General features: G+C 68.5%; 60 protein-coding genes and 2 pseudogenes (1 of these 62 running past the window's edge). 35 read left to right on the top strand and 27 right to left on the bottom strand.

Annotated elements, in window-relative coordinates; translation table 11 throughout:
- A partial coding sequence (locus WD271_11340) for a hypothetical protein (protein ID MEX1008426.1) occupies positions 1-515 on the bottom strand: 515 nt, incomplete at its 3' end.
- Between the two features lie 22 nt (positions 516-537).
- On the opposite strand from WD271_11340, the gene WD271_11345 reads away from it, so the two are divergent.
- The 7 genes from WD271_11345 (at position 538) to WD271_11375 (ending at position 6,376) form a co-directional block, all read left to right on the top strand.
- A complete protein-coding gene (locus WD271_11345; protein MEX1008427.1) occupies positions 538-1,302 on the top strand; it encodes a thermonuclease family protein in 765 nt (254 codons plus the stop codon).
- Between the two features lie 3 nt (positions 1,303-1,305).
- Positions 1,306-2,208 carry an alpha/beta hydrolase gene (locus tag WD271_11350; protein MEX1008428.1) on the top strand — a complete coding sequence of 301 codons (903 nt, stop codon included), beginning with the start codon at positions 1,306-1,308 and terminating at the stop codon, positions 2,206-2,208.
- A 32-nt stretch (positions 2,209-2,240) separates the two neighbouring features.
- Entirely contained in the window at positions 2,241-3,593 is a 1,353-nt protein-coding gene (xseA, locus tag WD271_11355; GenBank protein ID MEX1008429.1) for an exodeoxyribonuclease VII large subunit, read from the top strand.
- Positions 3,590-3,832, top strand: a complete 243-nt coding sequence (gene xseB / locus WD271_11360; GenBank protein MEX1008430.1) for an exodeoxyribonuclease VII small subunit — start codon at positions 3,590-3,592, stop codon at positions 3,830-3,832. The genes xseA and xseB overlap by 4 nt, the downstream gene beginning before the upstream one ends.
- Positions 3,825-4,628, top strand: a complete 804-nt coding sequence (locus tag WD271_11365) for a GNAT family N-acetyltransferase (protein ID MEX1008431.1) — start codon at positions 3,825-3,827, stop codon at positions 4,626-4,628. Before xseB ends, WD271_11365 begins: the two co-directional genes overlap by 8 nt.
- A gap of 101 nt (positions 4,629-4,729) precedes the next feature.
- The gene (locus WD271_11370; protein ID MEX1008432.1) at positions 4,730-5,959 is read left to right on the top strand and encodes a DUF4143 domain-containing protein; all 1,230 of its coding nucleotides are present in this window, start codon (positions 4,730-4,732) and stop codon (positions 5,957-5,959) included.
- A 120-nt stretch (positions 5,960-6,079) separates the two neighbouring features.
- A complete protein-coding gene (locus tag WD271_11375; GenBank protein MEX1008433.1) occupies positions 6,080-6,376 on the top strand; it encodes a DUF1330 domain-containing protein in 297 nt (98 codons plus the stop codon).
- A 26-nt stretch (positions 6,377-6,402) separates the two neighbouring features.
- Here the strand turns inward: WD271_11375 and WD271_11380 are convergent, their stop codons facing one another.
- Positions 6,403-7,317 carry an SMP-30/gluconolactonase/LRE family protein gene (locus tag WD271_11380; GenBank protein MEX1008434.1) on the bottom strand — a complete coding sequence of 305 codons (915 nt, stop codon included), beginning with the start codon at positions 7,315-7,317 and terminating at the stop codon, positions 6,403-6,405.
- 133 nt (positions 7,318-7,450) lie between these two features.
- Here WD271_11380 and WD271_11385 point away from each other — a divergent pair, with 133 nt between their 5' ends.
- Positions 7,451-8,851 carry a sigma 54-interacting transcriptional regulator gene (locus WD271_11385; GenBank protein ID MEX1008435.1) on the top strand — a complete coding sequence of 467 codons (1,401 nt, stop codon included), beginning with the start codon at positions 7,451-7,453 and terminating at the stop codon, positions 8,849-8,851.
- A 6-nt stretch (positions 8,852-8,857) separates the two neighbouring features.
- On the opposite strand, the gene WD271_11390 is transcribed toward WD271_11385, so the two are convergent.
- The gene (locus WD271_11390) at positions 8,858-9,877 is read right to left on the bottom strand and encodes a hypothetical protein (GenBank protein MEX1008436.1); all 1,020 of its coding nucleotides are present in this window, start codon (positions 9,875-9,877) and stop codon (positions 8,858-8,860) included.
- A complete protein-coding gene (locus WD271_11395; protein MEX1008437.1) occupies positions 9,877-10,116 on the bottom strand; it encodes a hypothetical protein in 240 nt (79 codons plus the stop codon). The genes WD271_11390 and WD271_11395 overlap by 1 nt, the downstream gene beginning before the upstream one ends.
- Before the next feature lie 260 nt (positions 10,117-10,376).
- On the opposite strand from WD271_11395, the gene WD271_11400 reads away from it, so the two are divergent.
- Together WD271_11400 and WD271_11405 are read left to right on the top strand one after the other, a co-directional pair.
- Positions 10,377-12,395: a VWA domain-containing protein gene (locus WD271_11400; protein MEX1008438.1), complete on the top strand. Its 2,019-nt coding sequence runs from the start codon at positions 10,377-10,379 to the stop codon at positions 12,393-12,395.
- Between the two features lie 13 nt (positions 12,396-12,408).
- Positions 12,409-12,558: pseudogene (locus tag WD271_11405) on the top strand (AAA family ATPase).
- 128 nt (positions 12,559-12,686) lie between these two features.
- On the opposite strand, the gene WD271_11410 reads toward WD271_11405, so the two are convergent.
- Positions 12,687-13,184, bottom strand: a complete 498-nt coding sequence (locus WD271_11410) for an O-acetyl-ADP-ribose deacetylase (protein ID MEX1008439.1) — start codon at positions 13,182-13,184, stop codon at positions 12,687-12,689.
- A gap of 264 nt (positions 13,185-13,448) precedes the next feature.
- On the opposite strand from WD271_11410, the gene WD271_11415 reads away from it, so the two are divergent.
- Positions 13,449-13,727 (top strand): WhiB family transcriptional regulator, encoded by a 279-nt coding sequence (locus WD271_11415; protein ID MEX1008440.1) that lies wholly within the window; start codon positions 13,449-13,451, stop codon positions 13,725-13,727.
- 69 nt (positions 13,728-13,796) lie between these two features.
- Complete coding sequence (locus WD271_11420; protein ID MEX1008441.1) at positions 13,797-15,059, top strand: phytanoyl-CoA dioxygenase family protein; 1,263 nt, start codon at positions 13,797-13,799, stop codon at positions 15,057-15,059.
- Here the strand turns inward: WD271_11420 and WD271_11425 are convergent.
- On the bottom strand, positions 15,056-15,910 hold the full coding sequence (locus WD271_11425) for a glutamate formiminotransferase (protein ID MEX1008442.1): 855 nt from the start codon (positions 15,908-15,910) through the stop codon (positions 15,056-15,058). The genes WD271_11420 and WD271_11425 overlap by 4 nt on opposite strands.
- A gap of 39 nt (positions 15,911-15,949) precedes the next feature.
- Between WD271_11425 and WD271_11430 the strand changes: the two genes are divergently transcribed.
- The 5 genes from WD271_11430 (at position 15,950) to WD271_11450 (ending at position 19,190) form a co-directional block, all read left to right on the top strand.
- Entirely contained in the window at positions 15,950-16,975 is a 1,026-nt protein-coding gene (locus tag WD271_11430; GenBank protein MEX1008443.1) for a TIGR03619 family F420-dependent LLM class oxidoreductase, read from the top strand.
- A 48-nt stretch (positions 16,976-17,023) separates the two neighbouring features.
- On the top strand, positions 17,024-17,191 hold the full coding sequence (gene tatA, locus WD271_11435) for a twin-arginine translocase TatA/TatE family subunit (protein MEX1008444.1): 168 nt from the start codon (positions 17,024-17,026) through the stop codon (positions 17,189-17,191).
- A gap of 63 nt (positions 17,192-17,254) precedes the next feature.
- Complete coding sequence (locus WD271_11440; GenBank protein MEX1008445.1) at positions 17,255-17,767, top strand: sigma-70 family RNA polymerase sigma factor; 513 nt, start codon at positions 17,255-17,257, stop codon at positions 17,765-17,767.
- Positions 17,764-18,198 carry a zf-HC2 domain-containing protein gene (locus tag WD271_11445; GenBank protein MEX1008446.1) on the top strand — a complete coding sequence of 145 codons (435 nt, stop codon included), beginning with the start codon at positions 17,764-17,766 and terminating at the stop codon, positions 18,196-18,198. The genes WD271_11440 and WD271_11445 overlap by 4 nt, the downstream gene beginning before the upstream one ends.
- A complete protein-coding gene (locus WD271_11450) occupies positions 18,195-19,190 on the top strand; it encodes a hypothetical protein (protein MEX1008447.1) in 996 nt (331 codons plus the stop codon). The genes WD271_11445 and WD271_11450 overlap by 4 nt, the downstream gene beginning before the upstream one ends.
- A gap of 36 nt (positions 19,191-19,226) precedes the next feature.
- Here the strand turns inward: WD271_11450 and WD271_11455 are convergent, their stop codons facing one another.
- A complete protein-coding gene (locus WD271_11455; GenBank protein ID MEX1008448.1) occupies positions 19,227-19,526 on the bottom strand; it encodes a WhiB family transcriptional regulator in 300 nt (99 codons plus the stop codon).
- Positions 19,527-19,736: 210 nt separating this feature from the next.
- Between WD271_11455 and WD271_11460 the strand changes: the two genes are divergently transcribed.
- Together WD271_11460 and WD271_11465 are read left to right on the top strand one after the other, a co-directional pair.
- Positions 19,737-20,930, top strand: a complete 1,194-nt coding sequence (locus WD271_11460) for a trypsin-like peptidase domain-containing protein (GenBank protein ID MEX1008449.1) — start codon at positions 19,737-19,739, stop codon at positions 20,928-20,930.
- 40 nt (positions 20,931-20,970) lie between these two features.
- Positions 20,971-21,246 carry a hypothetical protein gene (locus WD271_11465; protein ID MEX1008450.1) on the top strand — a complete coding sequence of 92 codons (276 nt, stop codon included), beginning with the start codon at positions 20,971-20,973 and terminating at the stop codon, positions 21,244-21,246.
- Positions 21,247-21,261: 15 nt separating this feature from the next.
- Here WD271_11465 and phoU read toward each other — a convergent pair whose 3' ends face one another.
- Entirely contained in the window at positions 21,262-21,984 is a 723-nt protein-coding gene (gene phoU / locus WD271_11470; protein ID MEX1008451.1) for a phosphate signaling complex protein PhoU, read from the bottom strand.
- A gap of 548 nt (positions 21,985-22,532) precedes the next feature.
- On the opposite strand from phoU, the gene pstS reads away from it, so the two are divergent.
- Genes pstS through pstB form a run of 4 tightly spaced genes read left to right on the top strand, consistent with a single transcriptional unit; the run spans position 22,533 to position 26,446 of the window.
- The gene (pstS, locus tag WD271_11475) at positions 22,533-23,612 is read left to right on the top strand and encodes a phosphate ABC transporter substrate-binding protein PstS (GenBank protein MEX1008452.1); all 1,080 of its coding nucleotides are present in this window, start codon (positions 22,533-22,535) and stop codon (positions 23,610-23,612) included.
- A gap of 49 nt (positions 23,613-23,661) precedes the next feature.
- Positions 23,662-24,660: a phosphate ABC transporter permease subunit PstC gene (gene pstC, locus WD271_11480; GenBank protein ID MEX1008453.1), complete on the top strand. Its 999-nt coding sequence runs from the start codon at positions 23,662-23,664 to the stop codon at positions 24,658-24,660.
- On the top strand, positions 24,657-25,562 hold the full coding sequence (pstA, locus tag WD271_11485) for a phosphate ABC transporter permease PstA (GenBank protein ID MEX1008454.1): 906 nt from the start codon (positions 24,657-24,659) through the stop codon (positions 25,560-25,562). Before pstC ends, pstA begins: the two co-directional genes overlap by 4 nt.
- Positions 25,563-25,579: 17 nt before the next feature.
- Entirely contained in the window at positions 25,580-26,446 is an 867-nt protein-coding gene (pstB, locus tag WD271_11490; protein ID MEX1008455.1) for a phosphate ABC transporter ATP-binding protein PstB, read from the top strand.
- Here pstB and WD271_11495 read toward each other — a convergent pair.
- Genes WD271_11495 through WD271_11505 form a run of 3 tightly spaced genes read right to left on the bottom strand, consistent with a single transcriptional unit; the run spans position 26,422 to position 28,269 of the window.
- Positions 26,422-26,622: a hypothetical protein gene (locus WD271_11495; GenBank protein MEX1008456.1), complete on the bottom strand. Its 201-nt coding sequence runs from the start codon at positions 26,620-26,622 to the stop codon at positions 26,422-26,424. The two genes, pstB and WD271_11495, sit on opposite strands and share 25 nt — an antisense overlap.
- Positions 26,622-27,614, bottom strand: a complete 993-nt coding sequence (locus tag WD271_11500; GenBank protein ID MEX1008457.1) for an inorganic phosphate transporter — start codon at positions 27,612-27,614, stop codon at positions 26,622-26,624. Before WD271_11500 ends, WD271_11495 begins: the two co-directional genes overlap by 1 nt.
- A gap of 7 nt (positions 27,615-27,621) precedes the next feature.
- Positions 27,622-28,269, bottom strand: a complete 648-nt coding sequence (locus WD271_11505) for a DUF47 family protein (protein ID MEX1008458.1) — start codon at positions 28,267-28,269, stop codon at positions 27,622-27,624.
- Between the two features lie 68 nt (positions 28,270-28,337).
- On the opposite strand from WD271_11505, the gene WD271_11510 reads away from it, so the two are divergent.
- Both WD271_11510 and WD271_11515 read left to right on the top strand, forming a co-directional pair.
- A complete protein-coding gene (locus WD271_11510) occupies positions 28,338-29,453 on the top strand; it encodes an ATP-binding protein (GenBank protein MEX1008459.1) in 1,116 nt (371 codons plus the stop codon).
- On the top strand, positions 29,453-30,154 hold the full coding sequence (locus WD271_11515; GenBank protein ID MEX1008460.1) for a response regulator transcription factor: 702 nt from the start codon (positions 29,453-29,455) through the stop codon (positions 30,152-30,154). Before WD271_11510 ends, WD271_11515 begins: the two co-directional genes overlap by 1 nt.
- Positions 30,155-30,166: 12 nt before the next feature.
- Here the strand turns inward: WD271_11515 and WD271_11520 are convergent, their stop codons facing one another.
- The 4 genes and pseudogenes from WD271_11520 to WD271_11535 form a co-directional block, all read right to left on the bottom strand.
- Complete coding sequence (locus tag WD271_11520; protein MEX1008461.1) at positions 30,167-30,625, bottom strand: peroxiredoxin; 459 nt, start codon at positions 30,623-30,625, stop codon at positions 30,167-30,169.
- Between the two features lie 50 nt (positions 30,626-30,675).
- Positions 30,676-31,077, bottom strand: a pseudogene (locus WD271_11525) (arsenate reductase ArsC).
- Positions 31,076-31,774, bottom strand: coding sequence for an MIP/aquaporin family protein (locus WD271_11530; GenBank protein ID MEX1008462.1), 699 nt, complete (start codon positions 31,772-31,774; stop codon positions 31,076-31,078). Before WD271_11530 ends, WD271_11525 begins: the two are co-directional and overlap by 2 nt.
- A 7-nt stretch (positions 31,775-31,781) precedes the next feature.
- Positions 31,782-32,237 (bottom strand): ArsI/CadI family heavy metal resistance metalloenzyme, encoded by a 456-nt coding sequence (locus tag WD271_11535; protein MEX1008463.1) that lies wholly within the window; start codon positions 32,235-32,237, stop codon positions 31,782-31,784.
- 114 nt (positions 32,238-32,351) lie between these two features.
- Between WD271_11535 and WD271_11540 the strand changes: the two genes are divergently transcribed.
- Positions 32,352-32,654, top strand: a complete 303-nt coding sequence (locus WD271_11540) for a metalloregulator ArsR/SmtB family transcription factor (protein MEX1008464.1) — start codon at positions 32,352-32,354, stop codon at positions 32,652-32,654.
- Here the strand turns inward: WD271_11540 and WD271_11545 are convergent.
- Genes WD271_11545 through ppk1 form a run of 5 tightly spaced genes read right to left on the bottom strand, consistent with a single transcriptional unit; the run spans position 32,646 to position 38,012 of the window.
- Complete coding sequence (locus WD271_11545; protein ID MEX1008465.1) at positions 32,646-33,431, bottom strand: 5'/3'-nucleotidase SurE; 786 nt, start codon at positions 33,429-33,431, stop codon at positions 32,646-32,648. The two genes, WD271_11540 and WD271_11545, sit on opposite strands and share 9 nt — an antisense overlap.
- Positions 33,432-33,461: 30 nt before the next feature.
- Entirely contained in the window at positions 33,462-33,923 is a 462-nt protein-coding gene (locus WD271_11550) for a phosphoglycerate mutase family protein (protein ID MEX1008466.1), read from the bottom strand.
- Positions 33,920-34,387 carry an NUDIX hydrolase gene (locus tag WD271_11555; protein MEX1008467.1) on the bottom strand — a complete coding sequence of 156 codons (468 nt, stop codon included), beginning with the start codon at positions 34,385-34,387 and terminating at the stop codon, positions 33,920-33,922. The genes WD271_11550 and WD271_11555 overlap by 4 nt, the downstream gene beginning before the upstream one ends.
- Positions 34,333-35,919 (bottom strand): CYTH and CHAD domain-containing protein, encoded by a 1,587-nt coding sequence (locus WD271_11560; protein ID MEX1008468.1) that lies wholly within the window; start codon positions 35,917-35,919, stop codon positions 34,333-34,335. Before WD271_11560 ends, WD271_11555 begins: the two co-directional genes overlap by 55 nt.
- Entirely contained in the window at positions 35,916-38,012 is a 2,097-nt protein-coding gene (gene ppk1 / locus WD271_11565; protein MEX1008469.1) for a polyphosphate kinase 1, read from the bottom strand. The genes WD271_11560 and ppk1 overlap by 4 nt, the downstream gene beginning before the upstream one ends.
- 60 nt (positions 38,013-38,072) lie before the next feature.
- Between ppk1 and WD271_11570 the strand changes: the two genes are divergently transcribed.
- Complete coding sequence (locus WD271_11570; protein MEX1008470.1) at positions 38,073-39,359, top strand: MFS transporter; 1,287 nt, start codon at positions 38,073-38,075, stop codon at positions 39,357-39,359.
- Positions 39,360-39,417: 58 nt separating this feature from the next.
- Here the strand turns inward: WD271_11570 and WD271_11575 are convergent, their stop codons facing one another.
- On the bottom strand, positions 39,418-40,152 hold the full coding sequence (locus tag WD271_11575) for a 3-hydroxyacyl-CoA dehydrogenase family protein (GenBank protein MEX1008471.1): 735 nt from the start codon (positions 40,150-40,152) through the stop codon (positions 39,418-39,420).
- A gap of 164 nt (positions 40,153-40,316) precedes the next feature.
- Positions 40,317-41,600 (bottom strand): zinc-dependent metalloprotease, encoded by a 1,284-nt coding sequence (locus tag WD271_11580; protein ID MEX1008472.1) that lies wholly within the window; start codon positions 41,598-41,600, stop codon positions 40,317-40,319.
- 17 nt (positions 41,601-41,617) lie between these two features.
- Here WD271_11580 and WD271_11585 point away from each other — a divergent pair, with 17 nt between their 5' ends.
- The gene (locus WD271_11585; protein ID MEX1008473.1) at positions 41,618-42,655 is read left to right on the top strand and encodes an NAD-dependent epimerase/dehydratase family protein; all 1,038 of its coding nucleotides are present in this window, start codon (positions 41,618-41,620) and stop codon (positions 42,653-42,655) included.
- The gene (locus WD271_11590) at positions 42,652-43,272 is read left to right on the top strand and encodes a GNAT family N-acetyltransferase (GenBank protein ID MEX1008474.1); all 621 of its coding nucleotides are present in this window, start codon (positions 42,652-42,654) and stop codon (positions 43,270-43,272) included. Before WD271_11585 ends, WD271_11590 begins: the two co-directional genes overlap by 4 nt.
- On the opposite strand, the gene WD271_11595 is transcribed toward WD271_11590, so the two are convergent.
- The 3 genes from WD271_11595 to WD271_11605 are packed head-to-tail and all read right to left on the bottom strand — an operon-like array spanning position 43,269 to position 46,745.
- Positions 43,269-44,486, bottom strand: coding sequence for an aminotransferase class V-fold PLP-dependent enzyme (locus tag WD271_11595; GenBank protein ID MEX1008475.1), 1,218 nt, complete (start codon positions 44,484-44,486; stop codon positions 43,269-43,271). The two genes, WD271_11590 and WD271_11595, sit on opposite strands and share 4 nt — an antisense overlap.
- Positions 44,453-45,523, bottom strand: coding sequence for an AsnC family transcriptional regulator (locus WD271_11600; protein MEX1008476.1), 1,071 nt, complete (start codon positions 45,521-45,523; stop codon positions 44,453-44,455). Before WD271_11600 ends, WD271_11595 begins: the two co-directional genes overlap by 34 nt.
- A gap of 55 nt (positions 45,524-45,578) precedes the next feature.
- Positions 45,579-46,745 carry a trypsin-like peptidase domain-containing protein gene (locus tag WD271_11605; protein ID MEX1008477.1) on the bottom strand — a complete coding sequence of 389 codons (1,167 nt, stop codon included), beginning with the start codon at positions 46,743-46,745 and terminating at the stop codon, positions 45,579-45,581.
- 111 nt (positions 46,746-46,856) lie between these two features.
- Between WD271_11605 and WD271_11610 the strand changes: the two genes are divergently transcribed.
- Together WD271_11610 and WD271_11615 are read left to right on the top strand one after the other, a co-directional pair.
- On the top strand, positions 46,857-47,315 hold the full coding sequence (locus tag WD271_11610; GenBank protein ID MEX1008478.1) for a molybdenum cofactor biosynthesis protein MoaE: 459 nt from the start codon (positions 46,857-46,859) through the stop codon (positions 47,313-47,315).
- Positions 47,316-47,324: 9 nt separating this feature from the next.
- On the top strand, positions 47,325-48,317 hold the full coding sequence (locus WD271_11615; GenBank protein ID MEX1008479.1) for a rod shape-determining protein: 993 nt from the start codon (positions 47,325-47,327) through the stop codon (positions 48,315-48,317).
- Here the strand turns inward: WD271_11615 and WD271_11620 are convergent.
- Positions 48,310-48,963: a HEAT repeat domain-containing protein gene (locus tag WD271_11620; GenBank protein ID MEX1008480.1), complete on the bottom strand. Its 654-nt coding sequence runs from the start codon at positions 48,961-48,963 to the stop codon at positions 48,310-48,312. The genes WD271_11615 and WD271_11620 overlap by 8 nt on opposite strands.
- The gene (locus WD271_11625) at positions 48,960-49,139 is read right to left on the bottom strand and encodes a hypothetical protein (GenBank protein MEX1008481.1); all 180 of its coding nucleotides are present in this window, start codon (positions 49,137-49,139) and stop codon (positions 48,960-48,962) included. Before WD271_11625 ends, WD271_11620 begins: the two co-directional genes overlap by 4 nt.
- Before the next feature lie 57 nt (positions 49,140-49,196).
- Here WD271_11625 and WD271_11630 point away from each other — a divergent pair, with 57 nt between their 5' ends.
- From WD271_11630 to sufB, 4 genes are all read left to right on the top strand, one after another.
- Positions 49,197-50,327, top strand: a complete 1,131-nt coding sequence (locus WD271_11630; protein MEX1008482.1) for a PDZ domain-containing protein — start codon at positions 49,197-49,199, stop codon at positions 50,325-50,327.
- A gap of 4 nt (positions 50,328-50,331) precedes the next feature.
- The gene (locus tag WD271_11635) at positions 50,332-52,041 is read left to right on the top strand and encodes a DivIVA domain-containing protein (protein ID MEX1008483.1); all 1,710 of its coding nucleotides are present in this window, start codon (positions 50,332-50,334) and stop codon (positions 52,039-52,041) included.
- 163 nt (positions 52,042-52,204) lie between these two features.
- Positions 52,205-55,168, top strand: coding sequence for a UPF0182 family protein (locus WD271_11640; GenBank protein MEX1008484.1), 2,964 nt, complete (start codon positions 52,205-52,207; stop codon positions 55,166-55,168).
- A gap of 108 nt (positions 55,169-55,276) precedes the next feature.
- Positions 55,277-56,629, top strand: the 5' portion of a protein-coding gene (gene sufB, locus WD271_11645; GenBank protein ID MEX1008485.1) for a Fe-S cluster assembly protein SufB. 51 nt of this gene lie beyond the right edge of the window; the window shows 1,353 of its 1,404 coding nt (coding positions 1-1,353); the start codon lies at positions 55,277-55,279; its stop codon lies off the right edge, out of view.

Here is a 56,629-nt window from a genome sequence, read left to right on the forward strand (position 1 = left end):
AGCGCGTAGGGGTCCACGTGGCGCACGCGACCGTCGTGGACGAACGTCACCGCGGTACGCGCGCCGATCGCCGCCCGCAGCGTGGCGACGAGGTCGTGGACGCGGAGGACGATCTGCGTCGCGTCGTCGCCCACCGCGCTGCCGAGCGCGCCGGGCACCGGGATGTCGACACCCTCGACGTCGACGGTCGCGGCGGCCGCGATCAGCGCGGCACGCTCCGGCGCGGTGAAGTACGGCGCGCGGAGCGAGTAGCTGTGGTTGGCCTCGTCGTAGGCGAGCTCGATACCCCAGTGCTCATGCAGGTCGGCGATGTCGCGGCCGACGCGCTTGCGCAACGTTTCCCATTCGGGTGTGCCGGCGATCAGCTGTCCGCCGCCCGTGTTCTCGTAGCCGGGGACGTCGGCGACGATGTCGTCGAGCGTGATCGGTCGCCCGACACGGTGGGCGTACGCCGCGAGCCGCAAGATCCGTCCTGCCGGCGCGTCCCGCTCGACCATCACGGCACAGTGTCCCACGCCGGCGGCATGATGGCCCGTGGTGGGGGATCGTCTCGAGGTTCGCAGCGCCGCGCTCGCGGTCGTGCTCGTGCTCGCCGTGTCGGTCGCCGCCGCGAGTTGCGCGAGTGAGAAACCCTCGGCCACGCACACGCCGAGCACGCGGGCGCGCGCGACGACGAACGCCGGGCTACCCGCCGGCCTCGACGCAGTGGTCGTGTCCGTGACCGACGGCGACACGATCACGGTGCGCCTCGACACAGGCGGTACCGAGAAGGTTCGCCTCATCGGCATCGACACGCCCGAGACCAAGGACCCGCGCACCGTTGTCGAATGCTTCGGCGCCGAAGCCTCGGCGCGGACCCACGCGCTCCTCCCGACGCGTACCGCGGTGAGGCTCGAGACCGACGTCGAGCGTCGTGATCGGTACGGCCGGTTCCTCGCCTACGTATGGCGTGTCGACGACGGTCTCTTCGTGAACGAGGCGCTCGTCAAGGACGGCTGGGCCGCGCCCTATCGTTTCCCACCAAACGTGAAGTATGCGGACCGGTTCAGCCAGCTCGGCGCGGAAGCGCGCGAGGCCAACGCAGGTCTGTGGGGCGCGTGCGGCGGCACGAACACGCCGGCGGCAAGCGCGGCTCCCGCGAATGGCACTGTCAGCGGATGTGATCCGAACTACGCGGGCGCGTGCGTACCGATCTCCGCGACCGACCTCGACTGCAGCGATATCGGCGCACACAACCTCCAGGTGGTCGGAACCGACGTGCATCGGCTCGACGGCAACCACGACGCCGTCGCCTGCGAGTAGCTGGTGGCCCGACACGCGCGCGTCGTCATCCTCTGCCTGCTCCTCCCCGCGCTCGCGGGGGCAGTGGGCTCGACCGCCCCGCCTCGCGACACCACGGCCGTACCGCCGGTCAGTGTCACCCGCGACATCGTGTACGGGACCGTCGGCGGTGAACGGCTCATTCTCGACGCCTACGTGCCCAGCGCGAAGACGACCAAGCGTCCGGTGATCCTGTTGGTGCACGGCGGCGCGTGGCAATCGGGCGACAAGTCGGACTTCACGGGCGACGGCATGAGGCTCGCCGAGCTCGGCTATGTCGCGTTCTCGCTGAACTACCGCCTCGCGCCGCTCCATCCGTATCCGGCAGCCGTCGACGACGTGAAAGCCGCGGTCCGTTGGGTGCGCGCACGCGCGCCGGTGAAGACGTACGCGCTCGACCCGAAGCGCATCGGTGCGATCGGCTCGTCGGCGGGCGGTCACCTCGTCGGCATGCTCGCGACCCTGGGCAGCGGCTCATTGACGAAAGGCGCGCGCATCAAGGCTGCAGTGAGCTGGTCGGGTCCGATGAACTTCAGCTTGTGGCCACTCGATGCACTCGCTGACGCGCCGGTGTCAATCGCGGTGCTGCAGTTCCTCGACTGCATCCCCGGCGCAGCGTCGTGCGCGAACGTGACGGCCGCGTCGCCCATCAGTCACATCGACAAGAGTGACGCGCCGATGCTGCTCGTCAACTCCGAACAGGAGCTGGTGGCGCTCAGTCAGGCGACGAGCATGGACGCGGCGCTGAAGTCGACAGGGGTGGTCGAGCAGCTCGTGGTGCTCCCCGGTACGCGTCACGCGCAGGCATTCGGCGCCGACCTTTGGGATCGAACCGTGGCGTTCCTCGAGAAGTACGTGGGCAAGCCGCCGGCTCCGCCGAAGAAGTGAGTGTCACAGGCCCGCGTTAGCCTCGTCGGACCATGAGCCAGACCACCTTCGAGCTCGGAGACGTTGCCGAGGAGCGCACGTTCTCCGTCGGCGAGCTCACCACCGGTGTGAGCGACGCGGTGCGGCGCGCCTTTCCCGAGCAGGTGTGGGTCAAGGGTGAGGTGCAGAACCTCAAGCGCTACCCGAACGGCCACACCTACTTCTCCCTCGTCGAGAAGGCGGCCGGCCCGGGTGACCGGGTGAAGGCGCGCCTCGACTGCGTGCTGTTCCGCGACGACCGGCCTGCTGTCAACCGCGCGCTCGAGGAGGTGCCGGGCGCCGAGCTCGGCAACGACGTGGAGGTGCGCATCCGCGGCCGGGTCGGCGTGTACGCGGTTCAGGGGCGGCTCCAGTTCGTGATGGCCGCGATCGATCCCGTGTTCACGGTGGGTGGGATCGCCGCCAACCGCGAACGGGTGTTGCGCGTGCTGGCGGCCGACGGCCTGCTCGACGCGAACGGGCGCTTGCCGCTCCCGCTGGTTCCGCTGCGTGTGGGCCTGATCACGAGCATCGAGAGCGCCGCTTACCACGACTTCGTGCACGAGTTGGACACGAGCGGGTTCGCGTTCCAGGTGGGCGCGGTCGACGTGCGTGTGCAGGGCGCCGCCGCGTCGCGCCGGATCGTGTGGGCGTTGCACGAGCTTTCGGCGCGGAACTTCGATGTTGTCGTGATCGTGCGGGGAGGCGGCTCCCGTGCCGACCTCGCTCCGTTCGACACGGAGCAGGTCGCGCGTGAGATCGCGGCGATGTCCGTGCCCGTGCTCACCGGTGTCGGGCACGAGGTCGACCGCAGCGTCGCCGACGAGGTCGCGCACACCGCGTGCAAGACCCCCACCGCATGCGCGCAGATCCTCCTCAACCAGGTGCGTTCGTTCGTGCAGAGCCTCGACCGCGCCGCACAACGGGTAGGAGCACGCGCACGATCGCGGGCAGCACTCGCGGCCCGTGAGCTCGATGATGCGGCCCGCCGCGTGCAGCGCGGCGCGCCCGCGGCCCTCGCCCGTGAGCGCGCGCACGTCGACCAACGAAGCGGGCGTGTCGAGGAGCTCGGCCGTCGGCGTACACGCGATGCGCAGGTCGCCCTTGCGGCGCGTGAGCGCGCGGTGGTCACCGCCGCGACCCACCACCTGCGGCGGGCAACGACACGCCTCGACGGCAGCGTTGCCACGCTCCGCGCCCTCGAGCCCCGCCGCGTGCTCGAGCGTGGCTACACGATCACGCGCATCGCAAGCGGTCGAGTCGTGCGGCGTGCGTCCGACGCCACCGTCGGCGACGAGCTGGTCACGGAACTGGCCGCGGGGCGCGTCGCGAGTCGCGTCGAACGCGTCGAAGAGGAGACGCCATGAGCCCCGACACCATCGGATACGCCGACGCGATGGCGGAGCTCGGTGAGATCCTCGACGAGCTCGAGCGCGACGACCTCGACGTCGACGTGCTCGCCGAGCGGGTCAAGCGCGCCAGCGAGCTCATCAAGCTTTGCCGTACCCGCATCGCGCGCGCCCAGGGCGACGTCGACAAGATCGTCACCGATCTCGAGTCGTTCGGCGCGGCCGAGCCTCACACTGAAAGCGGCGACGATGACTGACGCGCCGCAGACGGAACGGCTCGAGACCGGCTGGTTCGTCGACACCCCCACCGACGACACGCTCCTGCGCCGCTACGTGCTCGCGAACGCGGAATGGATGGAAGCGGTCGCGCGCGCCTCCACCGGGCCGGTGCTCCGTACCGACGACGTGCTCGTGGTCGACGCCCACTCGCCGCACCTGCTGTTCAACACGGGCATCCTGCTGCGACCGGTCGAGGCCGGCCGCGCCGAGGCCATCGCCGCCGACCTCATGCAGTTCTTCACCGGTGCCGGAGGTCCCTTCTCGCTGTTCTGCCCTTGGCCAACCGAGCTGCCCGGCTTCGAGACCGCGGGGCACCCGCCGCTCATGCTGCGGGTGCCGGGTGGTGACCGACCCGCGACACCGAGCGAGCTCACGATCGAGCATGCCACCACGCGTGAAGCGCTCGGCGAGTACGAGCAGGTGCTCGTCGACGGCTTCCCGCTCGAATCGCTCCAGCCGTGGCATGCCGGCGTCGCGTTGCACGCGGCGAACCTCCATGTTCCCGGCACCCGCTTCTTCGTCGGGCGGGTCGACGGCCGCGCCGTCACCGTGGCCACGTCGATCGTGGGGTGCGGGGTGAACCACGTCGAGTTCGTGGCCACGCTGCCCGACGCCCGCGGGCACGGTTACGGGGAAGCGGTCACATGGGAGGCCACGATCGCCGCGCCCGAACTCCCCGCGGTCCTCGTCGCCACCGACATGGGGCGCCCCGTCTACGAGCGGATGGGCTACGTGGCCCTCACCCGCTGGACCTTCCTCATGTGCAACCGGTGACCATCGCGTGGACCCCGCACTGGGTGCCGCGTAAATCAGGTACTCAAAGCCGCGTAGAACTGATACTGTAGGCCGCGTAATTCTGGTATCAGAGGATGGAGATGGCCTACGTCCCCCGGCTCCTCGATCGGCATCTCGACAGCCTCTTGCGGCATCACCCGGCCATGCTGCTCACGGGCCCGCGGGCTACCGGCAAGACGACGACAGGGGCGCGGCACGCGGCAACCGTTGTCAGCCTCGACGAACCCGTCCAGGCCTCTGCCGTGGAAGCCGATCCCGACCAACTCCTGAGCGGTCTCCCCGAGCCCGTGCTCGTCGACGAGTGGCACCTCGCACCTACCGTGCTCGGTGCCATCAAGCGCGCCGTCGACCGCGATCCTCGGCCCGGAAGGTTCCTCGTCACCGGCTCGGTGCGAGCTGACCTCGAGAGCGCGATGTGGCCCGGAACCGGACGCTTGATACGGGTACCGATGTACGGCATGACGGTGAAGGAGCTCCAGGGGCGCCTCGACTCTTCGTGTCTCCTCGACCGACTCGCGGCGGGTGAACGGCCGGAGGCACCGGCAGATCAGCTCAACGTCCGCGATTATGTCGAGCTAGCGCTGCGGGGTGGATTTCCCGACACGGCGACCCGTCTCCCGGCCGAAGAACGACCGCGATGGTTCGCGAGTTACGTAGATCAGCTTCTGACTCGAGACGTCGATCTGCTCGGGGAGACGCGAGACCCTGCGCGTCTACGCCGCTACTTCGAGGTGTACGCGCTGAACTCGGCGGGATCCATCAGCGACGCCACGCTGCAGGACGCAGCTGGGGTGAACCACAAGACCGCGGCGGCCTACGAACGGCTCCTCGTGAATCTGCTCGTCGTGGAACGAATGCCGGCGTGGTCGTCACACCGAGTGGCTCGACTCACGAGGGCACCAAAGCGCTATCTGGTCGATCCTGGGTTGCTCATCGGCATTCATCCGATCACGGCCGATGCGGTCCTCCGTGATGGAGATCTGCTCGGCCGGCTTCTCGACGGCTTTGCTGTGGCGCAACTTCGGGCCGAACTTCCGATGTCGGAGCATCTGGTGCGGCTGTACCACCTGCGGACGCAGCAAGGTCGGCACGAGGTCGACGTCATCGCCGAGCTCGATGCCGATCGAGTGATCGGAATCGAGGTGAAGGCGACGTCCGCACCACGCGCCAGCGATGCGACGCACCTCGCGTGGCTCCGTGACGAGCTCGGAGAACGATTCGTGGCAGGAATCGTGTTGAACACGGGCCCGTACGTGTTCTCTCTTGGCGAGCGCGTCATTGCGGCGCCGATCTCGACACTCTGGTCCTGAACGCCGATACGCGGCCGGTGCGGCGAAGCCCGAGGGACGCCGATCGAGAGGCTGCTCCGCCTTGACCGGCTGTCCCGAGCGGGTTCACGATGGTCACCCGTCCGAGCGAAGGAGCACGCCATGAAGTTCGTGCAGATCATCGAGTACAAGACCACCAAGTTCGACGAGGTGATCAACTTGCTCGACGAGTGGCTGGCCGCCACGGAGGGCAAGCGGTTGGCCGGGTCGTCGACGACGTGCCGCGACCGCGACAACGCCAATACCTACGTCGTAGTCGTGGAGTTCCCGTCGTACGAGGAGGCCATGCGCAACGACGACCTTCCGGAGACGCAGCAATTCGCCGAGAAGATGATGGCGGTGTGCGACGGCGAGCCGATCTTCCGCAACCTCGACGTGGTCCGCCAGGACGAGGGCTGATTACCTGCCCTGCCAGTACGAGCGCGTCAGCGTAAGCCGGGCCAGGCGTGCAACGGCAGGCCCGGTGTGGGCATGCCGGTCCAGCAGTACACGTGGCCGGGCGCGCCCGCGTCGACGGCGTAGAGCGTGCGGAGGTCGTCACTGCCGAAGCAGCAGTTCGTGCTCACGGGATGGTCGCCGGGGCACTGGAGCTGTTCGACGGGCGTGCCGTCAGGCTCGTAGATCGTGACGACGTGGCCTCCGCCCGCCATGTAGATGCGCCCTTCCACGTCGAGCGCGAACCCGTCCCCGACGCGCCCCGGCGCGAACATCTCGCGCTCGTCGCCGGGACGGAGACGCACGAACCCGTGGTCGAGGCCGTCGTGACCGTTCTCGACCACGATCAGTGTCGCGTCGTCGACGTCGACGCCGATGCCGTTCGCGTACCAGAACCCGTCCGCCACGACGCGCAGCGCACCGTCGGGCGCGAGGGCCATGACGCGACTCTGCGGCGCGTCGGGCATCGGCCAACCGAACGGATCGGTGAAGAAGACCGTGCCGTCGGCCGCGACCGCGAGGTCGTTCGGCATCTGCATCGGTTCGGAGGTGAGGGAGCTGACGGACCCGTCGGGCGCGACGCGCTGGACGCCCGACGTCGTGTACCGCGGCGGTGGCGGGTTGTCGAAGAACGGGAACTGCGAGAGGTCGAGGCCGCCGTTCTGGGTGACGAGGAACCCGCCGTCCGCGCACAGCGCAGCGCCGTTCGCGCCGCCGCCGACGTCGGCGAGGAGCTCGCGCCGGCCCGATGCCGGCCACACGCGGTACAGGGAACCCTCCGACACGCTCGTGCACACGAGCGTGCCCTCGCTCTCACCACCACTGCCGCCGCCGCGCGCGCCTCCACTGGCGCTCGCCGGACACCACACCGGGCCCTCGCCGAACGGCGGCCCCTCGCAGATCACGTACGGCCCGTCCAGAGCACGGGAGCCTACGCCGTTCGGCGTTTCGCCGCGTCGGACGTGGGCTCGAATTCCGCTGATACGGTGGCGCGGGTCGGCGCCTCGGCGCCTCTTTCGAACTCGAGGAGATTGCAACATGTCGCGTCCCGGAACCCTCGGCGAGCTCAAGACCAGCGGGTGGGTGTCGCGACCCGTCAAAGAAGAGGTGCGCACCAATGCGATTGCGCGCATCGCCGAAGGCAAGCAGCTCGTCGACGGCGTGATCGGCTTCGAGGACACCGTCCTCCCGCAGCTCGAGAACGCGTTGATCGCCGGGCACGACGTGATCTTCCTCGGTGAGCGCGGTCAGGCGAAGACCCGCATGATCCGCTGGCTCACCGAGCTGCTCGACGAGTGGATGCCGATCGTCGCGGGGAGCGAGATCAACGACGACCCGTACAACCCCGTGTCGCAGCACGCGCGCGTCCTCGTTGCCGAGCGCGGTGACGAGACACCGATCGAGTGGGTGCACCGTGACCGCCGTTTCGGGGAGAAGCTCGCTACCCCCGACACCTCCATCGCCGATCTGATCGGCGAGATCGACCCGATCAAGGTGGCCGAGGGCCGGTACCTGTCCGACGAGATGACCATCCATTACGGGCTCGTGCCGCGCACGAACCGCGGCATCTTCTCGATCAACGAGCTCCCCGACCTCGCGGAACGCATCCAGGTAGGTCTGCTCAACGTGCTCGAGGAACGCGACGTACAGATCCGGGGATACAAGATCCGGCTGCCGATCGACGTGATGCTGCTCGCGTCGGCCAACCCGGAGGACTACACGAACCGCGGCCGCATCATCACCCCGCTCAAGGACCGGTTTGGTTCGCAGATCCGCACGCATTACCCGCTCGACGCCGAGGTCGAGGCCGCGGTGGTGAAGCAGGAGGCGAAGCCGCTCGCGACCAGCGGCGTCAACGTGCACGTGCCGAGCTTCATGACCGAGATCGTCGCGGAGATGAGCCAGCAGGCCCGGCGCTCACCGCACATCAACCAGCGCTCCGGCGTGTCGGTTCGGCTCTCCATCGCGAACTACGAGACGCTGGTCGCGAACGCCACTCGCCGCGCGCTGCGGCACGGCGAGACGCAAGTGGTGCCGCGCGTGAGCGACCTCGAAGCGCTCGTCGCGAGCACCGCGGGCAAGGTGGAGTTCGAGACCGTCGACGAAGGTCGCGAGGAGCAGGTGCTCGACCGCATCGTGAAGGCGTCGGTGCTCGAGACGTTCCGGGCGCGCACCCGTCCGGAGAAGCTCACCGAGCTCGTCCAGGCGTTCGACGGCGGGCTCGTGGTGCACACGGGCGAAGACATCGCGTCGTCGGAGTACGCCAAGGTGATGTCGGACCTGCCCGGCTTGAAGGGCGCGCTCAGCGACCTCGACGTGGGGGAGACGCCCGCCGGCGTCGCGTCGGCCATCGAGTTCGTGCTCGAAGGCCTGCATCTCTCGAAGCGGCTCAACAAAGACGCCGTCGGCGGTCGCGCCGCGTACCGCGGCCGCGGATAGCGCGCGTTACTTGTCCGGGCTCGCCGGTTCCTCGGAACGTGGAACTTCCTCGGAATCGAGCGCGTCGACCGACGTTGGCGCTTCGATCGGTTCCCGCACTGACTCCTCGGAGTCGGCAGGAAGTACGGCGACGTCGCGGGTGCGATAGCCCCAGCCGAACCACCCGAACAGCGCAGCCGCCGCCGCGATCACGAGCGGGAACAACACGATGGAGCCGAGGTTCACGGTCCACCGCCCGTCCTGCCACCCGAGCAGGCCGATGCCGAGCCCGAGCAGCAGACCCCAGAAGAACGCGGCCACCGGGTGCCCGTGCAGCCGCACCTTTCCCGACCACATGAGACGTTCGTTCGCGCGCAGGGTTCCTGCCGGGAGCCACGCGTGCGAGCCGCGCTCCTGGAAGTCGACCGCGTCGGGCAGCTCGCGTCCTGTGGTCTGCCACGCCTCCTCGCGCTCGATCTGGTCTGCAGTGTTGAGCTCCGCGTCGACCCAGCCCGGTTCCTTCGGCTTCCTGCCCTTCGTGAACATCACGCCGACGGCGCCGATGACGACCGCCGCGAGCGCAACCAGGCCCGCGGGCTTCGAGAGCGGATCGCCGTCGAGCTTGATGTAACCCGTGTACTCGCATCGCCAGCCGAGCCCGGAATTCACGACGTCGACCCGGTAGAGCCCGACGCCGACATTGAAGTAGTCGTCGAGTTCGACGGTGTCGGCGGAGTACGTCGCGCCGGTGCTCTCGTGCGCGTCGGTCGAGATGCCGAAGAGGCCGTCGACGACCGAGACCTTCACCGTTGTGGTGCTGGGTGGATTCGCCGCCGCGAACTCGGTGGGGATGTTGCCAGAAACCGTGAGCTGTTCACCCTCGTGCACGACGAGTGGGTCGTCGCGCGTGAGGAGCGTCGCATCCTTGCCGTTGGCCGTGCCGGTGCATCCGCCGGTGATCTCGTCGGCGACGGCCGGGCTGGGAGTGAACACGAGTGGGAGCAACACCGACACGAGGGCCAGCGCACACCGCGCCGCGCGCGCCATCAGATGCCGGCCGAATCTTGTTTGTACAAACCGCAGCCCCTGGCTGCGCGCCGGTTCACGTTGTTGACGGCCTTCTCGATCTTCGGATTGTCGACCACCGATTTGTCGCCGTCCCGTCGTCGTTCGAGCGCGTCGAGGAATGTATCGGCATCTTGGGCGATGTCCTTGGGGGCATGATCGGCAATCCTTCGCACGATGCGGATCTGTTCGTCGAGGCTTGCCCGCTTCTCGACCCGCACGTCGTACCGATGCGCAGCCTCGCAGAAAGGTTTGCTCGGGCGCGGGAGCGAGTTGCTCCCGTCGCGCGAGCAAGCGGCAGCGCCGACAGCCAGGAGGGCTGCCGCGACGAGCAGGGGGGCGGCTCGCATGGGTCGCCATTGTTGCCGGACGCGAAACCTTGGTGGGACTCAGGCCGCCAGGATCAAGGGGGACTAGCGTGGGACCTGACTATGGATCGCTCACGGCTCGCCGGGATACCCGGCTCGCTATCGTTCGCTCTATGAAGTGGTTCACGCGCCAGCGAGTGGACGGGTTCCGTTACTCACGCTGGGACGGCAGCCAGACCGGCTTCGATCTCGACGCCGAGCAGCTCCTCGACGAGATGAGCGACGACCTGCTCTACCACGGCGACCTCAACGCCGCGCTGCGGCGTCTGATGCAGCAGGGGTTCCGCGACCGCAACAACGAAGAGCTCATGGGGCTGCGCGAGATGCTGCAGAAGCTGCGTGAGCGGCGGCGCCAGGAGCTCGAGAACCGCGACCTCGGCGGTGTCTACGACGACATCGCGCAGCAGCTCAACGAGGTCGTCGATATGGAGCGCGAGGGGATCGAGCGTCGCGTCGACGAGGCCACGCAATCGGGCGACCGGCGGCGTCAGGAGCTCGTGGAAGAGGTCGCCGACCAGCGGCGCCAGCAGCTCGAGCAGCTCCCGCCCGACCTCGCCGGCAAAGTGCAGACGCTCCAGGAATACGAGTTCATGGACGACGCCGCGCGCCAGCGGTTCGAGGAGCTGATGGACCAGTTGCGCGAGCAGCTCATGCAGAGCTACTTCAACCAGCTCTCCGAGGGCATGCAGAACATGACCCCCGAGCGCATGCAGCAGATGAAAGACATGCTCAACGAGCTCAACCAGATGCTCGAACAGCGAGAGCGCGGCGAAGAACCCGACTTCGACGGGTTCATGGAGCGCTTCGGCGATTTCTTCCCCGGCAACCCGCAGAGCCTCGACGAGCTGCTCGAGCAGATGGCGCAGTCGATGGCGCAGATGCAGCAGCTCCTCAACTCGATGACTCCCGAGCAGCGCGCGCAGCTCCAGGCGCTCGCCGAGTCGCTGCTCGAAGACATGGATCTCCGCTGGCAGGTCGACCAGCTCTCGCGCAATTTGCAGCAGGCGTTCCCGAACCTTCCCTGGCAGCGCTCGCAGCGCTTCAGCGGCGACGACCCGCTCCAGTTCGGGCAGATGGCCGGGCTGCTCGACACGCTCGGCGATCTCGACGACCTCGAGCACCTGCTGCGCTCTGCGACCCAGCCGGGCGAGCTCGCCGAAGTCGACCTCGACCGTGCGCGTGAACTCCTCGGTGACGACGCCGCGCGCTCGCTCGACCGGCTGCGCGAGCTCACGAAGATGCTCGAGGAAGCCGGGCTCATCGAACAGCGCGAAGGCCGGCTCGAGCTCACGCCGCGCGCTATCCGAGCCATCGGCAGGAAGGCGCTCGCCGACATCTACCGCAAGCTGCTCAAGGACCGCGCCGGTCGTCACGACGTCGAGAACGCCGGCGCCGGGAACGAGTACGCGCACGACCACAAGCCGTACGAGTTCGGCGATCCGTTCCACCTGAACGTGCAGGAGACGGTGAAGAACGCGATCTGGCGAGGCGGTGCCGGCACGCCGGTCCGGCTGATCCCCGACGACTTCGAGATCGATCGCACCGAGCACATCACGCGTTCGGCCACGGTGCTGATGCTCGACGTGTCGCTGTCGATGCCCATGCGCGACAACTTCCTTCCTGCAAAGAAGGTCGCGATGGCGCTCCATTCGCTGATCACCACGCAGTTCCCGCGCGACTACTTCGGACTCGTCGCGTTCGGTCGCGTGGCGCGTGAGGTGAAGCCGGAGCTGCTACCGGAGATGAGCTGGGACTTCGAGTGGGGCACGAACATGCACCACGCGCTGCTGCTCGCCCGTCGCCAGCTCAACCGGCAGAGCGGTCAGAAGCAGATCATCATGGTCACCGACGGCGAGCCCACGGCCCACATCGAGCACGGCGAGCCGTACTTTCAGTACCCCCCGTCACCGATCACGATCGAGGAGACCCTCAAAGAGGTCATGCGCTGCACGCGCGACGGAATCCGCATCAACACGTTCATGCTCGACGAGAGCCACTACCTGCGCTCCTTCGTCGAGCAGATGATGCGAGTCAACGGCGGCCGCGCGTTCTTTACGAACGCCGACAGCCTCGGCGACTACGTGCTCGTCGACTTCCTCGACCACAAGCGCGAACGCCGCCGCGCCGGCTGAATCGAGCGTCGGCGTGTCGCTCGTCGACGAGCACGCCCTCGTCCTGATCACCGGGATCTCGGCGTCGGGCAAGTCGACGGTCGCGCAACTGCTCGCGGAGCGGTTTGCACGCGGAGTCCATATACGCGGGGACGTGTTCCGCCGCATGGTCGTCGCGGGGCAGACGCCCGAGTGTGATCAGAGAGGTAGTGCGTACGCGCTCCATATCGCGATCATGCAGCGGTACGGAGTCGATCGAATCCTGAGCTTCGATCGCGGCTTCGATGCAGTACCCGGTATCGAGCGCGTGGGTCAGCCGAGCTCGTCGACGTAGCGCTCGTGGATCGCGGCGTCGAAGCACACGAAGCGCACGAGCTCTACACCCGTGATGGTGGAGCGAACCATCTCGACGGCGATCCGGGTGGCTTCGGCCACCGGGTACCCGTACGCGCCGGTGCTGATCGCGGGGAACGCCACCGACGCGGCGCCGAGCTCGTCGGCCACTTCGAGGCACCGCCGATAGCAGCTCGCGAGTAGCCGGGCCTCGCCGCCGCCGCCGCCCCGCCAGATCGGGCCGACGGTGTGGATCACGAAGCGAGCCGGGAGTGCGAACCCGGGCGTTGCCTTGGCGTCTCCGAACGCGCAGCCGTTGAGCTGCCGGCACGCTTCGTGGAGTTCCGGGCCCGCGGCACGGTGGATGGCGCCGTCGACACCACCCCCGCCCAGCAGGGAGTTGTTGGCCGCGTTGACGATGGCGTCGGCGTGCTCGGCGGTGATATCGCCCAGTGCAACCTCGAGACGCGGAGCCACGAGCCGTAGCGTAGGTTCGCTGACGGAAGCGCTACATGGACCAAGTGCGCGCACACCGGAGTGAGCACGAAGGCCCAGAACCCTTGTGGCATCTTCCGCCGCGGGAAAGAAACCCCTTGCGCTCGGGCCCACGACCAATCATAGTAACACCACTGTAGTTTCAGTGGCGTCATTCCCGACCCCGCCCTCATCCGCAACCCGAGGAGCCACGCCGTGCCCCAACCCGTCACCACGATCAGCCCCGTCGCGTCGAGCCTCGCAGCTCTGGTCGCGGCCCACCGGGCCGCCGGCCGCGGCGAGCGACGCTGGCAGGAGAACGCCAACTGCCTCGGGGTCGATCCCGACCTCTTCTTCCCCGAGCGGGGTGCGTCCACCCGGGAGGCCAAGACCGTCTGCCGGGGCTGCGAGGTCCAGGTCGACTGTCTCGAGTATGCGCTCGCCCACGGCGAGAAGTTCGGCATCTGGGGCGGGCTGTCGGAGCGAGAGCGGCGCCGGGTCCGTCGTGCGCGGGCGCTCGAGCGCCGCGGTGCCGTCGGCGCCTGAACAATCGGTCGCCCCGCGCCGAGCGCGCATCGTCGGCCACAATGGTCTCTCGATGAAGGGGGACCACCCATGACCACCCTCGACCTCCGCACGCGTCTGCAGGGCAGCGCCGTCGACCTCGACGCCGGCACCTTCTACGACGCCCCGCTCGGCGACCTGCTGGCGGAGAACGGGCAGCTCGCGGCGCGTGGCTACGCGCACCTCGGGCTCGCGCCGCTCGCGTTCGAGGTGGGCGACGCGCAGTTCTCACTGGCCGCTGAGCGCGACACGTTGGTGGTGCGCCCCGGCATCGATGACGACGCGACCGTGGTGTCGCTCGGCGCTCACGACTTCTCCGAGCTCGTCCAGGAGGTCACGACCACGCTCGGCCTCGGGATGCGGGGACGCGTGGAGATGCGGCGCGGCACGATGGACGAGTTCGTGGCGTGGGAGCCGGTACTTCGCGCACTGATCGACGCGCGGCCCGTGCACGAGCCGGGGATGGTGCAGCTGCTCGACGCCGACGGCGGCGAGCTCGACTTGCACCAGAGCTTCACGCTCGACGACCCGCGCGAGCAGATCGGTGCCTTCCTCGCCGAAGCCGGTTTCGTGAAGATCCGCAACGTGTTCGAGCCCGACGAGATGGCAGCGATCGTCGACGAGCTGGCCGACGCCGTCGCCGAAGCGGAGCGCGACGACGGTCAATCGTGGTGGGCGCGCGACGGCAAGGGCGAGTGGTACGCGGCGCGCATCCTCGGCTTCAACGAGAAGTCGCCCGCGCTGCGCAAGGTCTTGCACGACGAACGGCTGATCCAGCTCGGTGAGTTCACCGACGACACCTACACGCAGCGCGATCCCGACAACTCTGACGCCGCCGAGGGCCTCACGAAGCGGATCGGCGTCACCGACGGCATCTCCGACGTGCCGTGGCACAAAGACTGCTCGCCGGGCGGCCACTCGTACGGGTGTTGCGGCCTCACCGTCGGGCTGTGTCTCACGCCTGCCGACCGTGAGAGCGGCGAGCTCGGTGTGGTTGCGGGATCGCACCGCGCGAACGTGCAGGGTGGTGGTGTGCGCGCCGACATGGACCTGCCGCGGGTTGCGCTTCCGGCAGAAATTGGCGACGTCACCATTCACTGTTCGTGCGCGTTGCACATGAGCCGGCCACCGGTGAGCCGTGAACGGCGAGTCGTCTACACGGGCTTCGGGCTGGCGCGGCGTCCCGGTGATGTGGTCGAGCCGGTCGATCGCGACACCATCCGCCGCGAGCGCGCCGACCTCGACGACGCCGGCCGCCGCCTGAATCAGCGCGGCTACGGCGCCAAGATCCAGCAGTTCGAGCTCGACTCCTAGTTGGCGGCGCGGTCGAGGCGCGCCTCGATCGTCTGGTCGGGACTGATCCCCGACCAGACGCGGAACTCGTCGTCGCAGCGCGCGAGCTCGGACGCGGGGAGCAGACCAACGAGCTCGACACGCGCCACATCAGCGCCGCGCCCTCGTGCGAGCGATCGCACGGCCTCGCAGGCCTGCTGCAGCCCGGTCGCCCCGAGGTCGACGAGATTCATCGACACCTGCACCCGCGCCGCCGACTCGAGCTCGAGCCCGAGCGCGCGCACACCTATCAGGCCACCGTCGATCTCGCGCACCGCGCGAGCGAGCGAGCGCGCGAGCGCGAGATCGTCACGGTCGAGCTCGCAGTTCACCGCTACCAGCAACGGCCGTGCGCCGACCGCGACCGCACCCAGCTGCGGGTGCGGCTCGGGCGGACCAACGTCGGGCTGCCGTCGGGTGAACGCGTCGCGTCGGGTGTCGGGCAGCGCCCGGTGCTGCGGATCAGCGTCGCCGTAGAGGAACACGGGGAGCGCGAGTTCCTCGGCTGCCCACGACGCGAACGCGCGGGCCGCGTCGACCGCGTCGCCGCTCGGTGTGCCGTCGAGCGCGACGAACGGCACCACGTCGAGCGCGCCGATCCGCGGGTGAACGCCGTCGTGCGCGGTGAGATCGACTCGGTCGGCCACCGCACGCGCGAGCCGCCGTAGCGCCGGTTCGGCATCGTGCTCGCCGGGACCGGCGAGCGTGAAGACCGAGCGGTGATGGTCGGCATCGACGTGGACGTCGAGCAATGACGCACCGCATGCCCTCGCGAGTGCGTCGAGCGCGCGCGTGTTGCGTCCTTCCGACACGTTCGGCACGCATTCGAGCACCGGATCAGGCTATGACGACGCCGGTAGGCTCCGGCCCACATGAAGCTCGGGCTCGCGCTGCCGCAGTACGACTACTCGGTGAGCAACGAACCGCATATCCGTTCGAGCACGGAGCCGGCGGCGCGGCTGCGCTGGGACACGATCGTCGAGTACGCAGTGGCAGCCGAGCACGCGGGTTACGACTCGCTCTGGTTGTCCGACCACCTCACCCTCGACCTTGCGCGCTATGGCGGATCGCCGGAGCCGCGCGGCATCTTCGATCCGCTCGTCACGCTTGCGGCCCTCGCACGCGTCGTCACGCGACCGCGGCTCGGCACGCTCGTGATGTGCGAAGCGCTGCGACCGGCGTCGGTGTTGGCGAAGGCACTCGCGTCGCTCGACCGCATTTGCGACGGACGGCTCGATGTGGGGATCGGCGCGGGGTGGTACGAGCCCGACTACAGGCTGATCGGCATGACGATGCCCGCGCCGCACGTGCGGCTCGCGCGTCTGCGTGAGGCTATCGAGGTGTGCCGCGGACTGTTGGGGGGAGGACCGTTCACCTTCGACGGTCGCTACCACCGCGCGTTCGACGCGCACAACGATCCGAGCGCGGTGCAGCGCCCGACTCCGCCGATCGTCGTCGGCGGGAAGAGCGACCGGCTCCTCGCGCTCGTCGCCGAAGTGGCCGACGGCTGGAACACCTGCTGGGTGTGGACTCACGAGGCCTACCGAGAACGCCTCACGGTGCTCGAACGCGCGTGTGCGGCCGTCGACCGCGATCCTGCGACCCTCACCCGCTCGCTCGGCCTCTACGCGCTGTGCGGTGAAGACGACGCCGACCTAAAACGACGCTTCGAACGCCTCCGCGCCACGAGCCCTCCGGGCGTGCTCGACGGGGTGACCCTCGACGAATGGCGCCACGGCCGCCTCGTCGGCACGGTAGAAGAGGTGCGAGAGCAGACCGCGATGTGGGCACGCCTGGGGATCGAGACGCTCGTGGTGGGGGTAGGGGCAGTGCCGTTTGCCGTGACCGCCGTCGACGACGTCGAGCTGTTGGCCGAGGCGATCCGCGACCGGACATGACGACGAACGGAAGTAGCCTGGTGAGGTACCTCCGAAAGGAATGGTCCCATGCCTGGTCCGACCGAGTGGCTGATCATCCTCGCAGTTGTCCTCCTCCTGTTCGGCAGCACCCGGCTGCCCAAGCTCGCCCGCTCGCTGGGGGAGGCGAGCAGGGAGTTCAAGAAGGGCGTGGACGAGGGCACCAAGGAGGACGAAGGGGACGCGAAGAGCACCTAGGCCTACCTTCCACCGCCGTCGGGTTTTCGGGAACCGGTCCACCCCTCGGCGTCGTTCTTGTCCATGGCTGACGGTGTCCCCACGTGGGAAGAGGTCGCGCGCGACCACGGGCGCTTCCTCTACAACGTGGCGTACCGCTTGGCCGGCAATGACGACGACGCACAGGATCTGGTGCAGGAGGCGCTGCTGCGGGTCCGTAAAGGGCTCGAGCGCTACCAGCCCGGATCCCTCGAAGGCTGGCTGGCTCGGATCGTGACCAACGTGTTCCTCGACGAGATGCGACGGCGGAAGCGGCGTCCCACCGACGCGCTCCCCGACGATCCCGGCCGTGTGTTGCCACTCGCACCCGCCGCCGACGAGGTGCAGACCGGCTTGTCGGAGGAGATCCAACACGCGCTCGCGGAGCTCCCCGACGAGTTCCGCGTGCCGGTCGTGCTCTGCGACGTGAGCGACCTCTCGTACGAGCAGATTGCCGAGTCGACCGGCGTGCCGATCGGCACCGTCAGGTCGCGTATCCACCGGGGACGCCGGATGCTCCGCGCGTCGTTGACCGCCGGGGGGGTGGTTGGACCGTGACCGACCACGCCTTCCTCTCGGGGTATCTCGACGACGAGCTCACCGCGGAAGAACGCATCGAGGTCGAAGCGCAGCTCGCGGAGTCGGCCGAGCTCCGCGCCGAGCTCGACGAGGTACGTACCGCGCGCGACGCCGTGCGCGCGCTACCCCAGCGCGACGCGCCGGCCGGGTTCTGGGAGGCGGTCGTCGCGGAGGTCGAAGCCGGCGACGTGGTATCGATCGAATCCCGCCGCCGCCGTGTTCCCGTGGGCTGGATCGCGGGCGCCGCGGCGGTTGCGGCCGCGATCATCGCGGTGATCGTCGTTCCCGGACGCACGTCGGTGCGGCCGAACGTGACCGCGGTGGCCACCCAACACGGCGCGTCGAGCTCCAAGCTCGGCGACTCGATCAGCTCGCTCGCGCCCGTCGGACCGCTGGTGGGCCGACGGTGAAGCGGAGGGTCGCGCTCCTGCTGTGTGTGGCGCTGCCCACCGGCGTCGCGCTCGTGAGTGCGCTCCGTCACGCGAGTGCCGACTCGTCGTCGGCCGAAGCAGCGCGCCTTGTCGCCCGCATGCGCGACGCGCCCAGTTCGATGGAGTTCTCTGGCGTTGTACGCGTTGCATGGCGCGATAACGGCCAGCCGAACGACATCACCGTCGACATCACCGACGACCAAGGTTCGATCGAGGTGCAGTCGAGCAGGGCCCGCGTGTTCGACCGTGGCACCCGCACCTATTTCAAGGGCGAGCTCGGCTGGTCGAGCGCGCTCGTGGAGCCGAACCTGGAGAACATTCCGCCGCCTGACCACCGCTGGTCGCTCAGCGTGCGCCGGGGTCCCGCGATCGTCGGACGCCCCACGCAGCTCGTCGAGGCAACCCGACGCAACGGCGCGGCTGTGCAGCGCTTGTACCTCGATACCGACACCGGCCTGCTGCTGCGGCGCGAGGTGCTCGACGCGCGCGGGCACGTGCAGCGGTCGCTCGAGTTCCTCCAGCTCACCGTCGCGAGCGGCCCTGAGCTGCAGGCTCCGACGGGAGTGAGCGCTCGGAACGCGGTCCCGCTCGACGAGGTGCCCGCTGGTTACGAGACGACGGGCACGCCGTCGGGCTACGTGCTCGTCGGCCGTTCACGCCACCCGAACGGAGTGGAGCTCGTGTACGCCGACGGCTTGTTCTCGGTGTCGGTGCTCGAGCAGCGCGGCGAGCTCGATTGGGACGCGCTCCCACGAGGCGGCGTGGCCACCGAAGTCGATGGCAACCGCGCGCGGCGGTACTCGGAGCCCGGCGTGGATGTCATCCTCTGGGAGCACGACGGCACCGTGTTCACCGCCGTGTCGGACGCGCCAGCCGACGTGATCGATGCCATGATCGCGGGATTCTCGCCGGATCGCAGCGCGGCCGAGAAGGTCGCAGACTTCGTGCTCGGTCCGTTCGGCTGGAGCTGAGCGCCCCCAGCAACGAACCTGCGTCAGCAGTGGTCGCTATACGACCTTTGCTGACGCCGGTTGGAGGGTGGCGGGGGTGGCGCCGCCGACGCGGCGGCGACGCAGGATGCGGCGGCGTTCGCGCTCGGACGCTCCGCCCCACACACCGTGATCGATTCGATAGGTGAGGGCGTACTCGAGGCACTGCGGCCGCACCTGACACTCGTCACAGATTTTGCGGGCCTTGTCGACCCCGACGCCGTCGGACGGGAAGAACTCCGACGGGGCCAACGATCGGCACCGCGCCCGGAGCATCCATTCCTGCTCGCTGTGGTCGGGAGGGGTCATGTCGTCCATCTGCCTGCACCCCAGTGCTCGAGTGGATCAGTCGCCCTAGTAAACGGCCGCGGGACGGGTCCTGGTTCCCACGGCCTAGCCTGACAGAGTTCGAGTCGTCTGAACAGTACGCCCAGGGTCTGCGGCTTCGGGAACCCGCAGGGCTCGGCGCGACGTTTGGTGACCAACCAGCATCACTGATCGCCCCCCGAGCTCCACGAGAGGACTTTCGTGTCCGATTCGCCCGATCCCGGCGAGCCCGAGGTCCCCACCGAGGACGAGCCGGTCCTCTTGTCGGCGGGAGCAACCCCGATCGCACCGCCGCCGCCCACTCCCGAACCGATCGCGACCGGCGCCCTGGCTGCACCGCGTCAGAGGCGCGGCGCCCGCCAGGTGCTCGTCGCCGGGCTCGCCGGTGGCGTGGTGGGCGCGCTCGTGGCCGCCGGGATGTACGCGGTGTTCGACGACAACTCCACTTCGAGCGTGCGGGCACCCACGGCGAGCAACGTGATCGTGGGCCCATCCCAGCGCATCGAGCAGAACGGCGACATCGCCGCCATTCTGAAGGCTGACGTGCCCGCGGTCGTCGCGATCGTCGACGACGGCGGTCCCGACAACGGCGGCGCGGCCGGCACCGGCTTCGTGGTCACGGCCGACGGTGTGATCGTCACCAACAACCACGTGGTCGAGGGCGCCACCAAGATCCAAGCGCAGTTCTCCGACGGCACGAAGCTCACCGCCAAAGTTCTCGGTACCGCACCGAGCAGCGACCTCGCGGTGGTGAAGGTCGACGGCATCAACCTGGCCACGATCGAGCTCGGCGACTCGGATGCGGTGCAGGTGGGCGACGACGTCGTCGCGATCGGCAACGCGCTCGCGCTCGAAGGTGGCCTGAGCGTGACACGCGGCATCGTGTCCGGTCTGCATCGCGACGTGCCGACCGGGCGCAGCCAGATCCTCGGCGACGTGATCCAGACCGACGCCGCGATCAACCCGGGCAACTCGGGCGGCCCACTCGTGGACGCGCAAGGTCGCGTGATCGGCATCAACACCGCGATCGCCGATCCGTCGAGTGCGCAGAACGTTGGCTTCGCGATCCCGATCTCGCAGGTGAAGTCGTTGATCGGCACGCTGACCGAAGGGAAGCACCCGGCGTTCCTCGGTGTGTCCACCGACCCCACATCCGGCGACGACGGTGCGCTCATCAACAGCGTCACCCAGGGCTCGCCGGCGGACAAGGGTGGCATCCGGCCGGGCGACGTGGTCGTCCAAGTCGGGACCACGCCCGTTCACTCGTCTGCGGCGCTCAAGCCGGCCATCCGCCGCTACAAGGCGAGCCAGCAGGTCGACGTGCTCGTGGACCGCGACGGGAAGCGCACCACCCTGCACGTGACGCTCGGTGAGGCGACCGAAGCCGATTCGTGAGCTGGAGGATCTTGCTCGGTTGCCCGCTACGCTGACCATCATGTCGATGGAGTCCGGAGCGATCGAAGAGCAGATCCCGCCGCAGGGGCACGTGAAGGTCGTCTACCTCGGACCCGTCGCCCCGCACTGGGAGGTGCACGGCATCTTCGGTGACGGTCGCATGATCGACCAGTTCCGCCAGCGGGCCGTCGCCCGCCTCCAATTGCTCCCCCCACACGACCCGCAGTTCCGCCGCAACCGCGAGCGCGTCGCCCGCGACGCCGAGCGCGAGCACCTCATTCTCGAGTGGGACCTCGGCTACGACGAAGGGGCGTAACGGAACACGCGAGAGTTACACGTTCTCGTTCTCGTTCTCGTTCTCGTTCTCCGGTGTCGGGTGCTCGCCCGTCACCATGAAGCCCACCCGCTCGGCGATCGTCACCGCGTGGTCGGCGATGCGCTCGTAGTGCCGGCCAACGAGCGCCATCTGCACCGCGAGGAGCACCGCGGCCTCGTCGCTACTGTCGTTCGCGAGGATGTGACGGAACAGGCTCTTGGTGAGGTCGTCCATCGCGTCGTCCATGTCGGCAAGCGCGGCTGCCCATGACGGGTCGGCGTCGGCGAACGCGTCGATCGCGACGCGCGTCTGGTTGCTTGCCTGCGAACCCATGCGGTCGATGATGCCGCGCAACTTCGGGTCGAGCTGATGCGGGTAGAGGCGGCGCGTGGTCTTCGCCACGTTCACCATCAGGTCGGCGCTGCGTTCGAGCTCGTGTCCCAAGCGCATGACCGTGACGAGGAAGCGCAGGTCGGTTGCCAATGGCTGCTGGCGCGCGAGCAAGAGGAAGGTGCGATCCTCGATCGAGTGCGTGAGGTCGTCGATCTCGTCGTCGTTCTCGATCACGTGCTCGGCCGCCGCGAGGTCACCGTCGAGCAGAGCCTGTGTTCCCCCGGCGATTGCCTCGGTGGTCAGCGCGGCCAGCCTGATCACGTCGACCCGTAACTCGTCGAGTTGCTCGTGGAACGTCTTGCGCGCCTCAGCAGGAAAACTGTCGGGGAGCGGAGTGGTTGCCACGCACCCATTGTGCCCCGTACGCACCGCAGACGCGAAGCCCGTGCGGGCCGGTCCGTTCGCTCTTCACCGGTCGTTCACCTGATCGCCATTTCAGGGCAACGGTCCCGCAACACAGCGTCCCTACGATCGGCAACGACGAACGGGCTCACACGGGGCTGTTCGGACGGCCTTCGAGGCCCGGAGTGCGTGGCCGAGAGGGCGCCAACGCCAGAGAGTGTGGGGGCGGGACAAACCCCCCGGCCCGCACCCCACACGCTGGCGTTTCGCCTTCAGCTTGCGACGGGAACGCGCGCGCGGTGTCGGTCGCGACCGCGTTCATGGTGAGTGACGCGAGACGCACGACCTCGAGGGGCAGGTCACGGAGCCGCGCGGCGGGGAGCGTCGTCTGCACAGGGGTCCATCTTCGACGGAACGCTGGCCGGCCCGACGTCGCTGTTCTCAGTGTTTGCTCGTTGTTCACCTTCGCGCCACGACGCGGCTACGGCCTCGCTACGGACGGTCCGTACGATCCGACGAGATGCCACCCCCGACAAGGAGGAACTGTCCTGATGCGTCGCTCCTTCACCCGCGTGTGCGGGTTCGTTCTCGCCGCCCTCGCGCTGCCGGTGCTGGCAGTCGGCTCGGCCACCGCCGCGACCAAGACACCCACGACGACGACGGTGAAGCTGGCGTCGACGTCGCTGAGCGGCGACGGCTCCACGTTCCAGAAGGGCTTCAACGACGTCGCCATCGGCTACTTCAAGCAACAGCAGAAGGGCGTGTCGATCAGCTACCAGGGTGTGGGCTCGGGCCAGGGCCGGACCGACTTCGCCAACAAGGTGGTCGACTTCGCGGGCACCGACGCTCCGTACGCAGCCGGCGCCGCTCCCACCGACCCCTTCTTGTACTTCCCGACGGTCGTCGCACCCATCACGGTGTCGTACAACGTGTTGGGCGTGACCGGGCTGAAGCTGTCGCCCGACTCGATCGCCAAGATCTTCCAGGCGCAGATCACCAAGTGGGACGACGCAGCGATCAAGACCGACAACCCCACCGCGAAGCTGCCGAGCACGACGATCACCGTGGTGCACCGGGCCGACGGTTCGGGAACGACGCAGAACTTCACCAACTTCCTGGTGAAGGCGTCGCCGACCGTATGGACCCTCGGAACGGGCTCCACAGTGCAGTGGCCGGCGAGCACGCAGGGTGCCAGCGGAAACGGCGGGGTCGCCCAGTTGGTGAAGTCGACCGACGGTGCGATCGGCTACGTGGACTTCTCCGACGCGGTGGCGGGCGAGCTCACCTACGCGTCGATCAAGAACTCGAGCGGCAAGTACGTCAAGGCGAGCACGACGTCGGCGTCGTTGGCGCTCGAGGGCCTCACGATCAACCCCGACCTCACATTCGACCCGATCAACGCCTCGGGCGCCGCGGGATACCCGATCACGGCGCCGACGTGGATCATGGTGTACGCGACCCAGGCCGACGCCAAGAAGGGTGCCGCGCTGAAGGCGTTCCTGAAGTTCATCTACGGCACCGGTACCAACCAGGGCCAAACGCTCGCCAAGACGGTCGACTACGCGCCGCTGCCCAAGAGCGTGCTCGCCAAGGCCAAGGCCCAGCTCAGCAAAGTCATCGTCCCCACGTAGACGTTCAGCTCCCGCGTTTGTCGTGAACGAATAGATTCGGGATCGCCCGATGGCCGTCAGTGCTCCGCCGCGCCCCAGCACCCCGCCGGCCCGGACACCGGGCCTGAGCGGCGCGGACCGGCCTCCGGGCGTCGTCACCGACCGCATCTTCGGATGGCTTGCGCTCGCGAGCGGTCTGCTCGTGATGGTGATCCTGGCACTCATCGTGTACTCGACCGTCGACCACGCCTGGCCCTGGTTCGAGAAGGAAGGGCTCGGGATCTTCGCCGACAACTGGGACCCGGCACACGGCGACTTCGGCGCCGGCGCGATGGTCTACGGCACGTTCCTCGTCGGGCTGATCGCGCTCGTGATCTCGGTACCCGTCAGCGTCGGGATCGCGCTGTTCGTCACCGAGGTCGCGCCGCGCCGGCTGCGCCGTCCGGTCGTCTACACCGTCGACCTGCTCGCGGCGATCCCGTCCGTCGTGTACGGGCTGTGGGCATTCCTCGTGCTGGCTCAGCCGATCTCCGGCGTCTACGAAGACATCTCGTCGGTGACCGGTGACATCCCCGTGCTCGAGACACTCTTCGCCGATCCGAGCAAGACCGGTCTGAGCTACATGACGGCGGGCATCGTGGTCGCGATCATGATCACGCCGATCATCACCTCGATCACCCGTGAGGTGTTCGCGACGACGCCGGTTTCGTTGCGGGAGGCCGCGTACGGCCTCGGCGCCACTCGGTGGGAGATGATTCGCGGCTCGGTGTTCCCGCACAGTCGCGGTGGCGTGGTGTCGGCAGTGATGATCGGCTTCGGGCGCGCCATCGGTGAGACGATCGCGGTCGCGCTCGTCATCGGGAGCAGCCAGCAGATCAGCGCACACCTCTTCGGGCCCGGCGAGACGCTGGCAAGCATCATCGCCAACCAGTTCGGTGAGTCGACGGGCGTCTACCAGGCTGCGCTGATCGGGATGGGCGTCGTGTTGCTCGCATTCACAGTCGTCGTCGGCATGTCGGCGCGCTTCGTGATCGCGCGCTACGAACGGCGCACAGGGGCGACGGCGTGACCGCGCCGGTCGTTACCGATCGCCGGTCTCTCGTCGCGCCACGTCCCGGTTCGAGAGGCCGACGAGCGCGGAACGCGGTCGCGACCGCGCTCATCGCATTCGCGTTTCTTCTCGCGCTCGTGCCGCTCGTGTTCATCGTCGGCTACGTCGTGCAACGAGGCTCCGAGATCCTGAGCTGGAGCTTCCTCACCCAGCCGCTGCCGTTCTCGGAGCGGATACCCGGGCCGGGCATGGGTCCGGCCGTTGCCGGCACGCTCTTGATCACCGGTAGCGCTGCGTTGATGGCGATCCCGCTCGGGATCCTCGGAGGGATCTATCTGAACGAGTACGGCGCGAAGAGCCCGCTGGCACGAGTCGTCCGGTTCTTGTCGGAGGTGATGACGGGCGTCCCGTCGATCGTGATGGGCCTGTTCATCTACACGTTCGTGGTCCTGAACACCCACGAGAAGAACGCATTCGCGGGTGCACTTGCCCTCGCCTGCCTGATGCTGCCGATCGTGATCCGCACCACCGACCAGATGTTGGCGCTGGTCCCGAGCGAGCTCCGCGAGGGGAGCTACGCACTCGGGAGCAGGCGGGCCCGCACGATCCGGTCGGTCGTGCTGCCGAGCGCGGCACCCGGGATCGTGAGCGGCGCGCTCCTCGCGGTTGCCCGAGCCGCGGGAGAGACCGCTCCGCTGCTCTTCACCATCGGGCTCGTCGAAGATCACACCAACTGGAGTCTCTTCAACGGCACGAACACGGCGTTGTCGACGCAGATCTTCGCGAACGCTCGGTCGTTGTTCCCGAGCGCGCAAGACCGGGCGTGGGGAGCCGCGCTCACGCTCATCCTGATCGTGTTCGTGTTCACGATCCTCGCCCGGCTCGTGACCGCATTCTTCGGCCGTCGCCAGACGGCCTGACCCTTTGGACGAAACCCATGCTTACCGAAGAAGACCTTGCTACTAACGTCGCGGCCGTGGCGACGGTGCCGGCCGAGGAGCCGAGCGCGCAGGAGGAGCCGGCCCGCGAGCTCGTGTTCGAGTTGCACGACGTCGAGGTGAGGTACAGCGGTCACACCGCCATTCGCGAGGTTGCCCTCGACGTCGCCGCGAAGGAGATCACGGCGTTCATCGGACCGTCGGGGTGCGGAAAAACCACGGTGTTGCGTTGCCTGAACCGCATGCACGACATCACCCCCGGCGCGCAGGTGCTCGGATCGGTGAGGTACCACGGCGAAAACCTGTACGGACCCAAGGTCGACGCGGCCGAGGTGCGGCGTCGCATCGGCATGGTGTTCCAGAAACCCAATCCGTTCCCGAAGACGATCTTCGACAACGTCGCCTACGGCCCGAAGATCAACGGACGGAAGCGCTCCGAGCTGTCCGACATCGTCGAGCACGCGCTGAACCGCGCTGCGCTGTGGGACGAGGTCAAGGACAAGCTCGAGCAGAGCGGTCTTTCGTTGTCGGGCGGGCAACAGCAACGTCTCTGCATCGCACGCGCGCTCGCGGTCGAGCCCGACGTCGTGCTCATGGACGAACCCTGTTCCTCGCTCGATCCGATCGCAACCGCGCGCATCGAGGACCTCATGGAGGAGCTCAAGCGCGATTTCACGATCGTGATCGTCACACACAACATGCAGCAGGCGGCGCGCGTGTCGGATCGAACCGCGTTCTTCACCGCCGAAGTCGACGGCGAGGGACACCGGGTGGGGCGACTCGTCGAGTTCGACGTCACCGAGAGGCTGTTCACCGCACCGAGCGACCCTCGCACCGAGGGCTATATCACGGGACGGTTCGGCTGATCCGCGTCGGGGGCTTCCCGGTTCCGCGAATGGTTGTCGAGCCAGGACGCGAGCGCGAGCACCGCATACAGGACCGACAACGCGGCGGTGAACCACCGGTACTCACTCGGCGTCGGGGGTATGAGCACGGCGCACACGATCGCGGCACCGAGGAAGAAGAGCGCACGCTTGTCCATCAGAACGCTTCCAACACGAGGTACGAAAGCGCGGCTACCAGCGCGGCTCCGGGGATGGTGAAGGCCCACGCCCACACGACACGCCCGGCAACACCCCAGCGCACGGCCGAGAGCCGTTGGCTCGCGCCCACGCCCACGATTCCGCCGGTGATGGTGTGCGTCGTCGACACCGGAATACCGGCGACGGACGTGAAGAACAGCGTGCCGGCGGCTGCCGACTCCGCGCACACACCGCTCACCGGCTGGAGCCGTGTGAGCTTGGTGCCCATCGTCTTCACGATGCGCCACCCACCGGTCAGCGTGCCGAGCGCGATCGCGGTGTGGGCTGACAGCACTACCCAGAGCGGCACGCTCGCGTTCGGCCCGAGCTCCTTGGTGGCGACGAGCAACGCGAGGATTACGCCCATCGTCTTCTGGGCGTCGTTGGCGCCGTGCCCGAGGCTGTACGCGCCGGCCGACAGGAGCTGCGTGCTACGGAACCCGCGGTTCAGTCGCTCCACGCGGTGGTACCGGTGTACCAGCCACGACACACCGACCATGCTCACGAACGACAGCGCAAGGCCGGCGAGTGGCGCGAGCACGATGAACACCGCGATCGTGCGAAGTCCTTCCCACACCAGCACGCTGAACCCGGCCTTGGCCACCGCGGCGCCCACCATGCCACCGATCAGCGCGTGTGACGACGACGTGGGCAGCGCGAGGAAGAACGTGAAGAGGCTCCAGAGGATTGCGCCGATCAGCGCAGCGAAGATGACGCCGATCGACAGCACGCTCTGGTCGACCACGTCGTTCGCGATCGCGCTGGCCACGTGGGTGCCGAAGATCAGGAACGCGACGAAGTTGAAGAACGCGGCCCACGCCACCGCGAGCCGCGGTGACAGCACACGCGTCGACACGACGGTCGCGATCGAGTTGGCGGCATCGTGGAATCCGTTGACGAAGTCGAATCCGAGCGCGACGACGACAACGAAGCAGAGTGCGGCAGTCTCCACGGCGCGATTACGCGTGCTTCAAGACGATGCTCTCGACGATATCGGAGATGTTCTCGATCGCGTTCACCGAGGCCTCGATCGCCTCCACGATGTCTTTCCACTTGAGCACGGCGAACGCCTTGAAGTCGCCGGAGAAGAGGTGGGCCACCGATCGGCGGTAGATGTGATCGGCCTCGGTCTCGAGCCGGCCGATCGTCTCGAGTTCGCCCTCGACGTCGCGCAACCGGGGGAGCTTGGCAACGAGCGCGACGTTCGCCTCGGCTGCCTTCACGAGGATGTCGACGAGGTCGCGCGCTTCGGGCAGCGGCTTCTCGACTCGGTGCAGCACCAACAGCTCGGCGGCTGCCTGCATCTCGTCGACAACGTCGTCGAGCTCCTCGGCGAGCGCGTGGATGTCTTCGCGGTCGAAGGGTGTGACGAAGCTCGAGTTGAGGCGCCGGAGGATCGTGCGTGTGAGCTCGTCGCCGCGGAGTTCGCAATCGGTCACGAGGTTCACGAGCTTCTCGAGGTCGCGACTCCCGGACACGCTGCCGAGGTCGTCGGAGAACAGGTCGAGGAGCTCACGCAGACGCCGAGCGCATTCGGCCACGTTCTCGGCCGCTTCGTTGAACAGCGGGTAGAACCCGTCGTCGCGTGGGACGAGGCGGAACCGCATCGCCGAACCTCCAGGGAGCGTCTCGGAACCGTAACCTCTGAGCGAAGCCTCCGCGCGAACCGGAACCCATGACACCTCGCCGCCGAGAGCAGCCTTCGATCGCCGCCCTGGAACGGATCGCGGCGGATTCCACGACCGCCGCCAACCGTTCCCGCTCCCAACGCGACCGTCTCGCGGCGGTGCTGTCGAGCTCGGCGGAGGGCGTCGTGGTCGTCGATGCCGACGGCATCGAGGTCTTCCGCAACGCGGCCGCGGCGCGCTTCCGCCATGCCCGTCACGCGGATGCAGTGGCCGAGAGCACCATCACGTCGTTGCTCGAGCGCGCCCTGGCTGGCGAGACGTGTGAGCACGAGCTGCACCTGTTCGGACCGCCACCTGCCGTCCTCCATCTGCGCGCGCTACCCCTGTCCGAAGGTGGCGTGCCCCTCGGCGCCGCGGTGCTCGTGCACGATGTTTCGGAGATCCATCGGGTCGAGAGCGTCCGGCGTGACTTCGTCGCCAATGTGAGCCACGAGCTGAAGACGCCGATCGGCGGGCTCGAGCTCCTCGCCGAGACGCTCGCGTCGGAATCCAAGCCTGCCGTGATACGCCCGCTCGCCGAGCGCATGGTGAAGGAGGCCGAGCGGCTGGGGCGCATTGTCGACGACCTCCTCGACCTGAGCATCATCGAGACGCAGGCGTCGCCGGCTCGCGACCCGATCCGCGCGACGACGCTGCTCGAGGAAGCGGTCGATCGCATGCGGCCGGTGGCGTCGGCACAGGACATCAAGATCCGGCTGCGCGACGACGCCGAGGACGCGGTGGTGGCGTGCGATCGGCGGCAGATCGTGAGCGCGATCGCGAACCTGCTCGATAACGCGATCAAGTACTCGGAGCCGAAAAGCGTTGTGGACGTGAGCGCCCACGTCAACGACGGCGCCTTCGAGCTCTCGGTGCGCGACGAGGGCATCGGGATACCGAAGCGCGACCTCGAGCGAATCTTCGAGCGCTTCTACCGAGTCGACCAGGCGCGGAGCCGCGCTACCGGGGGGACCGGGCTGGGGCTTGCGATTGTGCGACACGTTGCGCAGGCCCACGGCGGCGACGTCACCGTCGAGTCAGTCGAGGGACAAGGTTCGACCTTCCGCTTGAGGCTGCCGCTCGACACCGTGGGTGATACGCAGCTCGCTTCCGAGGAGCCGTGATGGCGGACGCGCCTTTGATCCTTGTTGTCGACGACGAGCAGTCATACCGCGACGCGCTGCGCGTCGCGCTCGAACGGGAGGGCTTCCGCGTGGAGGTGGCGGCCGACGGGGCGGAAGCGATCCAGAAATTCGACGCGGTGCGACCCCAGCTCGTGCTCCTCGACCTGATGCTGCCGCGCATCTCAGGAGTCGATGTGTGCCGCGAGTTGCGCACGCGCTCGCAGGTCCCGATCATCATGGTGACGGCTCGCAACGCCGAGATCGACGCGGTCGTGGGGCTCGAGATCGGCGCCGACGACTACGTGACCAAGCCGTTCCGCCTGCGTGAGCTCGTGGCGCGCGTGCGCGCCGCGTTGCGGCGCGGCCGCCCGGACGACGCTGGCTTCGACGAGCACGGTGATGTGCTCGAAGTGGGCGACGTGCGCCTCGATGCCGCGCGCCACGATGTCGCGGTGCGCGGCGAGCGCGTCGCACTGCCGCTGAAGGAGTTCGAGCTGCTCGAACTGCTGCTCGCGAATGCCGGGCGCGTGCTCACCCGCGACGTGCTCATCGATCGCGTGTGGGGCCCCAACTACTACGGCGACACGAGGACGCTCGACGTGCACGTGAAGCGGCTTCGCGCCAAGGTCGAGGACGATCCTGCGCACCCGGAGCGCATCGTCACCGTCCGCGGCGTCGGTTACCGCTACGAGCAAGGCTGATCCGGACCAGGATCAGCTCACCTTGGCCAGCGCGGCCTCGTACTCCGCTTTGGCGCGGGGGGTGGCGAGGTCGGGTGACGCGAACGTGTCAACGACCACGCCGTCCTTGTCGAGCACGAACGTGGCTCGGTTCGCGCAACCGAGTGCCTCGTTGAACACGCCGTAGGCCTTGGCCGCCGCGCCGTGGGGCCAGAAGTCGCTCAGAACGGGGAACGTGAAGCCCTGCTGCCCCGCCCACGTTCGTTGCGCGTGGCGGGTGTCGCAGGAGATCGCGAGCACCTGCGCGCCGGAACGCTCGAACGCCGACGGGTCGTCGCGGATCTCGCACAGCTCGCCCTGGCACACACCGGTGAAGGTGAACGGGTAGAAGACGATCACGACCGGCTGGCCTCGGAACGACGACAGCGTGACGTCGTTGCCGTCTTGGTCTTTCAGGGTCAGGTCGGGGGCGGTGTCGCCGACTGCGATCATCGATGCTCCTCGGCTCGGGGCTCGGCACGCTAGTGCCGCGCTCGCGCTGATCAGCTCGTCGGTACGTCCAGGCTTTCGAGCAGCGCCCGAACCCGCCGCGCGATCTCGTCGCGGATGGGTCGCACCGCGTCGACGTCCTGGCCGGCGGGATCGTCGAGCTCCCAGTCTTCGTAGCGCTTTCCCGGGAACAACGGGCACGCGTCACCACAGCCCATGGTGACGACCACATCAGCGGCCTGCACGATCTCGTCGGTCCACGGCTTCGGGAACTCGCTGCTGATATCGATCCCGACCTCGGCCATCGCCGCGACCGCCGCGGGGTTCACCTCGTTTCCCGGCTCCGAGCCACCCGACCACGCGACCGCGCGGTCACCCGCCAGGTGTTGGAACCACCCGAGCGCCATCTGCGAGCGCCCCGCGTTGTGGACGCACAGGAACAGGACGGTGGGCCTATCCGTCATGGGGCATGACGAGGTCTTTCGCGGGGATGTCGGGGCGCAGGAAGCGAGCCAGCGCGACTGCGAGGAGCGCGCCTGCGACCTGGGCGACGACGAACGGCGGGACGCTACTCGGCGCGATGCCGGCGAAGGTGTTGGTGAGTGACCGGCCGATTGTGACCGCGGGGTTGGCAAAGCTCGTGGAAGACGTGAACCAGTACGCGGCGGCGATGTAACCGCCCACCGCGAACGCGGCCACCTGCGCGCGTCCGGCGCGCACGACGCCGAGGATCACGAGGAGCAACCCGAACGTCGCGATCACCTCGCTGAACCAGAGCGCGCCCGACGATCGTGTGTGCGTGGAAACGGTGACCGCGGGAAGCTCGAACATCAAGTTCGCGACCATGGCGCCGACGGACGCGCCCACGACTTGTGCCGCCATGTACACGAGCGCTTCAAGGGTCTCGATGCCGCCGAGCACGCGGTCGGCCAGCGTGACCACCGGATTGAAGTGCGCGCCCGATACCGGTCCGAGCGCGAGGATCAGCGCCACGAGCGCCGCGCCCGTCGCGATCGAGTTCTCGAGGAGCTCGATGCCGATGTCGTCGGGTGAGAGGCGCTGCGCGTAGATCCCGGAGCCGACGACGGCCGCAACGAGCAGCGCGGTGCCGACGGCCTCCGCCGTCGCGCGTCGCGCGAGGTCGACGTTCAATGCGGATCTAACTGCAACGGCTGGACGACTCGGGTGCGTCTGCGCAGCAGAGCGCGTCGCTCGCAGGATCCACGGTACGCAGTTCACCGGGCGCCATCTCCACGTCGGCGAGCACGGTGTAGATCTCCCACGGACGCTGGTCGGGCGCGTCGACCCAGACCTTGTCTTGCACCGCGTAGCAGCAGGCAACCCCGTCCTCCGTCGCGGTGGGGAGGTCCTCGCCCCGCAACCGAGCGTCAGTGGCCGCGACTTCTTCCGTGGTCTCGACTTCGACGCCGAGGTGGTTCAGTGACCCGGGTTCGCCGTGTCCCTCGATCAGCACGAGCTTCAGTGGGGGGTCGCTGACGGCGAAGTTGGCGTAGCCGGGCCGGACCTTGGCGGGTTCGGTGGCGAAGAGCTTGGAATAGAAGCTGATCGCCTCGTCGAGGTCGGACACGTTGAGGGCGAGTTGGACCCTGCTCATCACTTGCTCCAGTCGGTGCTGATACATTGGCGAATGTCGATTGATTGATCGTAGCCGATGTATCGATGGGTGTCAATGTCTCAGCCTGAGCCAGCCGCCGGTTGTTGTGCCTCGGTGCTCGCGGCGCCGCTGGCAGAGCACGATGCCGAGGATCTCGCCCGGGTGTTCGCCGCGCTCGGGGACCCCGTCCGCCTCCGCCTCCTCAGCCTCGTCGCGGATGCCGGTGAGATCTGCTCGTGTGACCTCCTCGTGCCGCTCGGCAAGGCGCAGCCGACGGTGTCGCATCACACGAAGGTGCTCGCCGACGTCGGGCTCATCGTGGGCGAGAAGCGTGGCCGCTGGGTGTGGTGGCGCATCGTGCCCGAGCGGGTCGCGGCGGTGCGCGGCGCGCTCGAACGCGAGCGTGCGTCAGCCTGACGGCTGGTCGCGCAGCGCCGACGACACCGCTTCCGCGGCGCCGGTCAACCGCGCGCGGACCACACTCATCAGTGGCGTGACCGCGACGTAACCGTCGCGGATGATCGCGACGTCGGTCCCGGGCGCGGCATCCGCGCGTCCCTGGAACTCGAGCTTGAGATCGCCTCCCGACGCGTCGGCTGACGCGATCCACACCTCGCCATGGGGTGCGAGCTCCGCCTCACGGACGCCCTTCATCTCGTGCATCGGCAGGTTCGGGACATTGACGTTGAGGACGCGCGGCATCCCGCCATCGGGCTTCGCAACCCATTCCACCGCCGCCGCCGCGAACGCGGCCGCGGTGTCCCAGTGGTACTCGTGCTCGGTGTTCCACGGCAGGCTCACCGCCAGTGCGGGAATGTCGAGGCCGGCAGCAGTGAGGGCGGCGCCGACGGTGCCCGAGTGGATCACGAGGTGCCCGGTGTTCGCGCCGGGATTGACCCCCGACGCGACGAGATCAGGAGGATCGCCGAAGGCACCGAGGGCCGCGCCCAGCACCGCGGTGGCGGGCGGCGCGTCGAGCGCGTGCACGGGCACGCCGGGCAGATCCGGCCAGTGGTGACGGACGACCTCCGGCGGCTCGGTGCCGAAGAGCTTGCCGATCGCGGCACCGGAGCCACTGCGGTCACTGGAGGGCGCGACCACTATGACGTCGTGGCCGTCGGCGACGAGCGCGGCGGCAAGGGATTTGATGCCGGGAGCGTCGACACCGTCGTCGTTCGTGACGAGGATCCGCACCGGCTCACCGTAGTTGCCGGGAGCAGAGCGTTATGCAGCTCGCGGTGGGAGGTAGTGCGCGCCGAAGATGTCACCGTCGCGGGTGTCGAGCACCCAGATGGAACCCTTCTCGAGGCGTTCGTCGTCGATCGGCACGCCGGCGCGCTCCAGGTGGCCGATCACGTTGGCGACGACGTCGCCGTGCGTGCAGAGCGCGGCCGTTTCGGCCGTGACCTTCTCGAGCAGTCGGAGCGTGTCGGTGAGCGATGCGCCCTCTGCGAGCGCGTCGGACAACTCGAGGGGAAGGCGCAGGCGCTGCGCGAGCGGATCGAGTGTCTGACGGCATCGCACGAAGGGGCTCGAGACGAGCTGCTGTACTCCCGCGTCGACCAGTGCATCGGCGATGCTCTCCGCCTGGCGATGACCCGCCGTCGCCAGGGGGCGGAGGTCGTCATCGGCCGACCAGCCGCGGCGGCTCCCCGCCTTGGCGTGGCGAACGAGGTAGATGGTCACCTGTCCTCCAGGGTGTCCTCGGGGAGCGTGGCCAGCAGGCGCCGGTCGGGCAAGTACGACAGCAGTTTGTCGGCTTCGCGGCGCGTGCACCAGCGCAGGTCGTCGATCTCGTCGTTGGGCGCGAACTCGTGGCTCACGGAGAGTGGTTCCATCAGCCAGTAGCGCGCCACCTTGGGCCGTCCTGCCGAGTCGGTGTAGCGCGTCTCACCGGCGGGCTCGCCGAGGGTGCAGCGCAGCCCGGTCTCCTCCTCCACCTCGCGAAGCGCCGTGTCCTCGTCGCTCTCGCCGGGGTCGGCCTTGCCTTTGGGGAAGCTCCAGTCGTCGCGGGGCCGGTGAACCAGCAGCACTCGCCGACCGTCGGGATCTGCCCGAATCACGATGCCGCCTGCCGCGCGAACTACATCACCGGCTACATCCACTGGCGGAGTTGCTTGCGCCGCGCGCGCGCCCAGACTTCGGGCCACTGCTCGCGGGCAGCGACACGCGCCGCGTCGCGCTCGATCGCGACGAGCTCGCCCGCGACGAACGCCGTGGGCCCGGTCGCATGGGTGCGCAGCCACTGGCCCGTGACGACCGCGTCCTGGTGTTCGCCGAGCACGTCCTGCACCGACTCCATTGCGCGCGCAAAGCGCCGAGCGTCCTTGCCGAGCGCGGGTGCGACCGCTTCAGCCGCGTACCGGCAGCGCTTGGCGTGGATTCGCACGCGGTGGAGCTCGTGGTCGTCCGGTGCGGGACCGAGCGCCTGCACCGCGTCGCGCAAGTTCCGCCATGGCCTCCGTACGAAATCGGAGAGGTCGCGCTCGTCGTCGTCTTCGTCGAGATGCTCCGCGAACTTCGGTGCGCGCGCCGCGTCGACGAGCGTGTCGAGGAGAGCGAAGTAGCGTTCGGAACGCATCTCGCGGAGCAACTCAACCCGATATTGCTCACGGCGCTCCGAGAGCGTGTCGAGCAGTTGCTTGCCGTCGTCGGTGTCGGAGGGTGGGAGCTCGGCGAGCCGCGCCTCGAGGCGATCGAGGAGCACCTCGGTGTCGCGCACTGCGCCGAGCAGCGCGCCGAGCCACTGCAGCTGTGCGCGAATCGGCTCGCTCCACGCCTCGTCGAGCACCGAACCGAAGGTCCGCAGGTCGGAGCGGAGCCGGCGCGTGGCAACGCGCGCCTGGTGCACCGCTTCCGGGTCGGTGCCGAGCCGCACGCCGGGATCGTTGCCGATCAGGCGGAGGGCGGCGGTGGCGATCGCAGCCTGCACCACCTCGGCCGGCGTGGACGCGATGTCGAGCGGTCGCGGCGGGACGAGATCGGGAGGTTCGGCGGCACGCGGTCCGAGCGCGCGCACGATCTTGGGGACGGGATCGGGATGTCCCGCTCCCGCCGCGCGCAGCCGCGCGACGAGCGCGGCAACCAGCGTTGGCGATGCCGAATCCTCCAGCTCTACCTCGAGCTCTCGGAACCGTGCCGCGAGTCGGATACCGTCGAGCAACGAAACCTCGTCGTCGACGACCTCGCCGATCGTGGCACCGTCTTCGTCGCGCAGTACGACGCGGTTCCTCACCGTGTTGAGCCGCGCAACCGGTGCCAGTGGCGCGCGGCGGATGAGCGCGAGCACGAGGTCGACGGCGGCTTGGGGTGGTTCGCCCGGCTCGCCGTCGAGATGCAGCTCGTGGCGTGTGAGCGCTTCGGCATCTCTTGCGACCGGCAGCTTCACCGTCCAGCCTTCCGCGTTCCGGTACCGCAAGCTCGCGCCGGCGCGCGAAAGCCGGAAGTCGTCGGTATCGAAGTACGTGGCCTGCAGCCGGATCATGTCAGGCGCGTCGGGATGCAGGCCGTCGACCGTGCTCAGGTCGGGAAGCTGGAAGAGCGGTCCCGGCGAGAACTTGAACTCGTGCTCCCGCTGTCCGCTCTCGGCGGCTCCGCCTTCTTGATGGCTCGCTCTCTGCGAGCCGGGATACCCGGCTCGCTCACGATCGCTCGCGTGCGGACGCTTCGCTTCCGGCGTCACGACGCGTGTGCGCGAGCGATGGCGAGCTCTTGGAGGCGCCGTTGCGTCGACTCGCCGACCAGGGTGGGCAGCTTCTGCCACGCGCCGTCGGAGGTGAGCTCCCACGCCAGCGTGTCGTCGGCGAGGTTGGCGTCGAGCAGCTCCGCCAAGCGCGCGCGCAGGCGAGGGTCACTCACCGGCGCGAGCGCTTCGACGCGCCGGTCGAGGTTTCGTGGCATAAGGTCGGCCGAACCGATGAGGTATTCGGCCTCGGCGGGATCGGCGCCGAACCGGAACACCCGAGAGTGCTCGAGGAATCGGCCCACGATCGAGCGCACTCGGATCGTCTCCGACAACCCCGGCACTTGCGGGCGCAGGCAGCAGATGCCGCGCACCAGCAGGTCGATCCTGACACCGCGTTGAGCCGCCGCGTAGAGCGCGTCGATCATCCCCGCGTCGACGAGCGCGTTCATCTTCATCGTGATGCAACCGTCGCGACCTCTCGCCGCTTCACGCTCGATGCGCTCGACGATCGCCTGCCGGACGTGTGATGGCGCAACGAGCAGCTTGCGGTAGAAGACCTGGTGGCTGTAGCCGGTGAGGTGATTGAAGAGGTCGGTGAGGTCGGCGCCGAGATCGGGGTCGGCGGAGAGCAGCCCGAGGTCTTCGTAGGTGTTCGCGGTCTTCGGGTTGTAGTTCCCGGTGCCGACGTGGCAGTAACGCCGGATACCGTCGGCCTCCTGCCGCACGACGAGGAGCACCTTGGCGTGCGTCTTGAGCCCGACGAGCCCGTACACCACGTGTACGCCTGCTTCTTCGAGCACGCGGGCACGTTCGATGTTGGCTTGTTCGTCGAACCGCGCGGTGAGCTCGACGAGTGCCACCACCTGCTTGCCCTGCTCGGCTGCCTTGATGAGAGCACGCACGATCGCGCTCTCCGGACCGGCGGTGCGGTAGATGGTCTGCTTGATCGCGAGGACGGCGGGATCGCTCGCGGCCTGCTCCACGAACTGCTCGACCGATGTGGTGAACGAGTCGTAGGGATGGTGCACGAGCACATCGCCGGCTTGGAGCAGGCGGAAGAAGTCGGGGGCGGTGTCGCCCGCCGTGAGCGCAGCCTGGGTCTGCGGCAGCCACACTTCGTCCTTCAAGTCCGGGCGGTCGAGCGCGCACAGTGCCCAGAGCCCACGGAGGTCGAGCGGTCCCTCGATCCTCGTGACGTCAGCTTCCGAGAGCTCGAGCTCCCGGCAGAGCAGAGCGATCGTCTCGCGGCTCATGTCGGTGTCGACTTCGAGCCGCACGACCCGGCCGAACCGGCTCCGGCGACGCAACACGGACTCGACCGCCTCGAGGAGATCCTCGGCTTCGTCTTCGAGCTCGAAGTCGGTGTCGCGGGTGACGCGGAACGGAGAGTGCGCGAGCACTTCCATTCCGGGGAACAGCGCGTCGAGCTTCGCCGCGATCAGCTGCTCGAGCAGTACGAAGCGCTGGCCGTCGGGGAGCTCGAGGAAGCGCGGGAGGAGCGGTGGGACCTTGACACGCGCGAAGCGCTCCTCGCCGGTCGCGGAGTCGCGAACAGTGACGGCGAGGTTGAGCGACAGGTTCGAGATGTACGGGAAGGGGTGGGCGGGATCTACGGCGAGGGGCGTGAGCACGGGAAAGATGCGCTCGGTGAACAGCTCGTCGAGATGGGCACGATCGTCGGCCGACAGATCGTCCCGGTCGGCGAACGCGACGCCGCGCTCCTCGAGCGCGGGCACGAGTTCCTTCGCGAACACCGCGGCCTCCCGCTCGCAGAGGTCGCTGACCCGGCTGCGGATCTCGCGGATCAGGTCGACGAGATCGAGGCTGTCGGGCGTGGTGGTGCGCAGGCCGGCCGCGAGCTGTTCCATCATTCCGGCGACCCGTACCTGGAAGAACTCGTCGAGGTGCTCGCTCACGATCGCGAGGAACTTGGCGCGCTCGAGGAGCGGGACGGCGGCATCCTCGGCGAGCGCGAGGACGCGCGCGACGAAATCGAGGAACGACAGCTCCCGGTTCAGGTAGCGCACGCCGACTGCCGGAATAGCTGAAGGATCGGCCTCCGCGCCGACGGCGACGTCGATGCCGGCCATCGGCCAACTGTATCGGGTACTCCGAGCGGCCGGCTCGGCCCCGGTATCGTGAGTGTGGCGATGAGCACCGACCCTCGCTTCGCCGAGCCCACTCCGTTCGCGAGGCTCGTCTACGCCCACGCGATCAGCGTCGCGGGGGACGCCTGCCTCACCGTGTCGCTCGCGGGCTCGCTCTTCTTCCAGAACCCCACCGGTGCGGCGCGGGGCAAGGTCCTCCTCTACCTCGTCCTCACGATGGCGCCGTTCGCCATCGTCGCTCCGGTGCTGGGTCCCGCACTCGACCGAAGCCGCGGCGGGCGGCGCATGCTCGTGATCCTGTCGGCCGCCGGCCGGGCCGTGCTGTGTCTCGCGATGGCCCAGTACATCAGCAAGTCGGCCCCTGAGGGGCTGCTCGTCTACCCGCTCGCGTTCGGGGCGCTGGTCCTGGCGAAGGGCTATTCCATCGCCAAGAGCGCGCTGGTGCCCGCGCTCGTCAGGAACAAGAGCGAGCTGGTCAATGCCAACTCCCGTCTGGCGTTACTGAGCGTGATCGCGGCCATCTTGGGTGGTCTGCCGGCCGCCGGCGTTCAGCACCTCTTCGGTGCCGACTGGTCGTTGCGCGTCGCTGCGGTCGTCTTCGCCGCCGCGGCAATCCTGGGGTTCCAGATCCCGAAGGCGCCCACGAGGGGCCCGGCGGACAGTCGCGACGACGAGGTGATCGAAGCGGAGCTCCACCAGCCGAGCATCCTGCTCGCCGGGAGCGCGATGGCCGTGCTCCGTGGCAGCGTCGGTTTCCTCTCCTTCTTCACGGCTTTCGCGTTGAAGAACGACCTGTTCGGGTTGGGGGTCACGCTCGGCGCGGCTGCGGTTGGCGGATTCGTCGGTGTGGTCGCGGCGCCGATCGCTCGCCGTTCCGAACGCGAGGAGGTGATTCTCGCGTCGGCGCTCGTGTTGCCGGCGGCGTTCACGCTGTTCGGCGCGTTCATCGGTGGGACGTTCGGGTTCATGATGGCCGCGTTCGCCGTCGCGATCGGAGCAGCCGCCGGACGGCTCGGCTTCGACAGCTTGCTGCAGCGCGACGGACCCGACGCCGTGCGCGGTCGTGCGTTCGCGCGCTTCGAGACGCGCTTCCAGCTCGTTTGGGTGATCGGCGGGATACTCGGCGTGATCCCGATCGCCGAGAAGTTCGGCCTGTTCGTGCTCTCGGTCGTGTTGCTCTGCGCAGCCGCTTCGTACGTGGCGGCGCTCCGCGCCGCACGACGGCGAGGGATGCGCACGAAGCTGATGCCCGATTCGGTCGATCGAGCCATCACTCGGTCGCGCAACCACGCCCTCGACCGCGTCCGCAAGCGCTTCAAGAAGCCTTGATCATGGGTCACTCACTGCGAATCGGGGATACCCCGATTCGCAGCCGTTCGTTCCCGTCCTACTTGTCCCAGCCGCTCGTGGCGCCGCGGGTCATGCCGTAGGGGCCGACCGGCCAGTTGAAGCAGTCGACCATGAGCGTGTCGACCTGCTCGCGGGTGGCGATGCCCTCTTCGACGACGCGGTTCGCCTCCTGGATCATCGCGAAGTACACGCGGTTGGCAACGAAGCCCCACGCCGTCGTCGTGTCGTTGATGACCACGGGGTTCTTGCCGCACGCCGCAGCGACGTCGGTGACCGTGTCGACGGTCGCGTCGCTCGTACCGGGAGCGCGGATGATCTCGGCGAGCCGCATGACGACCGGGGGAGACGCCCAGTGCCAGCCGATCACGAGTTCCGGCCGCGAGGTGACCTCCGCGATCTGCACGATCGGGAACCCCGACGTGTTCGACGCGAGGATCGTCGTAGCCGGCGCGGCCGCGTCGAGGTCGCGGAACACCTGCTGCTTGAGCTCGAGATTCTCGGGCACGGCCTCGACCACGAGGTCGACCGCGGCCGCCTCGTCGAATGACGACGTGAACGTGAGCCGTGCGACCGCGGCGTCGGCGTCGGCGCGGCTCATCTTGCCGCGCTCCACACCGCGCTCGAACCCGTACCGTCCGGTGGTGACGTGCTCGAGCGCACGCTCGAGTGCGCCGGCGTCGAGGTCGTAACAGACGGTCTCGTACCCGGCGGTCGCCGTCACCTGGGCGATACCGCTTCCCATGACACCCGCCCCAATGACACCCACCTTCATTCTTTGCTTCGCTCCCACTGCGCTACTTCCGCTCGCTGCGCTCGCTCCAACTCTCATTGCTCCGCTCCCACTGCGCTACTTCCGCTCGCTGCGCTCGCTCCATCCGCTCCGTTCGCTCCGCGGCGGCCGCACGCGCGCAGGACCCGTCTTCGGGCTCTGGTTTGCTACTCGGGAAGGTTGATCCTGGCAAGCCAGAGGCCGGGGGCTTCGAGTTCGTTCGGTGTGGGGAGCATCGACTCGCTTTCCCACAGCCGGTTCAGCCCTTCGACTCCCGCGCGTTCGACGACGCCTTCGCAGAACGCCTGCCCGAGCTCGTAGTGCGCCCGCTCGAGCTTCAAGCCGAGCAGTCCCTCGATGAACCGCTCGGCCTCGCCGCGCTCGACGCGATGGCGGAGCATCGCTTCGTGGATGCGCTCGAACGTGGGCACCAGACGCCGACCCACGCGTTCCGTCACGTTGTCGGCGTAACCCTCGATCACCGCCGTCAGGCGCTGCAGCTCCTCGCGCGGCGCCGCCTGGCGCGGTGACTGCATCGCACCGAGGATGCGCTCGGGGCTCGCGGTCATCGACTCGAACGACGCGGGATCGCTCGGGTCGATCGTGCCGAACTCGGCCTCGAATGCCGCGGGGTCGATCTCGTAGCTCGACACGTAGTCGACCGCGAGTCGGAGGAGTCGGGCCCGAACCCACGGTACCGAACGTTCGGCCGCGTGCACCACTTCGTGGAGCGCGAGGTAGAAGCGCAGGTCGTCACGCGGGAGCGTCCACTCCTCCTCGAACCCGTCGACGTTCGGTACCACGAAGCACAAGCTCGGTTCGTCGCCGTCGGGCAGCGCGCCGGTTGGCAGCGGCAGGTCGTAGCGACCGAACGCGTGCTGCGCGAGGTATCCGATCATCGAGCCCGCCTGCACGCCGAGCAGCGCCGGTGCCACCATCCGGAGCACGTCGCCGAGCGGTAGGCCGGGTGGCAGACCGGGGAACATGGCCGACAGGTCTTCGTCGGACTCGGGAACGTCTCCCGCCGAGCGCATCGCGTCACCGAGCGTGGTGGCGAGCGCCTCCAGCACGGGGCGGAGCGCGACGAGGTGCAGGTCGACCCAACCCTGCGGGCCGACGGTCTGGATCGAGGTGGCGAAGGTCGCATAGAGACCGGTCTCCGCGACCACGAGGGTCTGCGCCGCGTGCACGAGCTCCTCGAACTGCTTGCGGTCGGCCACGTCGATCGGCGGCTCGGGCCGACCCTCGAGCGCGACCCATTCGGCCGTCTGGCGCGCGACCTCCCAGTTGACCGGGCCCGTCGACGACAGCATCCGCATCATCTGGCTGAAGTCGATCTGGGAGAAGTCGAACGTGGACGGGTCGAACAGGAAGGCGGGAAGGAACGGCTCCGTCGAAGCGTTGTCGTCGCCGTCGCCGTTCGGATCCCCGGGTTGAGGATTGTCCGCCACGCGGTCAGTGTATGGAGGTGCCTGCGGTCGCCGTCACCGGCGCATCCGGGCTCGTGGGGCAGCGGCTGCTTCCGTTGCTCGTCGAGCACCCCGACGTCACGCGTGTCGTCGCGCTCGACGTGCGCGAGCCGGGATGGCGGAGCCGCAACCTCGAGTTCCACCGGGTCGACATCGCGGGCACCAACCTCGAGCCGCTGCTGGAGGGCATCGACACCGTCGTGCACCTCGCGGGCGTGGTCGACCCGATCTCCGACGAGGCACTGATGGCGCGCGTCAACATCGAGGGAACGCGGCACGTGCTCGCGGCGGCGGCCGCGGTCGGTGTGAGTCGGGTCGTGCGTATCTCGAGCGCGACGGTGTACGGCGCGTGGCCGAACAACCCGGTTCCGCTCACCGAGCAGGCGTCGCTTCGGCCGAACCCTTACTTCTCGCCCGCGGTGCAGGGGGCGGAGGTCGAGAGGCTCATCGCCGGGTGGCGCGACGAACATCCCGGGGTGACCGTCACCACGCTGCGCTCGGCACCGGTTGTCGGCCCGGGCGCCGAACGCCTTCCCGCCCGCATCATCCTCGGACGACCCCCGCTGCGCGTGCGCGGCGCGTCGATGCCGGTGCAGGTCGTTCATGTCGACGACCTCGCGGCTGCGCTCGTGCTGGCCGCGACGCGCGACATGCCGGGCGTGTACAACGTCGCGGCCGACGGCTGGCTCGACGCGGCCGCGGCGCGCGCGATGCTCCCGCGCACGAGCGTTCCGCCGGTACCCGCAGAGGTGCTCGAGCGCGTGCTGCGGCGCACGTGGGCGCTCGGTATGGGTGACGTGCCGCCCGGCGTGGTGCCGTACCTCGTGCATCCCTGGGTGATCGCCAACGACAAGCTCAAGGAGGCGGGCTGGGCGCCGAGCCGCACGAACGAAGAGGCCATCACCGAAGCGCTCTTCGCGCTGGCGCCTCGTCGCGCCCGGTCGGGGGTGATCGCGGCGGCCGTGGTGCTGGCGGCGCTGTTCGGTGCAGTCCGGATCCGCCGCCGCCGGCGCACCAAGCGGCACGCCCGACGGTGACGCCCGACGGCGAGCTCGCGTTCCGCACACTGGCGAGGAGCCACTACGGCCTGCTCGGCGGGTGGCTCCGGGAGCCTCACGTCGCTCGCTGGTGGATCGGGCCATCCACCCCCGCGGCACTCGAAGCGAAGTACGGCCCGCGCATCGACGGCCATGACCCGGCCGAGGTGTTCATCGCCGAAGTCGGCGGGCGGCCGTTCGGGCTGATCCAGCGCTATCGAATCAGTGACTGGCCCGAGTGGTCGGCCGCGGTCGATGCCGACGACGGCGCCGGCATCGACTATCTGATCGGAGAGCCCGAACGCGTCGGTCGGGGCCTCGGGTCGCGCATGATCCGGGCGTTCGTACCCACCGTGTTCGAGCGGTACCCCGAGCTCACGCGTGTCGTGGCCGCGCCGCAGCAGGCCAACGTGGCGTCCTGGCGCGCGCTCGAGAAGGCCGGGTTCGCGCGCATCTGGTCGGGCATGCTCGAGAGCGACGACCCGTCCGATGCGGGCCCGGCATTCGTGTACGCGCGGGAGCGGCTGAGGCGAGCGACCGCGGCGCAGGTACCCTACGCCGCAGCGAGCCGGGGCCCAGCGGCCCGGCGCCGAAGGCGCCAAGAGCGGGAGAGTTAGCGACCGCGCGCCAGTGCGGCGACGAAACGATCGAGCTCTTCTTCGGTGTTGTAGTAGTGGACCGACGCGCGTGCGACGGCGTCGAGGTTGCGCGCGCCGAGGTCGTAGCGCGCAAAGTCGATCGTCGAGACGGAGATGTTGATGCCGTCGGTGCGCAGGCGCGCCGCAAGCGTGAACGGGTCCTCGTGCTCCACCGTAAAGGTGACGATGCCGCATTGCTCGAGCCCGCGATCGTGGAGCGTGAGGCCCGGCACGGTGTTCAGTCGTGCGCGGAGCACGTCCCCCAACATCGTGACGCGTTCCGCGATCGCGTTCACGCCGAGGGCGAGCGCGTAGTCGACCCCCGCGCCGAGGCCGAGTTCGCTCGCCACGCTGTGCTCCCAGGTCTCGAAACGACGCGCGTCGTCGCGGATCTCGATGGCGTCGTCGCGCACCCAGCGGGCCGCGTGCACGTCGAGGAACGGTGGCTCCAGCCGCTCGATCCACTCGCGCCGCACGTAGAGCAGTCCGGTCCCGCGTGGTCCGCGCAGGTACTTGCGCCCGGTGGCGGACAGGAAGTCACACCCGAGCACGTCGACGTCGATCGGAAGCTGGCCGGCGGCTTGGCACGCATCGAGCAGGTACGGCACTCCCGCGTCGTGTGTCACCGCGCCCACCTCGGCGGCGGGGTTCACGAGCCCGCCTTGCGTGGGGATCCACGAGATCGCTACGAGGCGTGCCCGGTCGTCCAACATCTCGCGCAGCGCGTCGACCGAAAGCTGGCCGTGCTCGTCGTCGGGGACCACCTCGACGAGCGCGCCCGTCCGGCGTGACGCCTGCAAGAACGCGATCACGTTGCTCGCGTACTCGGAGCGTGACGTGAGGATCCGGTCGCCCGGTTCGAATCGCGCCGCCAGCGCGTAGAAGACCATGTCCCACGCGCGCGTCGCGTTCTCGATCAGCGCGATCTCGTCGGGATCCGCGCCGACGAGTGCAGCGACCGAGCTGTAGACCGCGGCGGACCGCTCGGCGACCGCGTCACCCGCCGCGTAGCCTCCGATGCGAGCTTCGAGCTCGAGATGCTCGATGACCGTGTCGACCACGATGCGCGGGGGTAGCGACGCGCCCGCGTTGTTGAGGTGGACGACGTCGCGACAGCCCGGCGTGTCGGCGCGGACGCGCTCGACGTCGATTGTTGTGCTCAGGACGCTGAGACCAGGTTCTTCGCGCGCCACTCGGACCAGTCGTCGGTGAAGTAGCGCACGCGGGTCTTCTTGTACTCCTTGATCGACCACAGGAGCGCGTACTCGTCGACGCCGGTCTCGTCGCGGATCGCCGCGATCGTGGTCTCGCAGTCCTTGGCGTTCTTGCCATGCACCATCGTGAAGATCGAGTACGGCCAGTCGTCGTAGGTGGGGCGCCGGTAGCAATGGCTCACCAGCGCGAACCCCGCCATCTTCGGGCCGATCTCCTCGAGCTGGTCCTCGGGCACCGCCCACACGCCCATCGCGTTGGCCTTGAACCCGGCCGAGCGGTGATTCATCACCGCAGCGAACCGGCGCATGAGCTTGCGCTCCTTGAACGACGACAGCAGGTCGAGCACCGTCGCTTCGTCGCACCCGATCAGCTCGCCGTACGCCCCGAACGGGCGCTCCACGAGCGGAAGGTCGTCCTGCACCACGCGGACGGCCGCGACCTCGAGCTCCGACAGGTCGGGCGCGTCCATGTGCTCGCGCCGTTCGGGACGCTCGTGCTCCAGCACCTCGGCCTTGGCGTCGGCCGCGGTGTTTCCCGTCATGTCGAGCTTCACCCCGATCTTGTAGAGCTTCAGCGTGGGAAGCCGGCGCGTCACGAGCGCGCCAGACTCGCGGTGGAGCACGTCGACATGCTTCTCGAGCGAGTCGCCGGGCGGTACCGCGATCGTGTACCAGAGGTTGTACGCGTGGTTGCGCTTGTAGTTGTGGCTCACGCCCGGATGGCCGCTGATGACGGCGGCCGCCTCGTCGACGCGCCCAGGGTCGATCTTCGCGGCGACGAGTGCCGAGCCGTACCCGAGGGCGCGGGTGTCGAAGATCGCCGAGAGCTGGCGGAGCACGCCGAGCTGTTTGACACGCGCGATTCGCTCGCGAACCGCAGGTTCGTCGATGCCGAGGCGTTCACCCAGGACCGCGTACGGCCGGGGTTCGAGGGGGAAGTCCCATTGGACCGCGTTGAGCAACTCGCGGTCGAGGTCAACGAGGCGGTCCTCGCCGGGCGTCGCGGTGGCGGTCATCCCGTCATCGTCGCGCAGCCCGAGCGAAGCGCGGCAATTCAGTCCCCCGCGGAGTTCAGTTGTCGGGTGCGACGGGCGGCGGCCCGGCCGTCAGCGTCGCGGTGGTCGAGTGCTGGACCCGGCCACGGCGGTACCGGATGACGAGCGAGTCGGCGGGTCGGCGTCGCCGCCATTCCGCCATGAGATCACCCACATCACCCACGCTGTGGCCGCCCGCTCCCGTGATCACGTCGCCCACTTCGAGCTTGGACTCGGCCGCCGGGCTGTCCGGCACCACGCCCGTCACCTTTGCCCCGGGACGGTCTCCGGCGTCGACCGCGGTGAGCCCGAGCCAGCCGTGCGTGACCTTCCCGCTCGCTTCGATCTGCTGACGCACGTCGTCGGCGACGTCGATCGGCACCGCGAGCCCCGGGTCGGGGACGCCGGGTGGCGTGATGAGGATCCCGACGATCCGCCCGTTGGTGTCGAACAGCGCACCCCCCGACGTGTCGGGCGCGGTCAAGAGGTTGGCCTGGAGCAACCCCGCGATCGTGGTGCCGATCGTGGTGGGAACCATCCGGTTGAGTCGGGAAATGACGTTGATGGCGACAAACGGGTTGTTGCCCTTGGTCATCGCGACGGCGACGACCGGTTCGCCGACGTTTGGAGCCGAATCGGCCAACGGTTGGTACGAGAGATCGGCTCCCGAGACTTCGAGGAGCGACAGGTCGGTGTCCGCATCGAAGCCCATGATCTTGGCGGGGAACGTGCGGCCGTCGCTCGTGAAGATGACGACCGAGCCCGCCCCGATGAGCAGATGTGCAGTGGTGAGGACACGGTTGCTGCTGACCGCGACGCCGGACCAGACCGTGGTGGTGTCGCCGGCAGTGGCGCGAACGGTGACGATGCTCGGGCCGCCGGCCTGGCTCACACGCGCAGCAATGGCATAGTCGACTGCGGCGTTCGGGGGGATGATGGCCGGCGGCGGGAGTGGTGATCGGTTCCGTTCCCCGAGCGCGCCGAACGCCACGAGGACGAGCAGTGCGGCGGCGACGCCGACCGCCGCCGAGACGAGCCCGATGACCCATTCGCGCGGGCGCGCCTGCACGGGCGGCAGCGGGTTCGTGACGTACGAGTGCAATTCGCTCGGATGGACCCATGGTCGGTCGAGCGGATCCGGGCGCGGGCCGTTCGGCGTTTCGTCGCGCTCGGACGCGCCGTCATCGCCCTCCGGACCGGACACCGCGCGGAGTGTACCGACGGCCTTGTCCGCCTTCTTGTCGCCTGTTCTCGCCCTGGGCGGCCCATCCGTGGCCCTGGGCGGCTCATCGGTGGGTTTCACTACGATGACGCCGTGCTCCCACCCGCCGCCGGCGACTGGATCGCCGTGACCGCCGAGCCGCTGCCCGTCGAGGCGGCCACCGCGTGGGCCACCACGGAGTCGGCCGGCGCGGTCGTGGTGTTCCTCGGGGTGGTGCGCGACCACTCGGAAGGGCGCGACGGAGTACGCGGCATCACGTACGAGGCCTATCAAGAGGAGGCTGTGCCGCGGCTCGCGGCCGTCGCCGCCGAGGCGCGCCGCCGCTGGCCGGTCATCGAGCGCCTCGCGTTGCTCCATCGCACGGGCGACCTCGCGCTCTCGGAAGCATCGGTGGCCGTCGTGGCATCCTCACCGCACCGGCCCGAGGCGTTCGAGATCGCTCGCTTCTGCATCGACACCCTCAAGCAGACCGTCCCGATCTGGAAGCGAGAGCACTGGGAGGACGGCTCCGACTGGGGCACGGCCTCGCATCCGGTGCGATCGGTCAACTAGGAGCGCGTCCTGTCTCGCGACCTCGCCATCGACCTCGGTACCGCGAACACCCTTGTGTACGCGCGCGGGCGTGGGATCATCCTGAACGAGCCCACCGTCATCGCGATGAACACGCGAACGCACGAAGTGCTCGCGCTCGGGCACGACGCCTGGCAGATGATCGGGCGCACACCGGGCTACATCGTGGCGGTCCGGCCGCTACGGGGTGGTGCGATCACCGATTTCGAGATCACACAGCGGCTGATTCGCATGCTCTTCCAACGCGCCGGTATCTCGCGCCTGCAACGTGCGCGCGTGCTGATCTGCGTACCGTCGGCGATCACGCACGTGGAGCAGCGTGCGGTACTCGAGGCCGCCCGACGCGCCGGTGCGGCGCAGACCTACCTCATCGAGCAGCCCATGGCCGCCGCGATCGGCGCGTCGCTCCCGATCCACGAACCGCTCGGCAACATGGTCGTCGACATCGGCGGTGGCACCAGCGAGGTCGCGGTGATCTCGCTCGGCGGCGTGGTCGCCCTGGAGGCGGTTCGCGTGGGGTCGTTCGACATCGACGCCGCGATCCAGAGCTACGTGCGACGAGAGTACGGCCTTGCGATCGGTGAGCGCACCGCGGAGGAGGTGAAGCTCGCGATCGGATCGGTGTTCCCTACCGAAGACGAGTACAAGGCCGAGGTGCGCGGCCGCGATCTCATGAGCGGCATGCCCAAGACGATCGTGCTCACGCCCGAGGAGATCCGCGACGCGATCGACGAACCCATCCAGGCGATCCTCGGCGCGGTGAAGCAGGCGCTGGCGCGCACCCCCCCGGAGCTGTCGCAGGACCTCCTCGCCGAGGGCATCCACCTCGTCGGCGGCGGCGCCATGTTGCGCGGCATGGAACTCCGCATCGAGCAGGAGACGGCCGTCCCCGCGCAACTGGTGGACCTGCCGCTCGAGACGGTCGTGCTCGGCGCCGGGCGCTGCCTCGAGTCCTTCGACCGTCTGAAGGACATGTTCATGTAGGGGCGCTCGATTCGCGCGCGAGATCTTCGGCGGCTTGGCGGACCTGCCAGTCCTTGTCTTCGAGCGCGAGGGTCAGCGCGGCGTCGACGTCGGGGGTGTCGAACGGCGCGAGTGCGAGCACCGCGCGACGGCGCACGGTGACGCGATCGGAGCACGCGGCGAGCACCGCGGGGAGCCCGGCAGGATCGCCGAGCGCTCCGAGCGCGGCGACGGCTGCTTCACGTGCGAGCGAGTCGCGATGGGTCTTGACGACGCGTGCCAGCACGGCCACGGCACCGGCGTCGATCGCGGACTGGCCGAGTTCGCCGAGTGCCCAGGCCGCGGCTTCCACCACCGTGACGTCGCGGTCGTCGAGCAACGGCATGAGCTCCGGAACCATCGCCGGATTCGTCGCCAGCGCTGGTGCGAGCTCTGCGGCGCGCCGCCGAACCGCCGCCGCCGGGTCCACGACCGAGGCGCGCCACCCTCGCAGCGCGTCGTCTGCACGGCCTGCCCGCACGAGCGCGCCCAAAGCGGCGGTGCGGACGCGGGGGTCGGGGTCGTCGCTGAGCGCGTGGCCCGCGAGCTCCGCAGCCTCGGCGCGGAGCGGACCCTGGTGGCCGAGCTCGGCGAGCTCGGCGGCCCGGGCAACGGGCCCGTGTGTCACTGCAGCTTGCCGTTGATCGCGATCACGAGCCCGCCGAAGAGCGCGGCGAGGACCATCGCGACGAGCAGACCCGTGAGGAACACCAGTACGCCGGTGCGGACGAGTGCCCAGCCCTTGCGGGCCGTGCGCACGGCGATGTTCGTGTTCGGGCGCGCGCTGTAGAAGCCAGGGGGCATGGCAGGCTGGGAGTCCGGTGTTCGTGCGATGCATCCACGGTATCGGTTCGGAGTCCGATGAACTCAGCAGAAGAACCACCACCCCCGCCGCCGCCCCGGCGGGGCCGCACCATTCTCGCTGTCGCGCTCTCGGTCATCGGCGTGCTCATCGCGGTCGTGCTGATTGCCGGCTTCCTGATCCACCTCCCGTACGTGATCATCTCGAGCGGATTCGCGACGCCGCTCGACGACAAGGTCATCACCGTCGACGGCGCGCAGACCTACGACCACCGCGGCAACGTCCTGTTCCTCACCGTGCGCGTCACCACGCACGACCCCACGGTGTGGCGCGTCGTCACGAGCTGGTTCGATCCCGATCGCGAGGTCGTAAAGCGCACGACGGTGATCGGTTGTCTCTCCGACGCGGAGAACATCGCCGTCAACGCGCAGCTCATGCAACGATCGCAAGACGACGCGAAGAACCTTGCGCTCACACATCTCGGATACACGGTCGAGGCGAGCGCGCCCGAGTTCATCGTGGCCGAAGTGTGTCCCGGGTCACCCGCGTACGGCACGTTGCGGGCGGGTGACAGCCTCCTCGCGATCGACGATCACGCGGTGACGCAACTCGCCGACGTCCGGCCGCTCGTGCAGCAGCATCGTCCCGGAGAGCCCACGAGCGTCACGTACTCGCGCGGAGGCACCACCGAGACTGCCAAGGTCGTCACCGGTCGGATTGCCAAGGAAGGGCGTGCCTGCGTCACGGCGCCCCGTAGCACGAAGGGCTCCGCGTGCCTCGGGCTGACGATGGACCCGGAGCCGTTCGTCACCTACCGGTTCCCGATCGACGTGACCATCGACACCCAGAAGGTCGGTGGCCCGTCGGCAGGGCTCGCCTTCACGCTCGCCATCATCGACGACCTCACTCCCGGCAATCTCACCGGCGGCATGCGAGTCGCCGTTACCGGCACGATCGCGAGTAACGGAGCGATCGGTCCGGTGGGTGGCGTCGAACAGAAGGCAATCACCGCGCGGCACAACGGAGTCTCGTTGATGATCGTGCCGAAATCGGAGCTGATGGATGCACGCAACGGCGCCGGGAACGTGCGAGTCATCGGCGTCGACACGATCGACGAGGCGCTCGCGGCGCTGCAAAGGGCCGGAGGAGCCCCGGTGCCCCCCGCGTCGCCGGTCGCGGCGCGATCATGACCGCATGACCGACAGCTCCGGCACGCCAATGTCCCCCGCGCGCGATTCGCGCCTCACGCCGGAGGCCGTCGCCGAGCGAGGGTTCACACAGGTCAAGCACGGCTACGCGGAGTCCGAGGTGAGGGCGTTCCTTCGCATGGTCTCCGACGATCTCGGATCAATTCGGAGCCGCGAGCGCGAGCTCCTCGCCCGCGTGCAGGAGCTCGAGGACCGGCTCGCGCGCCCGGTGCAACTTCCCTCCGACCAAGACCTCATCGCCGCGCTGGGCGAGGAGACGGCCCGCGTGCTGAGCCAGGCGCGCCAAGCGGCGGCCGGCCTTCGCTCGAAGGCGGACGAGCACGCGCGCCACGTGGTGCGGGAAGCGCAGGAGTCTTCGCGAGAGCTGCGTGCGTCCACCCAGCAGGCGGTGGAGACGAAGACCCGTGAAGCGGAGGACGCAGCACGCGCGCGGGCACGGGAGATCGTGGCTGAAGCACGCGTATTGCGCGAACGTGTCCTCTCCGACCTGAACGAGCGGCGCAGCGATCTCGAGCGTCAGATCGGCGAACTGCGCGCGGGTCGCGGTCGCCTTGTCGAGGTGTACCAGGTGGTGGAACGCGCACTGCTGCAGGCGGCGCGCACGATGGCAGAGGAACCGTCGAGGCCGGGCGTGGCCATGCCCGAGGTGAGCGAACCCGCGCCCGACGCCGCGCCCGACGCCGCGCCCGACGCAGAGACGCCGAGTGCCGAGGATGGTGGCGACGCGGATGGTGGCGACGCGGAGGGGCACGACGCCGGATTGCAGAACGCCGGATTGCAGAACGCCGGATTGCAGAACGCCGGATTGCAGAACGAGGGTCACGACGTCGGCGCGCTCTTCGAGAAACTCCGTTCGGAGGCCGGCGCGACCGACGAACCCGATGAAGGAGCAGGCGAAACCGTCGAGGTCGTCGAGACGATCGATACCACCGAGGCCGCTGCGGGCGCCACGGGCGACGACGAGACCGCGCTGTTCCCCGACGACGACGACGTGGTCGTGGCCGAACTGGCGGGCGAGCCGCTCGACGACGATCGAGCCGCGCTCGCGGCGCGCGACGATGCACTGGACCCGATCGCCGACGATCTCGCTCACCGGGCGAAGCGCGCCGTCCAAGACGAGCAGAACGACGTCCTCGACGGCCTTCGCCGTCAGCGCGGAAAGATCGATTTCGGGAAGGTCCTGCCGGCCACCGAGGACCAGCTGAGCCGCTGGGCGCACGTGCTCCAGCCGGCGGTCGATGCCGCCTACGGAGCCGGCGCGGCCTCCATGTCCTCAGGGGCGGCCGGCGCCGCGGCTGCCGCAGTGCCGAGTGCGCTCCTCACCGAGCTCGCGACCACCGTGGTCGCGCCGCTTCGCACCCGGTTGGAGTCGTCGCTCGAGTCGATCGACGCCCGAACGCCGGCCGACGTCGAGATCGCCATCGCCCAGCGCCTCGGGGCTCGGTACCGGGAGTGGAGAGGCCAGGACCTCGAGGAGGTGCTCGGCGACGCGCTCGCGGCCGCATACGCCGGCGGCGCGTACGACGCCGCACCGGAAGGTGCCCGGTTGCGCTGGGTGCCCGCGCGGGTGGGCAAGTGCCCCGACTGTGACGACAACGCGCTCGAGCCGACCGTGCGCGGCGATCACTTCCCCACCGGGCAGTCGCACCCGCCCGCGCACCCCGGCTGTCGTTGTCTCCTCGTGCTGGCAACCTGATCATTCGTCGCTCACTGCGAGCCGGGGTACCCGGCTCGCGGACGTTCGCTCCTGGCGAGCGGCTTCGTTCGCTGCGCTCCTGCCGCCGCCGCGGCGCCTGAAGTTTGTTCCTGCGCGTCCGCGCTGCACCGAGAGCGGTCCGGCACTCTAGGCTGCGGCTTCGATGCGCGTCCCCACGGCAGAGCCCCGACGCCGATTTCGCCTCCGTGGCTGGATCATCGGCTTGGTTGTGTTGTTCCTCGTGCTGGCGTTCAGCCTGCGCGGCCTGGCGGGCTTCTACACCGATTTTCTCTGGTTCGACTCCCTGGGGCAGGGCAGCACGTGGAGCAGCCTCCTCGCGGCGAAGGTCGCTCCGGCGCTCGTCTTCACAGTCGCGTTCTTCGTGATCATGTGGGTGAACCTGGTCATCGCCGACCGGTTGGCACCCAAGTACCGGTCGATGGGTCCCGAAGACGAGCTCATCGCGCGCTACCAGCAAGTCGCGGGGCCGTACACGGGCCGGATCCGCGTGGGTGTGTCGCTCTTCTTCGCGCTGATCGCGGGCATCGGCGTGTCCTCGCAGTGGCGGCAGTGGGTGCTCTTCACGCACAGCCAGAAGTTCGGCATGAAAGACCCGCAATTCCACAAGGACATCGGCTTCTACGTCTTCCAGCTCCCGTTCCTCAAGTTCATCGCCGAGTGGCTCTTCGCGGGTCTGGTGATCGTGCTCATCGTTGCCGCCGTCGCGCACTACCTCAACGGTGGGATCCGGTTCCAGAGCCCGTTCCAGCGCGTCACGCCGCAGGTCAAGGCGCACTTGTCGGTGATCCTCGCGGTGATGGCGCTCGTCAAGACCGCGCAGTACTACCTCGGCCGCTTCGAGCTCGACTTCTCCACCCGCGGCGTGGTCGAAGGGGCGAGCTACACCGATGTCAAGGCGCAGCTCCCCGCGCTCAATCTGCTGATCGTCATCTCGATCTTCGCGGCGGGGCTGTTCATCTGGAACATCCAGCGTCGCGGCTGGGTACTGCCGATCATCGCGGTGGGCCTGTGGGGCTTCGTCTCGATCGTGATCGGCACGATCTACCCGGCGCTCATCCAGCAGTTCAAGGTCGGCCCGAACGAGTTCCAGACCGAAGCTCCCTACATCGAGCGCAACATCCGCGCGACGCGGAACGCGTTCGTGCTCGACGAGGTGAAGCCCGGCGACTTCAACTTCAAGACCTTCGGCCAGCTTCCGACCGCAGAGGCGAACGCGATCGTCGACAGCAACAAGGGAACGATCGACAACGCCCGGTTGTGGGACCCGGGGATCATCCAGGAGACGTACAACTCGCTCCAGAACCTCCAGACCTACTACCAGATCGGCGACGTCGACGTCGACCGATACCTCGTGGACAACGAGGTCCGTCAGGTGTTGATCTCGGCGCGCGGCCTCAACAGCGCCGACCTGCCGAGCCAGTCGTTCGTGAACCGCCACATCATCTACACGCACGGGTACGGCGTGGTCGCGTCGCCGAGCAATTCCGCGACGGCTGACGGCTCCCCCACGTACTACCTGGAGAACGTCCCCACCGAGACCGTCCCGAATGGGATCAAGCTCAGCGACGGCGAGGCTTCCCAGATCTACTTTGCCGAGAACCTCGGCAGCTACGTGCTGGTGGACGCGAAGTCGAAGGAGTTCAATTATCAGACGCCGGGGAAGACCGACCAGTTCACGCGCTACCGGGGGAAAGACGGCGTGGAGCTGTCGAACTTCGTGCGTCGCGCCGCGTTCGCGCTCCGGTTCGGCAGCATCGATCCGCTGATCTCCGGGCAGGTCACGTCGAACACGAGAGTGCTCATGGAGCGCGACATCCGCGCCCGGGTCGAGAAGCTCGCGCCGTTCCTGCGCTACGACGGCGATCCGTATCCCGTAGCGATGGGGACGCACACGATCTGGGTCCTCGACGGGTACACCACCACCGACATGTACCCGTACGCGCAGTCCACGAGCGGCGAGCAGGGTCTCGCAACCGACTTCAACTATGTGCGCAACTCCGTGAAGGCGACGGTCGACGCGTACGAGGGCACGGTCACCTTCTACGTGTTCGACAACAAGGACCCGATCATCAAGGCGTGGCGCAGCGCTTTCCCCGACCTGTTCACCGACGCGTCGAGAATGTCGCCCGAGCTCCGCGCGCATCTGCGCTACCCGGAGGACCTGTTCAAGGTTCAGTCGAACATGTTCGGCCGTTACCACGTCACCGAACCACGCCGCTTCTACGACGGCAGCGCGAAGTGGCTCGTGTCGCCCGACCCGGGATCGGGGCCGGTGTCGAGCTCCGACTTCGGTTCGTTGATCGACTCTGCGAGCTCCGATACCAGCGCGAACGCGCAGCCGCAGGCGGCCACGTCCACCGGGCGGCGCATCGATCCGTACTACCTCTATCTCAAGTTGCCGAAGGAAGAATCTGAGCACTTCATCGTCATCACGCCCTTTGTGCCCGTGTCGAGCAACAACCGCGAGACGCGACTCGTGTCGTTCCTCACCGCGAACTCCGATCCCGGTCACTACGGCGAGATGCGCGCGTTCACGATGCCTCAGGGGGAGACGGTCAAGGGGCCGGTCCAGGTCAACAGCGAGATGAACCGCGCGAGCCCGATCTCCCAGGCCGTCACCCTCTTGAACCAGCAGGGCTCACGCGTCACGCAAGGGAGCCTCCAGCTCATACCCGTGGGCAACTCGCTCCTCTACGTGCGGCCGTTCTACGCCCAGGGGCGTGGGAGCGGGAGCTTCCCGCAGTTCCAGTTCGTGGCCGTGTTCACCCAAGACTTCGGGCAGGCCGTCTGCGCGCAGAACGTGAACGACGCGCTCAACCAGCTCTTCGGGCAGGCCGACCGCTCGGCCTCGTGCAACGTCGCGATCACCGGCGTTCAACCCGGCACGCCGACTTCCACGACCACCACCGCGCCTCCGGGGACCGTCACCACGACCCCCGGACCCACCACGACGCTTCCCGCTTCCACCCAGGAGTTGATCGCCCTGGCCAGCAAGACCTACGGCGACGCCCAGGACGCCCTCAAGGCCGGCGATTTCGCCCGCTATGCGACGCTGATCACACAGCTCGGCGACATCCTGGCAAAGCTCGACGCGGCCACCCGGTAGACCGGCCGAGAGAACCGCGTCCCGGGATTGTTCCAGGGCCGGGGGATTGTTACTATCTACGTAGTGGAAATCCCCCTGTTCCCTGCTTCCTCCCGGTAGGAGCGCCTGATGGCCGTCTCCGGCATCGATCTCGGCAAGTACAAGCTCGGCTGGTCCGACAGCACCGAGGACTACGTCTACACGCCCAAGAAGGGCCTCAACGAGGACATCGTCCGGGAGATCTCGCACCGCAAGAGCGAGCCCGAGTGGATGATCAACTTCCGCCTCAACGCCCTGAAGCGGTTCGAGCGCAAGCCGATGCTCGAGTGGTTCGCCAAGAACATGCCCCACATCGACTTCGACGACATCTACTACTACCTCAAGCCCACCGAGGGGCAGGTCTCCGACTGGGACATGCTCCCGGAAGGCATGAAGGAGACCTACGAGAAGCTCGGCATCCCCGAGGCCGAGCGCAAGTTCCTCGCGGGGGTCACGGCTCAATACGATTCGGAAACGGTGTACCACCGAAACCGCGAAGAGCTCGCGAAGACGGGCGTGCTCTTCACCGACATGGACACCGCGGTCCGTGAGTACCCGGAGATCGTGCAGCAGTACTTCGGCACGGTGATCCCGCCGGGCGACAACAAGTTCGCCGCGCTCAACTCGTCCGTGTGGTCGGGCGGCAGTTTCGCGTACATCCCGCCGGGCGTGCACGTGGAGATGCCGCTGCAGGCGTACTTCCGTATCAACGCGGAGAACGCCGGCCAGTTCGAGCGCACGATGATCATCGCCGACGAAGGCGCGTCGGTGCACTACGTCGAGGGTTGCTCGGCGCCTGTGTACTCCACCGACTCGCTGCATTCGGCCGTCGTCGAGCTCATCGCCAAGCCGGGCGCGCGCATCCGGTACACCACCATCCAGAACTGGTCGCCGAATGTCTACAACCTCGTCACCAAGCGGGCGCGGGCCGAGACCGAGTCCGAGGTCCAGTGGATCGACGGCAACCTCGGCTCCAAGCTCACGATGAAGTACCCGGCGGTGGTGATGGTCGGTCCGAAGGCGCACGGCGAGGTGCTCTCGGTCGCGTACGCGGGGGAGGGCCAGCACCAGGACGCGGGGGCGAAGATGACCCACGCCGCGCCGGAGACCACGTCGATCATCGACTCGAAGTCCATCGCGAAGGACGGCGGGCGCACCAGCTACCGCGGCCTCGTGAAGGTCGAAGAGGGCGCGCACCACTCGAAGAGCCACGTGCGCTGCGACGCGCTGATCCTCGACGACCACAGCCGGTCCGATACCTGGCCGCGCATGGAGGTCGACGAGAAGGATGCCCGCATCGGCCACGAGGCAACGGTGTCGAAGGTGGGCGACGACCAGATCTTCTACCTGATGAGCCGTGGCCTCACCGAGCAGCAGGCCACCGCGATGATCGTGAACGGCTTCATCGAGCCCATCACCAAGACGCTGCCGATGGAGTACGCG

The organism is Acidimicrobiia bacterium, from assembly GCA_040880805.1.
In the GTDB taxonomy this organism is placed as follows: Bacteria; Actinomycetota; Acidimicrobiia; order IMCC26256; family DASPTH01; genus DASPTH01.

Coding starts and splice junctions, on each gene's coding strand:
- xseA (MEX1008429.1), top strand. CDS start 2,241: ATGAGCCAGACCACCTTCGAGCTCGGAGACGTTGCCGAGGAGCGCACG.
- xseB (MEX1008430.1), top strand. CDS start 3,590: ATGAGCCCCGACACCATCGGATACGCCGACGCGATGGCGGAGCTCGGT.
- WD271_11365 (MEX1008431.1), top strand. CDS start 3,825: ATGACTGACGCGCCGCAGACGGAACGGCTCGAGACCGGCTGGTTCGTC.
- WD271_11370 (MEX1008432.1), top strand. CDS start 4,730: ATGGCCTACGTCCCCCGGCTCCTCGATCGGCATCTCGACAGCCTCTTG.
- WD271_11375 (MEX1008433.1), top strand. CDS start 6,080: ATGAAGTTCGTGCAGATCATCGAGTACAAGACCACCAAGTTCGACGAG.
- WD271_11385 (MEX1008435.1), top strand. CDS start 7,451: ATGTCGCGTCCCGGAACCCTCGGCGAGCTCAAGACCAGCGGGTGGGTG.
- WD271_11390 (MEX1008436.1), bottom strand. CDS start 9,877: ATGGCGCGCGCGGCGCGGTGTGCGCTGGCCCTCGTGTCGGTGTTGCTC.
- WD271_11400 (MEX1008438.1), top strand. CDS start 10,377: ATGAAGTGGTTCACGCGCCAGCGAGTGGACGGGTTCCGTTACTCACGC.
- WD271_11420 (MEX1008441.1), top strand. CDS start 13,797: ATGACCACCCTCGACCTCCGCACGCGTCTGCAGGGCAGCGCCGTCGAC.
- WD271_11430 (MEX1008443.1), top strand. CDS start 15,950: ATGAAGCTCGGGCTCGCGCTGCCGCAGTACGACTACTCGGTGAGCAAC.
- tatA (MEX1008444.1), top strand. CDS start 17,024: ATGCCTGGTCCGACCGAGTGGCTGATCATCCTCGCAGTTGTCCTCCTC.
- WD271_11440 (MEX1008445.1), top strand. CDS start 17,255: ATGGCTGACGGTGTCCCCACGTGGGAAGAGGTCGCGCGCGACCACGGG.
- WD271_11455 (MEX1008448.1), bottom strand. CDS start 19,526: ATGGACGACATGACCCCTCCCGACCACAGCGAGCAGGAATGGATGCTC.
- WD271_11465 (MEX1008450.1), top strand. CDS start 20,971: ATGTCGATGGAGTCCGGAGCGATCGAAGAGCAGATCCCGCCGCAGGGG.
- pstS (MEX1008452.1), top strand. CDS start 22,533: ATGCGTCGCTCCTTCACCCGCGTGTGCGGGTTCGTTCTCGCCGCCCTC.
- pstC (MEX1008453.1), top strand. CDS start 23,662: ATGGCCGTCAGTGCTCCGCCGCGCCCCAGCACCCCGCCGGCCCGGACA.
- pstB (MEX1008455.1), top strand. CDS start 25,580: ATGCTTACCGAAGAAGACCTTGCTACTAACGTCGCGGCCGTGGCGACG.
- WD271_11495 (MEX1008456.1), bottom strand. CDS start 26,622: ATGGACAAGCGTGCGCTCTTCTTCCTCGGTGCCGCGATCGTGTGCGCC.
- WD271_11505 (MEX1008458.1), bottom strand. CDS start 28,269: ATGCGGTTCCGCCTCGTCCCACGCGACGACGGGTTCTACCCGCTGTTC.
- WD271_11510 (MEX1008459.1), top strand. CDS start 28,338: ATGACACCTCGCCGCCGAGAGCAGCCTTCGATCGCCGCCCTGGAACGG.
- WD271_11515 (MEX1008460.1), top strand. CDS start 29,453: ATGGCGGACGCGCCTTTGATCCTTGTTGTCGACGACGAGCAGTCATAC.
- WD271_11520 (MEX1008461.1), bottom strand. CDS start 30,625: ATGATCGCAGTCGGCGACACCGCCCCCGACCTGACCCTGAAAGACCAA.
- WD271_11535 (MEX1008463.1), bottom strand. CDS start 32,237: ATGAGCAGGGTCCAACTCGCCCTCAACGTGTCCGACCTCGACGAGGCG.
- ppk1 (MEX1008469.1), bottom strand. CDS start 38,012: ATGGCCGGCATCGACGTCGCCGTCGGCGCGGAGGCCGATCCTTCAGCT.
- WD271_11570 (MEX1008470.1), top strand. CDS start 38,073: ATGAGCACCGACCCTCGCTTCGCCGAGCCCACTCCGTTCGCGAGGCTC.
- WD271_11575 (MEX1008471.1), bottom strand. CDS start 40,152: ATGAAGGTGGGTGTCATTGGGGCGGGTGTCATGGGAAGCGGTATCGCC.
- WD271_11600 (MEX1008476.1), bottom strand. CDS start 45,523: ATGACCGCCACCGCGACGCCCGGCGAGGACCGCCTCGTTGACCTCGAC.
- WD271_11625 (MEX1008481.1), bottom strand. CDS start 49,139: ATGCCCCCTGGCTTCTACAGCGCGCGCCCGAACACGAACATCGCCGTG.
- WD271_11630 (MEX1008482.1), top strand. CDS start 49,197: ATGAACTCAGCAGAAGAACCACCACCCCCGCCGCCGCCCCGGCGGGGC.
- WD271_11635 (MEX1008483.1), top strand. CDS start 50,332: ATGACCGACAGCTCCGGCACGCCAATGTCCCCCGCGCGCGATTCGCGC.
- WD271_11640 (MEX1008484.1), top strand. CDS start 52,205: ATGCGCGTCCCCACGGCAGAGCCCCGACGCCGATTTCGCCTCCGTGGC.